This is a genomic window from Psychrobacter sp. UBA6766 (genome assembly GCF_002453355.1).
In the GTDB taxonomy this organism is placed as follows: Bacteria; Pseudomonadota; Gammaproteobacteria; order Pseudomonadales; family Moraxellaceae; genus Psychrobacter.
Genome location: NZ_DKGQ01000057.1, coordinates 1 through 57,671 on the forward strand (window position 1 = coordinate 1; position 57,671 = coordinate 57,671).

At 43.2% G+C, this 57,671-nt stretch carries 43 protein-coding genes and 1 pseudogene (1 of these 44 running past the window's edge); 16 read left to right on the forward strand and 28 right to left on the reverse strand.

The window, feature by feature from the left end:
• Positions 1–26: 26 nt before the first annotated feature.
• Both purU and B4K26_RS12180 read right to left on the reverse strand, forming a co-directional pair.
• Positions 27–959: a formyltetrahydrofolate deformylase gene (gene purU / locus B4K26_RS12175; protein WP_409521366.1), complete on the reverse strand. Its 933-nt coding sequence runs from the start codon at positions 957–959 to the stop codon at positions 27–29.
• A 188-nt stretch (positions 960–1,147) separates the two neighbouring features.
• A complete protein-coding gene (locus tag B4K26_RS12180) occupies positions 1,148–11,089 on the reverse strand; it encodes an Ig-like domain-containing protein (protein ID WP_296245797.1) in 9,942 nt (3,313 codons plus the stop codon).
• A gap of 484 nt (positions 11,090–11,573) precedes the next feature.
• Here B4K26_RS12180 and rpmB point away from each other — a divergent pair, with 484 nt between their 5' ends.
• A complete protein-coding gene (gene rpmB / locus B4K26_RS12185; protein ID WP_057761372.1) occupies positions 11,574–11,810 on the forward strand; it encodes a 50S ribosomal protein L28 in 237 nt (78 codons plus the stop codon).
• A 133-nt stretch (positions 11,811–11,943) separates the two neighbouring features.
• On the forward strand, positions 11,944–12,099 hold the full coding sequence (gene rpmG / locus B4K26_RS12190) for a 50S ribosomal protein L33 (RefSeq protein WP_010201403.1): 156 nt from the start codon (positions 11,944–11,946) through the stop codon (positions 12,097–12,099).
• A gap of 158 nt (positions 12,100–12,257) precedes the next feature.
• Here the strand turns inward: rpmG and B4K26_RS12195 are convergent, their stop codons facing one another.
• The 11 genes and pseudogenes from B4K26_RS12195 to ispH form a co-directional block, all read right to left on the reverse strand.
• Positions 12,258–12,569 carry a hypothetical protein gene (locus B4K26_RS12195; RefSeq protein ID WP_296245798.1) on the reverse strand — a complete coding sequence of 104 codons (312 nt, stop codon included), beginning with the start codon at positions 12,567–12,569 and terminating at the stop codon, positions 12,258–12,260.
• Between the two features lie 197 nt (positions 12,570–12,766).
• The gene (locus tag B4K26_RS12200; protein WP_296245799.1) at positions 12,767–13,078 is read right to left on the reverse strand and encodes a hypothetical protein; all 312 of its coding nucleotides are present in this window, start codon (positions 13,076–13,078) and stop codon (positions 12,767–12,769) included.
• Between the two features lie 119 nt (positions 13,079–13,197).
• Positions 13,198–13,572, reverse strand: coding sequence for a hypothetical protein (locus B4K26_RS12205; protein WP_296245800.1), 375 nt, complete (start codon positions 13,570–13,572; stop codon positions 13,198–13,200).
• A 74-nt stretch (positions 13,573–13,646) separates the two neighbouring features.
• The gene (gene rpe, locus B4K26_RS12210) at positions 13,647–14,336 is read right to left on the reverse strand and encodes a ribulose-phosphate 3-epimerase (RefSeq protein WP_296245801.1); all 690 of its coding nucleotides are present in this window, start codon (positions 14,334–14,336) and stop codon (positions 13,647–13,649) included.
• Between the two features lie 79 nt (positions 14,337–14,415).
• On the reverse strand, positions 14,416–15,306 hold the full coding sequence (gene fghA, locus B4K26_RS12215) for an S-formylglutathione hydrolase (RefSeq protein ID WP_296245802.1): 891 nt from the start codon (positions 15,304–15,306) through the stop codon (positions 14,416–14,418).
• Positions 15,307–15,512: 206 nt separating this feature from the next.
• Positions 15,513–16,985, reverse strand: a complete 1,473-nt coding sequence (locus tag B4K26_RS12220) for a C13 family peptidase (protein ID WP_296245803.1) — start codon at positions 16,983–16,985, stop codon at positions 15,513–15,515.
• 344 nt (positions 16,986–17,329) lie between these two features.
• Positions 17,330–19,321, reverse strand: a complete 1,992-nt coding sequence (gene htpG, locus B4K26_RS12225; protein WP_296245804.1) for a molecular chaperone HtpG — start codon at positions 19,319–19,321, stop codon at positions 17,330–17,332.
• Between the two features lie 272 nt (positions 19,322–19,593).
• Positions 19,594–19,803: pseudogene (locus B4K26_RS12230) on the reverse strand (catalase); the annotation flags it as partial.
• A gap of 16 nt (positions 19,804–19,819) precedes the next feature.
• Complete coding sequence (locus B4K26_RS12235; RefSeq protein WP_296245805.1) at positions 19,820–20,635, reverse strand: thioesterase family protein; 816 nt, start codon at positions 20,633–20,635, stop codon at positions 19,820–19,822.
• A 194-nt stretch (positions 20,636–20,829) separates the two neighbouring features.
• Positions 20,830–21,084, reverse strand: coding sequence for a hypothetical protein (locus B4K26_RS12240; protein ID WP_296245806.1), 255 nt, complete (start codon positions 21,082–21,084; stop codon positions 20,830–20,832).
• Between the two features lies 1 nt (position 21,085).
• Complete coding sequence (gene ispH / locus B4K26_RS12245; protein WP_296245807.1) at positions 21,086–22,042, reverse strand: 4-hydroxy-3-methylbut-2-enyl diphosphate reductase; 957 nt, start codon at positions 22,040–22,042, stop codon at positions 21,086–21,088.
• A 466-nt stretch (positions 22,043–22,508) separates the two neighbouring features.
• Here ispH and gmk point away from each other — a divergent pair, with 466 nt between their 5' ends.
• The 8 genes from gmk to B4K26_RS12285 all read left to right on the forward strand — a co-directional run bounded on the left by gmk (position 22,509) and on the right by B4K26_RS12285 (position 33,750).
• On the forward strand, positions 22,509–23,135 hold the full coding sequence (gmk, locus tag B4K26_RS12250; RefSeq protein WP_296245808.1) for a guanylate kinase: 627 nt from the start codon (positions 22,509–22,511) through the stop codon (positions 23,133–23,135).
• A 165-nt stretch (positions 23,136–23,300) separates the two neighbouring features.
• Positions 23,301–23,561 (forward strand): DNA-directed RNA polymerase subunit omega, encoded by a 261-nt coding sequence (rpoZ, locus tag B4K26_RS12255; RefSeq protein ID WP_068403827.1) that lies wholly within the window; start codon positions 23,301–23,303, stop codon positions 23,559–23,561.
• A gap of 399 nt (positions 23,562–23,960) precedes the next feature.
• On the forward strand, positions 23,961–26,150 hold the full coding sequence (locus B4K26_RS12260; protein ID WP_296245809.1) for a RelA/SpoT family protein: 2,190 nt from the start codon (positions 23,961–23,963) through the stop codon (positions 26,148–26,150).
• Positions 26,151–26,295: 145 nt separating this feature from the next.
• On the forward strand, positions 26,296–26,676 hold the full coding sequence (locus B4K26_RS12265; protein ID WP_296245810.1) for a RidA family protein: 381 nt from the start codon (positions 26,296–26,298) through the stop codon (positions 26,674–26,676).
• A gap of 149 nt (positions 26,677–26,825) precedes the next feature.
• Complete coding sequence (locus B4K26_RS12270) at positions 26,826–29,123, forward strand: primosomal protein N' (RefSeq protein WP_296245811.1); 2,298 nt, start codon at positions 26,826–26,828, stop codon at positions 29,121–29,123.
• Between the two features lie 229 nt (positions 29,124–29,352).
• Positions 29,353–30,570 carry a cation diffusion facilitator family transporter gene (locus B4K26_RS12275; protein WP_296245812.1) on the forward strand — a complete coding sequence of 406 codons (1,218 nt, stop codon included), beginning with the start codon at positions 29,353–29,355 and terminating at the stop codon, positions 30,568–30,570.
• Between the two features lie 516 nt (positions 30,571–31,086).
• Positions 31,087–31,791, forward strand: a complete 705-nt coding sequence (locus B4K26_RS12280; RefSeq protein ID WP_296245813.1) for a hypothetical protein — start codon at positions 31,087–31,089, stop codon at positions 31,789–31,791.
• Between the two features lie 72 nt (positions 31,792–31,863).
• Positions 31,864–33,750 carry a monovalent cation:proton antiporter-2 (CPA2) family protein gene (locus B4K26_RS12285; protein WP_296245814.1) on the forward strand — a complete coding sequence of 629 codons (1,887 nt, stop codon included), beginning with the start codon at positions 31,864–31,866 and terminating at the stop codon, positions 33,748–33,750.
• A 35-nt stretch (positions 33,751–33,785) separates the two neighbouring features.
• Here B4K26_RS12285 and B4K26_RS12290 read toward each other — a convergent pair whose 3' ends face one another.
• Positions 33,786–34,715 (reverse strand): DUF2628 domain-containing protein, encoded by a 930-nt coding sequence (locus tag B4K26_RS12290; protein WP_296245815.1) that lies wholly within the window; start codon positions 34,713–34,715, stop codon positions 33,786–33,788.
• Between the two features lie 333 nt (positions 34,716–35,048).
• On the opposite strand from B4K26_RS12290, the gene trmB reads away from it, so the two are divergent.
• The 3 genes from trmB (at position 35,049) to B4K26_RS12305 (ending at position 39,162) form a co-directional block, all read left to right on the forward strand.
• Positions 35,049–35,849, forward strand: a complete 801-nt coding sequence (trmB, locus tag B4K26_RS12295) for a tRNA (guanosine(46)-N7)-methyltransferase TrmB (RefSeq protein WP_296245816.1) — start codon at positions 35,049–35,051, stop codon at positions 35,847–35,849.
• Positions 35,850–36,936: 1,087 nt separating this feature from the next.
• On the forward strand, positions 36,937–37,995 hold the full coding sequence (gene recA / locus B4K26_RS12300) for a recombinase RecA (RefSeq protein ID WP_296245817.1): 1,059 nt from the start codon (positions 36,937–36,939) through the stop codon (positions 37,993–37,995).
• Positions 37,996–38,022: 27 nt separating this feature from the next.
• Positions 38,023–39,162: a regulatory protein RecX gene (locus B4K26_RS12305; protein ID WP_296245818.1), complete on the forward strand. Its 1,140-nt coding sequence runs from the start codon at positions 38,023–38,025 to the stop codon at positions 39,160–39,162.
• A 72-nt stretch (positions 39,163–39,234) separates the two neighbouring features.
• On the opposite strand, the gene B4K26_RS12310 is transcribed toward B4K26_RS12305, so the two are convergent.
• From B4K26_RS12310 to B4K26_RS12340, 7 genes are all read right to left on the reverse strand, one after another.
• Positions 39,235–40,692 carry an anion permease gene (locus B4K26_RS12310; protein WP_296245819.1) on the reverse strand — a complete coding sequence of 486 codons (1,458 nt, stop codon included), beginning with the start codon at positions 40,690–40,692 and terminating at the stop codon, positions 39,235–39,237.
• 330 nt (positions 40,693–41,022) lie between these two features.
• Positions 41,023–41,754: a YidB family protein gene (locus B4K26_RS12315; protein WP_296245820.1), complete on the reverse strand. Its 732-nt coding sequence runs from the start codon at positions 41,752–41,754 to the stop codon at positions 41,023–41,025.
• Between the two features lie 288 nt (positions 41,755–42,042).
• Entirely contained in the window at positions 42,043–42,501 is a 459-nt protein-coding gene (locus B4K26_RS12320; protein ID WP_296245821.1) for a hypothetical protein, read from the reverse strand.
• An 81-nt stretch (positions 42,502–42,582) separates the two neighbouring features.
• On the reverse strand, positions 42,583–42,900 hold the full coding sequence (locus B4K26_RS12325; protein ID WP_296245822.1) for a succinate dehydrogenase assembly factor 2: 318 nt from the start codon (positions 42,898–42,900) through the stop codon (positions 42,583–42,585).
• Positions 42,901–43,006: 106 nt separating this feature from the next.
• A complete protein-coding gene (gene folP / locus B4K26_RS12330) occupies positions 43,007–43,912 on the reverse strand; it encodes a dihydropteroate synthase (RefSeq protein ID WP_296245823.1) in 906 nt (301 codons plus the stop codon).
• A gap of 192 nt (positions 43,913–44,104) precedes the next feature.
• Positions 44,105–46,000, reverse strand: coding sequence for an ATP-dependent zinc metalloprotease FtsH (gene ftsH / locus B4K26_RS12335; RefSeq protein WP_296245824.1), 1,896 nt, complete (start codon positions 45,998–46,000; stop codon positions 44,105–44,107).
• A 450-nt stretch (positions 46,001–46,450) separates the two neighbouring features.
• On the reverse strand, positions 46,451–47,083 hold the full coding sequence (locus B4K26_RS12340; RefSeq protein ID WP_296245825.1) for an RlmE family RNA methyltransferase: 633 nt from the start codon (positions 47,081–47,083) through the stop codon (positions 46,451–46,453).
• Between the two features lie 367 nt (positions 47,084–47,450).
• Between B4K26_RS12340 and B4K26_RS12345 the strand changes: the two genes are divergently transcribed.
• Both B4K26_RS12345 and B4K26_RS12350 read left to right on the forward strand, forming a co-directional pair.
• Positions 47,451–47,762, forward strand: coding sequence for a YhbY family RNA-binding protein (locus B4K26_RS12345; RefSeq protein ID WP_296245826.1), 312 nt, complete (start codon positions 47,451–47,453; stop codon positions 47,760–47,762).
• 187 nt (positions 47,763–47,949) lie between these two features.
• Entirely contained in the window at positions 47,950–48,786 is an 837-nt protein-coding gene (locus B4K26_RS12350) for a hypothetical protein (protein WP_296245827.1), read from the forward strand.
• Positions 48,787–48,944: 158 nt separating this feature from the next.
• On the opposite strand, the gene B4K26_RS12355 is transcribed toward B4K26_RS12350, so the two are convergent.
• Complete coding sequence (locus tag B4K26_RS12355) at positions 48,945–49,670, reverse strand: CHAP domain-containing protein (protein WP_296245828.1); 726 nt, start codon at positions 49,668–49,670, stop codon at positions 48,945–48,947.
• Between the two features lie 164 nt (positions 49,671–49,834).
• On the opposite strand from B4K26_RS12355, the gene B4K26_RS12360 reads away from it, so the two are divergent.
• A complete protein-coding gene (locus tag B4K26_RS12360; protein ID WP_296245829.1) occupies positions 49,835–50,350 on the forward strand; it encodes a hypothetical protein in 516 nt (171 codons plus the stop codon).
• A 298-nt stretch (positions 50,351–50,648) separates the two neighbouring features.
• On the opposite strand, the gene lpxC is transcribed toward B4K26_RS12360, so the two are convergent.
• From lpxC to murC, 6 genes are all read right to left on the reverse strand, one after another.
• The gene (gene lpxC, locus B4K26_RS12365; RefSeq protein WP_296245830.1) at positions 50,649–51,566 is read right to left on the reverse strand and encodes a UDP-3-O-acyl-N-acetylglucosamine deacetylase; all 918 of its coding nucleotides are present in this window, start codon (positions 51,564–51,566) and stop codon (positions 50,649–50,651) included.
• A 298-nt stretch (positions 51,567–51,864) separates the two neighbouring features.
• Positions 51,865–53,061: a cell division protein FtsZ gene (gene ftsZ / locus B4K26_RS12370; RefSeq protein ID WP_296245911.1), complete on the reverse strand. Its 1,197-nt coding sequence runs from the start codon at positions 53,059–53,061 to the stop codon at positions 51,865–51,867.
• A 235-nt stretch (positions 53,062–53,296) separates the two neighbouring features.
• Positions 53,297–54,589: a cell division protein FtsA gene (ftsA, locus tag B4K26_RS12375; RefSeq protein ID WP_296245831.1), complete on the reverse strand. Its 1,293-nt coding sequence runs from the start codon at positions 54,587–54,589 to the stop codon at positions 53,297–53,299.
• Positions 54,590–54,806: 217 nt separating this feature from the next.
• Positions 54,807–55,604 (reverse strand): cell division protein FtsQ/DivIB, encoded by a 798-nt coding sequence (locus B4K26_RS12380; protein WP_296245832.1) that lies wholly within the window; start codon positions 55,602–55,604, stop codon positions 54,807–54,809.
• Positions 55,605–56,066: 462 nt separating this feature from the next.
• Positions 56,067–57,188 carry a D-alanine--D-alanine ligase gene (locus tag B4K26_RS12385; protein WP_296245833.1) on the reverse strand — a complete coding sequence of 374 codons (1,122 nt, stop codon included), beginning with the start codon at positions 57,186–57,188 and terminating at the stop codon, positions 56,067–56,069.
• Positions 57,189–57,199: 11 nt separating this feature from the next.
• On the reverse strand, positions 57,200–57,671 hold the end of the coding sequence (gene murC, locus B4K26_RS12390) for a UDP-N-acetylmuramate--L-alanine ligase (RefSeq protein ID WP_296245834.1). It continues 986 nt past the right edge of the window; the window shows 472 of its 1,458 coding nt (coding positions 987–1,458); its start codon lies off the right edge, out of view; its stop codon occupies positions 57,200–57,202.

The window sequence follows — 57,671 nt, forward strand, 5'->3', positions numbered from 1 at the left end:
ACTAGTTATCTAGGACAGCCCCAAAGCTAATTAAAAACCACGGTTTTATGGCCGGCGACAATCACGCGATTTTGCACATGCCAATTCACCGCGCGCGCCAAGACATTGCGCTCGATATCACGGCCAATCGCACGTAATTCTGCTACTCCTTGACGGTGAGTGACGCGATGAACGTCTTGCTCAATGATAGGACCTTGATCAAGCTCAGCGGTGACATAATGTGCGGTCGCTCCGATAAGCTTGACGCCTTTCTCATAAGCCTGACGATAAGGGTCAGCACCGACAAAGGCGGGCAAAAATGAATGGTGAATATTGATGACTTGCATCGGCCAACGCTTGACAAAATCAGATGATAAAATCTGCATATAACGCGCTAATACCAGCAAGTCATTGCCTGCCATCAACGTATGAATCTGCTCTTCTGCTTCAGCCTTGTTATCCTTGATGACTGGCACATAATGGAAAGTAATGCCAAAGTTTTCTACTGCTTGGCGCAAATCTTCGTGATTACTGACAACAGAGGTAATCTCGCAATCGAGTAATCCGCGCTGATACCGCCATAACAAATCTAATAAGGCATGATCGAACTTTGACACTAAGATGCCAACCTTGGTTTTAATCGCATTGTTATGTAAGCGCCACGCCATATTATGGCGCTTAGCCACCGTATGCCCAAAGCTGGCTTCAAAGTTATCCATAATTTCGCTCAAGCCTGCTAACGCAAACTCTAAGCGCATAAAATATTGACCACCTTCGTGAGCGGTTGAATACTGATCGAGAGTGATAATATTGCCGCCATAACGATAAATAAACTCAGATACGGCTTGTACGATACCCGCTTGATCGCGACATTTTATGAGTAGCGTCGCGGTATCAATAGCCGCCACAACTGGTGAGTTTTGAGAATTTTTGCTCGACTTTATGCTTGCTGTAGCAGTCGTGGTATTGTCTGACATAATGCGCCCAATTAAAAATGAAACGTGCTTCTTACTTTGAATATGCATAGCAGCATAGGAAACCGACTATTCTAATCGCTTTTGCAATATTTTGCTGATTGAGTTGCTTGTATTTGGTTATTGAGATTATGAATACAAAAACCCCCAATTTGGGGGTTTTGTAAAATGCTAATTAAAAAATCACTGCGCTTTTATTCAACTTTTAGGGTTTTAGAAAAACCGAATCCATTGTTACTTACATCAACAGTTGAACCTAGTTCAAATGCTTTACCAAAATCTATAATATAAGAATTAAAGCCTGCAGTTGGTGCATTGGCTGAATTCTCACCATTGATAGAAACACTGTAATTTGGTGAATAAGGTGATAAAGCAACCTTAGTACGCGATGTATTCTCATTAATAGTTACACTCATACTATTGGTACAAGTCGCTCCACCATCACCAAATGGGCTAGTATTATTAATCCAAGGAGTTATAAGAGTTGACCCATTTACTGATAAATCATCTACTGAAGTTGGTAACTGATAATTCATACTTTGGGTGTTCTCGCTACCATTTAAGAAAGTAGAAGCGTCAAAGCGCACTTTTACCCAGTTCGAATAGCGCAATGGATAGCGAATCTCAAAATCAGCACGACCTTCATTATTAGTAACAAAGGTATAACTGTCATCCGATACTGTTCCACCAATGATAGCTACTGGGTTAATCGCTTCCAGCGTACCATTAGCGTTTTTGTCTTCATTTACGACAATGTCAGTATCTTTATCTAGAGTATAATTATAGTTTGCATCTTCTGTAGGGTACCATCCAGACTTTAACGGTACTGGCGTTTTTCCAGAGAAAGATCTTGGTTCAGGTGTTGTCACACTAATGAGCTTACCATTCTCATCAAACTCCTTAATATCAGCCGCTTGATAAGTTACGGTACTGTCTAATAAACAATATTTTCCTTGTGCGTATTCAGTAGCATAAGACTTAATTGACACTTCTTGCTCCGCTACAGCACGACCTGAACCATCCATGACAGATATCGAACCACGTACCGTGTAATATATATCATCAGAAGATAACTTATTAGAGAATGCTAAAGTAGTATATACCGCTTCTTCGGATACTGTAATATTAGTGGTCTTAATACCTATGCCTGCATTGTCCTCTAATAAACGCGCGTTAATAATCACGCCACCAATAGGAGAGCTAGCATTAGCCTGATAAATAACTCGTGCCTCACCTCTACTATTTGTTACTGCTGTGGCAGCAGATAAGCGACCTGCCGATGAGTCTGAGGCACGACTAAACACCACTGTTTGCCCTTCTACCGGCACATCATTTTTACCTTTGACCGTAGCAACAACTTCAGTGCTACCACCAGGACTAATAACAGATTTCACGGCTTGAAATAGCAGTTTATCAGGTGTTGTAGCACGGAAGCGTGTATCGACGGTGGTCTGATAACGGGGCTCGCCGTTTTGTAGAGTTTCGCCTAATACTTTGGCTTGTAGTACCGCTGTGCCGGCAAGCTCAGACTTTAGCCAAAACTTAACAGTAATGACGTTGTCGTTAATATCACTCGCTTCAATAGGCTTGGAGACGATGACATTATCTTCAAACTTACCGATATAACTGGTAATGAGACTTCCAAGAGAAGTCTGTAACTCTACTTGTTTCCCTTCTAACCCCTTCGCCTGATTGGCGTTATCAGCACGGATTTGAATTTGAATCTCTTTTGGCTCATTGACATCATACAGCTTTTCAATGTTAATAAAGCTGATACCCGCTTGGGACACTTTGACCAAATCAATGCTATTGATACTACGCTGGGTGTTGACACTGTCCTCGCCAACGGCGCGGGCAAGTACTTTTAAGTTACCATTATTGTCAAAGGTAAGCTGATCCTCTTTGACTTCAAACGTCGCTTGACCATCGCTATTAGTAGTCGCTATTGCCGTTGGTGCAATCAACTCGCCATTAGCGTCAATCAGCTGCATTGCTGCATTACCAATCGTCTGCCCTGCACCATCAATGAGGGTGGTAGTGATGGTAATCGCCTCACTATCTTGCAGCTTAGTGTTGCTCGCTTCAATACCAATTTTCGTACCCACGGCTGAGAGGCTTAGTGTTTTACTTTCGCGGGTAGTCAGTGTGACATCACCATTAGCATCATATTCAGGGGTAACTATCTTGGCTTCAATATCAATGGTGTGATTTATGCGCGCATTGATGCTGCCTGCGGCTAAAAGTACGCCGACATCAATTTGACCATTCGCATCAGTAGTCACCATGCTTGGTGTCGTAAGTGTCGCTCCACTTGCCGCTAGGTTGGTAATAGCCAGCTGTACAGGAACGCCGGCTAAGATGCCGCCTTTGCTGTCAGTCACGCGGAAGGTGGCATTGGTTTGATCTCCACCAGTAGTTAGCGTGGACTTATCAGAACTGGCCAATATTTGATAACTATCAATTGACGATGTATTTACAGCGACGATATAGTCTTGGTTCAAGTTAAAACCTTCAGAGGTAGTAGTGCTGGCGGTAACTCTGATGCCAGCTTCAATCTCAGCTTGAGTACTATTACCAGGCCCAGATTCAACAGCCACATTAAAGATTGCTATACCTTCGCTGTTAGTAGTAGCAGTCTTGTTGATAATGGTTACACTTTTTTGAATTGACTTATCAATACTTAAGCGCACATCACGGCCAGCAATATTGTTTTTATCATCCTTTAGACGCACAAAGACTTTAAAGGTATCGCCTTTGATATTGACTACTTTATTTGCGCCAATAGAAAGGTTTTCTTGAGTACCGCTTGCTGGGTTAGTAGTCTGTACTGTACTGGTTTTAGTCGCAATATTACCGTTAGCATCCGCAGCTGAGAAGGCGACAAAAAAGCTTGAGCCGATGGCTTTTTTCTGTTCCTCTGTCAACCCTGCTGGCACCGCAAGGGTATAACTGGCCACCCCTGAATTATTAGTGACCTGCTCTTTACCACTGACCAGACGCACGCCTTGCTCTGCAATCGCAGCAGGGAGTGCTAGGAAAACTTTTTGTCCCGCAATTACATTGTCTTGACTGTCTTTAGCAATGACTTCTACCTGTGTTTGACCACCGTTTAGGTTGAGTGGCTCAGGCGTTAAATCAATCAGATCAATCGCCGCTTTGGTGGACTGTACATTGAACTCAATCGCTTGCGTTTTACCTGTCAAGGTTTCACGCAGTATGGCTTCAAGTTTTTTGTTTTTTAGCGCCGCTTTTTGCTCTTTAGTTAAGTTATTAGGCACAGTGACGGTAAAGCTGACATTACCACTAGCATCCGTGGTCACTGAGGTGATGCTGTCGCCTGCTTTGCCATTGACGGTCAATAGTTTTGCTAATGATCTGTCCTTAAAATCAATGGTCACCGGTTGACCACTGATTGGAATATTGGTGGTTTGTGTGCTGATACCTGCACCCACAACGACCGTATCGCCTTCACCATTCAAGGTATAGTACGGACGGTTGTTGATAAGGGTTGGGTTGTTTAGGACGGTCAGATCAACTGCTGGTCTGACAATGTTAATTTGTTCAATATTAGAGGTATATTTACCGCCTTTTTCAACGTAAGACAGCTGGTAATTGATGCCGACATTTTTTAGTTCTTCACGCTCTTCATAGCCCAAACCTTCAGGGATAGTCACAATAAAGGTCGTTTCACCATTGAAGTCGATAATACTACTGTCCGTACTGACTGTAACCCCATAGTCTTGCGCTTTTTTGCCAAGAAGAATGCTGACCTCTTGATCTTTTGCAGCACTATTAGTTTTATTATTCAACAGCTGTACTTTGATGACACCTTCACCACCAAGCTCACTGATGGTTGGCGTGACAATGGAGGCAAAATATAAGCTGGTTGCAGGCTCTTTGACCGTTATAGTATCGCTGATAGACTTTTTAAGGTTATTGTCGTCAGTAATTGTGGCAACGTAGTTGATGCCATTTTTAAGCAGCGCACTTTTTTGAGCATCGGTTAGGGGCTGCGTTATATTGACCGTAAAGTTGACTCGGCCCGCCTTATCAGTCGTCTGCTCACTGTCTTCGATGACCACACCTGGTGCGTTTTGGATACTGAGTTTGACCTGCTTACCAAACGCAGCACTACTATCAGGGTATTTACCAGTAAGACTGATAGTCAGCTTGTCATCATAGATACTCACGCCATTGGGAGTACTGTTTGAAGTCAGTAGTATGTCACTGATAGCGTCTTTGTCAGTGATCAAGATATTATTACTTGTGGCCTGTGAACTGCGTTCAAGATCATCTGTAACCTCAGCGGTTAAGACAAACTTACCTATAGTCTCAAGACTATCTTTTTGTGCTTGGCTCAGCCCCTCAGGGACACGAACAGTATAACGGACCATGCCAGTACTATCTGTTGTTTGCGTAGCGGCGCTCTCTAGGGTTAGCAGTCCTGCGTCAATCAAAGCTTTATTTAATACTGCTTTAACCTCTCGATCAGCAACCACGCCGCCATTTTCGTCATTAACGCGGAAGCTAATGGTAGTGCTGCCGCCTGAGCTTGACAACTGAGTACTGCTCACTGTACCAAAGTTCAGCTGGTACTGTGCTTCAGGCGCTTCAGCATTTGCAGTAAAGTCTTGCTCTTTAATGCCATCGTCATCAGTCAAAATAGCAGTGTAATTAATGCCATTTGCTGCAATAGCTTGACGCTGAGCTGTGGTTAGGCTTGGGTCGATGTTGACAGTGAAGCTTGCCATACCTGAGGCGTTGGTCACTTGTTGACTGCCTACGATACTAAGACCTGCGATATCCTTTATAACAAGTTTGATATCTTTGCCAGCAGCGGCGCTACCGTCTGGGCGTTTACCGAGTACGCTTAGAATAAAGCTGTCTTTTAGGACGTTAATGACACTTGGTTTACTGTTTGACGTCAAGGTAGTTTTACTAGAAGCGCTAATACTGATCGGCTGACTCTCAACTGGAGTGCGTGCACCTGAAGTTTCTATTAAAACGGCTTTTAATTTGAAGCCTGTCGCATCTTCTAGCTGCTTTTTTTGTATGGCATTTAAATTATTTGGTGCATTTACCGTATAGTTGACCACACCTTGAGCGTTGGTCGTTTGTGACGAATTACCACTAAAGGTGAGTAACCCTGCATCTGTCAATGCCTTTGGTAAACTTGCAGTGACGTTTTGGTCAGTAATAACGCCGCCTAATTTGTCCGTTACGCGGAAGCTGACGACAATTGAGCCGCCTGAACTTGGCAACTGAGTACTACTGCTTGGGCTGACATTAATATTGTACTGCGCATCAGGGACTTCGGCACGAGCGGTAAAGTCTTCTTCTTTAATACCATCGTCATCGGTTAGGATGGCAGTATATTTAATATCATCTTTTGCCATTTGTTCGCGTTGATCTTGAGTGAAACTTGGGTCAATGTTGACAGTAAAGATGGCTGTACCTGAGGCATTGGTACGGGCTTCACTCTCTTTGACGCTAAGACCAGCCGTGTTTAGCATCACTTTGATAACTTTGTCTGAGACAACATCACCATTTTGCTTGTTCGCTTTCACTTGAATAGTGAACGTATTTTTTAGGACGTTCACTATCTCTGGACTGGTTTGCGACTTGAGACTGCTTTTGCTTTGTTGAAGTTGTGAGCTGATAGCAATCTGAGCGCTTAGTTGTTCACTGCGAACACCTGAGGCTTCGACTATACTTGCAGTTAGAGCAAACTTACCTTTGTCGTTCAATGTCTTTTTCTGTGCCGCGCTTAATCCAGCAGGAACACGGACAGTGTAGCGGACTTCGCCTCGCTCATTGGTAGTTTGTGTCGATTGACCGTCTAGGATAAGAAGTCCGACCAGCTTCTCAGGCAATGCGGCAGTCACTGCTTTACCGGCTATCACGCCGCCATCTTTATCATTAACACGGAAGCTGACGACTGTGCTACCGCCTGAGCTTGATAGCTGGGTGTTGCTAAGCGTACCGAAGTTAATCTGATACTCTGCAGCCGGAATTTCCACAGCAGCGTTGGACTTGCTAGTGGTCACACCATCATCGTCAGTTAGGCTTACTGTATAATCAATACCTGAGGCTACGAGTGCCTTGCGCTGTGATTCACTAAGACTTGAATCGATATTGACAGTAAATGTGGCATTGCCCGACCCATCTGTCGCTCGCTCATTGTCTTTGATGCTAATACCAGTGGCATTTATCGTTAGCTTCGCAAATTTATATGCCGCTACACTACTATCAGGACGCTTACCTGAGACTTGAATGGTAAAGCTATCTTTTAAGATATTAACGGTTTTTGGCTTTACTTGAGTGCGTAGGATGGTTTTGCTGACTTGGGCTTTATCAGTGATGCCAATCGTAGCACTTGTCGCTGACGTGCTAGCGCCTGACGTTTCAGTGGTTGTAGCAGTAAGAGCAAACGGTTCGGTCGCTTCAAGTGTGGTTTTTTGGCTAGCGCTCAACTCTGTTGGTACGCGCACACTAAAGGTGACCATACCATTGGCATCAGTCGTTTGAGTGGCGCTGCCATCTAGTGTCAGCAGACCTGCTTTGACCAACGCCGATGGCAGCGCGGCAGTCACAGGTTGATTAGTAATCACGCCGCCATTTTTGTCATTGACGCGGAAGCTGACGGTGGTTGTGCCGCCCGCGCTTGATAGTTGTGCACTGCTGATTTGACCGAAGCTGACTTTATATTGTGCATCAGGCACAACCGCAGCCGACTTAAAGCTTTGTGTGGTCACACCATCATCATCAGTTAAGACGGCTGTATAGCTAATACCGGATTTAGCAATGATGTCTCGCTGCTCTTTGGTTAAGCTTGGATCGATATTGACAGCAAATGTAGCATTACCGGCATTGTCAATGGCTTGCTCATTATCTTGAACGCTGATACCAGTAGTATTGATCGTGAGCTTCGCAACTTTATCTGTCGACGCGCTACCATCAGCACGCTTGCCTGAGACTTGAATGGTAAAGCTGTCTTTTAAGACATTGACAATTTTTGGCGAGCTTTGTGCGGTTAATACGGTCTGACTTTGTTGTACCTTATCAGTCACACCAATCGCCACACTAGCTGGGCTGCTAGCTCCTGACGCCTCAATAGCTTTGACGTTTAGTGGAAAGCCGCTGTTATTTTCGAGCAATGTTTTTTGCTCAGTAGTCAATCCTGTCGGCACACGTACGCTAAAACTAACCACCCCTTTATTATCAGTGGCTTGCTTGGCATTACCATCTAGAGTAACGACGCCTGCTTTGACCAATGTCGATGGCAGCTGGGCAGTCACGGATTGATTAGCGATCACGCCGCCATTCTTGTCATTGACCCGAAAGCTGACTGTAGTTGTGCCGCCAGCACTTGATAGCTCTTTACTTGTTATTTGCCCAAGTTTGATTTGGTACTGAGCGACAGGTACAGCAGCTTGGGCGGTAAAGTTTTCGATCGCACTGCTGTCATTATCGGTTAAGATAATTTGATAATCGATGTTACTGGCAGCGATGGCGCGGCGCTCAGCTAAGCCTAGGCTCGGATCAATATTGACTGTAAATGTGGCATTACCCGACCCGTCTGTCGTTTGCTTGTTGCCTGCAATGCTGATGCCGTTGATCCTTGAAATATTAAGCTCAACGGGTTTATTGATTGCTGCATTGCCATTAGGCTGCTTGGCGGCCACGCGAATACTAAAGCTGTCTTTTAACACATTGACCACGCTTGGCATGGTGCTGGCGCTGACGACAATGTTACTTCTGGTTGGGTCGGCACTGACAGTGATATATTCACTGACCTGCTCGATACTAACGCCTGAGTCTTCTGTTAAGCTTGCGGTTAGCTTAAAGCCATTTTTTTCGAGCGTTTTCCGGTCAAGGGCAGATAAATCATTAGGAATAGCGACAGTATAGCTGACCACCCCTTGATCATTAGTAACTTGCGCTGCAGCGCTCCTGAGCGTGAGCAGTCCTTTTTGCGCCAAATCTTGTGGCAAGCTGACTGTGACTTCTTTGCCTGTAATCACACCGCCGTTTTTATCATTAACCCGGAAGCTGATGGTAGTCTCGCCGCCGGTACTGAGCAGTTTTTTCTTGCTTGCCGTGCCTTTATTAATTTGATACTCAGCAACTGGCATGATGACGGATACGGTATCCGACTCACTGGTGATACCATCGTCGTCGGTTAAGGTGACGGTATAAGGGATGCCGTTTTTAACTAGGTTGTTACGCTGCGTGTCAGTCAAGTTTTGAATATTAACTTTGAAAGTAGCTTTGCCGGCGCTATTAGTGACCTGCTCACTGCCTTCGATGCTCACGCCTGGGATGTTATTAATAGTCAGTTTGACCGCTTTGTCACTTGCGGTGCTACCGTCTGGGCGCTTGGCAGCAACCTGGATACTGAAGCTGTCTTTGAGCACATTGACCGCGCTTGGAGCGCTCGCAGAGCTTAAGATAGTTTCACTCTCAGCGGTGATTTGTACGCGCTTACTATCAATGTTGCTGCTTGCACCTGATGACTCAATGGCTTTTGCACTCAGTACAAAGCCACCTGCGGTTTCTAGTAATTCTCGATTACTTTCAGACAAGCCCTTTGGAATACTGACAGTATAGCTAACCACCCCTTTGTTATTAGTGGTTTGCGTGGTAGTACTGTCTAAGCGTAATAGCCCGTTTTGGGTCAATGATGAAGGCAAGCGCGCAGTGACAGTCTCGCCTGCGACTGCGCCGCCGTCTTTGTCGCTTACGCGAAAGCTGATGTCTACGCTACTGCCAAAGCTTGAAATTCTAGGCTTGCTGACGCTGCCCGCTTTGATCTGATATTGCGCAGCAGGTATCTCAACCTGACTTTTGTTATTCGCTACAGTAATCGCTTTGTTTGGCTCAAATAAAGTGACTGTATAGCTGATACCGTCTTTGGCAATTTTGCTACGATCTACAATGCTCAATGTCGGGGCAATTACGATATCGACGAGCGCTTGGCCTTTAGCATCGAGGGTAAGTGCCTCTTTGCTTAAACTGACCCCTTTGATGGTATCGTTAAGTTTGATGGTTACTTTTGTATTTGCAATATTTGTTGGTACTTTATTATTGATAGCGTTAGCGTTAATAGTGAGCGTTTGCTTATCGCCATAAGCATTGATCTTATTGTCGTTGCCTGAGATAGCAAGCTTGTAATCTGATATAGGTAGCGCTACTTCCAATGTACCTGTAGCTTTTTTAGTAGCACCATTTTTTTCTACGATATTGATAGCGTAAGCAACACCTTGTAGCAGCCTATCACGCTCAGCTGCAGTTAAGTTCTCGTCTACTTTAATATTAAAAGCTGAGATACCACTTGCATCAGTAGTTTTATTATTACCACCGATAATAGAAATTCCTTTTATATCGGCAATACCCATACCAACAGTCACACCTTCTGCACGGGCGCCGTCAGTACCTTTAATAATAACATCAAAATTAGCTGTATCACCGTATGGATTTAGCTTATTATTAGAAACCGAAGTAGTCACCAAATTATTTTCTATATTAAGTTTACTGACTATTGGCGTTTGTCCACCATCTCCACTGCCTTCCTTACTGACACGAACCGTTAAGACTTGAGTGATTTCTGCTCCACTTGAAGACTGTTTAGCCGTTGCTTTTAATCCAAACCCATTAGATAGCAATTCTACCTTTTGTTCATCATTAAGCACTAAGGGATTAAGCTTAAGCTCATAAGTAGCTTCACCTTGCTCATTAGTATTCTGAACACTAGCACCCTGAATGGTTACACCAGTATTGGTAGAGTCATCAACACTTAAACTAACTGATCTATTAATAGCCGCCCCGCCAGATTTCGCCACAGCTTTAACAGTTACATTAAATGTAATAGGCTCATCTTTTAGCTTGATATTGACTGGGTCGGTATATAATTTCTGTAGACTAAAATCTTCTACAGGTATCTGTTCACCGCCGCCATTATTGTTGCCTCCACCGTTGTTATTTCCCCCGCCAGTACCCGGTTGTACGCCTAGATCAGGTGTAGGAGCGATTACGTCAGTACCATCGCCACCACCACAGCCTGCTAATGCTAATGCGCAAGTCAAAGAGGTAAGCTGAAATAATTTAGAAGTCAGTGGTAGTGAGCTATATGACATTTTTGAACTCCGCTGCGGATGCAATTCATTTGAGTAGACATACACAATCATTACATGGTTTCATATTAGAATACCAATGATACACATACTTACAATAATGGCAGGTGTATTAACAGATTGTATTAAATATATAACCGCAACTTTACTGACTTTTGTTATAACTTACAACTAAAAAATGGATCTTTACTATTAAATAATCAATCACATAGCACGCGCAATTCAGGGTATAATAGCTATCGTTTAAAGCAGCGATTATTATAAAAATATTTGAGTATTCATTAGTTTTATGGTATAAATGTCGGCTTTAAAATTTTCTGAATTGGTTTGCTTGTTATTTGCCTTTAGATGACAGTAATATCAGCTCAACCTTCATATAGTTTTGTTTGGTGCAAAGCTGCCGCTTGCTGTGTCCATGCCGCAAAAACGTGCAACTTGCCCAGACTGGTATGAGAATCCCTCATACCTCATAGATTAGGAGTTCGCCATGTCTAGAGTTTGCCAAGTGACTGGAAAGCGCCCTATGGTGGGTAATAATGTTTCGCACGCAAACAACAAAACCCGTCGTCGCTTTCTACCAAACCTTCATAACCATCGTTTTTGGGTAGAGTCTGAAAACCGTTTTGTACGTCTTCGTGTGTCTACCAAAGGTATGCGCATCATTGACAAGCTTGGTATCGACAAAGTGTTAGCGGATCTACGCGCACAAGGTCAAAAAGTATAAGTTAAAAGAAGTGGCATAGACTGGCGATAATTTTCGTCGTGTAAGCTGCTTTTCTGCTGTATTAATGACAGCAACTTACTATTTTAGATCCGTACCTATCGTTTGAAGACCCCTCATTTACAGGAAAGCTATCATGAGAGATAAAATTAAATTAGTATCGACCGCTGGTACTGGGTATTACTATACCACTACCAAAAATAAGCGCACTATGCCTGGCAAAATGGAAATCAAAAAATTTGATCCAAAAGTACGTCAGCATGTGATCTTTAAAGAAGCAAAAATCAAATAATTTATCATTAAATTATTTCGACAAAAAAGGGTTTATCAATAGATAAACCCTTTTTTTATTGCCAGTTTTTGACCCACCAATCATTTTAACCATACATCATCTTAGCCAGCCACTGTATTCCACTATTATAAATTTAAAAGCTATAACCCTGATTAGTTTTAGCTATAGTGAGTGGGCTCTTTATCATAGACATGGGCATGCCACTGACTCATTTGTTTTTGCATAATGACCTGAATTGCAGCATGAATCATATGCTGACCAATCGCTTGGGTATCGCTACCTAGTATTTCTTTCAGCTTATCAGAAAAATCGATGGTCATCAGCGGCGCTTCTTCTCCCTCGGCATCACGTAACAGTAATCTACCATCTGCTGCTTCAACCAACTCAAGCGTGGTTTCTTTAGCAAATCCAGCGAATTGATCGCGACTATCGTTATCTACTTCTATTTCATTATCAATATCGTATGGCATCTATTTTTTCCTTATTATCCCGTTTTATCGCTGCAAAAAGGCGCTAACTTCGTTTATAAAGTCCTTGTTTTACAGATTTCCGGGCAAAACTATCTTATTTATACAATGGACGCTTTGCACCGACAATTCAAGAGCTGACGCGTAAGTCTTTTGCCTAAATGCTACTTATCAACCCTAGTGAATGAGCTAAATAACAATTAACGCCAATAGCGTAATTTCGCTAAGGTAAATAAGAAAGCGACAAACATCCCCAGATAATACATTTGCTTTAGCTCAAGCGATGGGTCACGATATTTAAAAGGCAGGGCCACGGTGGCAGTGGCGGTAGGCAGGATGAGTAGCATCAATAGCCAATTTTCTATGACATTGAGCCAGCTTTGGAAGTCAGTGCCGTGACGTAGCGAGGCAAGTCCTAATAATAGACAAGCGATAATTAAGCTGGTAAATAAACTATTTGGGAGATCTTTTGGGTAAATAATATTGGCAATTTTGGTCGGTACAATTCGCATGTGAAATTCCAGTCACGCCATAGAAGCGTCACTTATTGATGAGTGATAACTTTCTAACGATTGATACTTTTGCTAACCGTCCTGATAGTATTTAAAAATAGAAAACAATCTTTTTAGGATTAGCTGTAAGTTCCCATTAACCACAGCATTGAAACACAAGAGGTCAAATAACCTAAACTAATGGCATTCCAACTTTCTATATGCAAACCTTTAACCTTGTTAAGTATGCGTGAGCCTACCCAAAAAAGCAGAGGAATACCAAGCAGAAATGCCGGTACTATCATCGCAGCATGGCGCAATACATCGTTGACATCATCACCTACCATCAGACGAAAACCATATCCTGCAAGACTTAATAACAGCGCAAAAACAGCCATTCCAATGGTAATGCCCTTGGGAACCAAGCTGCGTGTTTGCGAGCCAGATGAGTGTGGCTGATTATCGTTTACAGGTTCAGGCGGCGCTGACGATTTAACGGATTTTTGCGTGTTCATATTTCACCTTTGCATGACTTATCATCGACGATCATGATAACTTGATCTTTCACTCTACTAGCTATAGATGGGGATTAATAGCCATTTGCCAAGGCTAACTCTGCACGCATGGCACCGATAGCAGACTTATAATCTTTTTGGTTAAAGATAGCGGAACCAGCAACAAACATATCAGCGCCCGCTTCAGCAATAGCACGAATATTATTGGCCTTGATACCGCCATCCACTTCTAATCTAATATCACGACCACTGGTAATGATACGCTGACGCACTTGGCGCACCTTATCCAAAGTACTGTCAATAAACGACTGACCGCCATAACCTGGATTGACGCTCATGAGTAAAATTTGATCAACCTTATCCATGACATAATCTAAATAATGTAGCGGCGTGGCAGGATTTAATACCAAACCACATTCAGCCCCACCATCTTTGATCAGCTGCAAGGATCGATCAACATGCGAGCTTGCTTCTGGATGAAAAGTAATAATACTGGCACCTGCTTCCAAAAACTGCTCAATCATACTATCAACTGGCGACACCATAAGGTGAACATCGATTGGTGCCTCAACACCATAATCACGCAGTGCTTGACATATCATGCTACCAAAAGTTAGATTGGGAACATAATGGTTATCCATCACATCAAAATGAATAACATCGGCACCTGCTTCCAACACCCGCTCAACCTCCTCGCCCAGTCTGGCAAAGTCAGCTGATAAAATAGAAGGCGCGATAAGATAAGGTTTAGAAGGACTAGTCATAATGAAGCTACCTAATTGGGTTTTGTAAAAAGGTTTAATGGTTGGTTTGTCTCGTGAGGTGTCAGGGTATATATCTAACCTATCCCATCTGCGCCATACGCCAGTGGTGTTCAATATGATCATTAATGACCGTCTGAATAAAATAATAGCTGTGGTCATGACTGGCGTGATAACGTAACGTCAGTGGCTGCTGTGCCTTTTCACACGCTTTTTGTAGTTGAGGGGTTTGCAGTTGTCCTTCTGCTAAGAAGTTATCAGCAGCGCCTTGATCGACCAAAATACTCGGATACTGTTGCCCAACGTCTGCAATCATCTGTGAAGCATCTGCTTTTGCCCATAGCGACTTATCATCGCCAAAGTACTCTGAATAAGCGGCTTGGCTCCACGCTGACTCGCTGGCCGCACAAACAGGCGATAAGGCAGAAACACTAACAAACTTACTGGGGAATTTAAAGCCCAATAGTAACGCGCCATGACCGCCCATCGAATGACCAGTGATGCCGATACTATCAATTGGGAATTCTGAGCGCAGTAAATCGTATAATTCGTCAACGATATAGCTTTGCATATTAAAGTGTTCTGACCAAGGCGCTTGCGTCGCATCGACATAATAGCTTGCGCCCTGCCCAACAAAATAACGCTCATCGTTTGCCACTTCATTGCCGTCACTACTTCTCGGAGAAGTATCGGGCGCGATAAAAATCATGCCAAGCTCGCTGCATTTTTGTTGAAAATGCGCTTTATGAGTGACATTATCCGCATTGCAGGTCAATCCTGAGAGATATAAAACTGCGGGACAACGGCGGCCAGCCAACGCTTCATCTGGTAAATAGATACTAAACGTCATCGGCGTTTTGGTCGAGGTTGACTCATGACGATAGTAATGCTGCTCGCCATCGAAGCAGCGATTGACGCTGACTTGCTCAATCTTTGAGTTGGTAGACAAACTGTGTTTATAAGAATTATTCATAAGTGATATCCTTTTTATTCAAGATAAAATAAGCGACGAGTGCTAACTATTAGTCATTACCATTTAGTATTACCACTAAAGCAATAAGGTAGAGACAATCAGTTAAAGACGCTTGTTTAAAGACAGTCAGACACTCAATCGTAGCATTTTAAAAATTCAAAAAGCGCTTCATCAGTGGTAACGCAAGCTATATTGACCAGCCTACATCAATCATTTTCAGGCACGTTATCGATTGCGCTTGAGGTATCAGGATATTGGGCAACCTTAACAGAATTCGGCCGATTAGTCATATTAGCGAGTGACGGCCGTGTTTTATCAAACAACACTTGCTCAAATGCGGGCAAAGCGGTTTCCATTAAACTACCGATGACCATTTGTGGCTCCGATGGTTCAAATCCCATATAAAGCTCACGCTCATGAACGCGATATGCAGCGTCCTTAAAAGCATCAGAGAAACTGGTGTTTTCACGCAAACTTTCGGCAAAGAAAGCCTGACCAAAATATGTCATCTCAGCACTATTGGTACACCCAAACGACATCTTGTCAGCGGCGGAGGCAGTAATAATGACCGTCGTTGGCGACGCTAATTCATCGATAAATGAACCTGAATAACAGGCGGATACCACAATCACGCGCCAGCGGATTCCCGAGGTATCCAACGCTTCACGCAACCATGTGGCATCTAAATTATCCATTGCCAACGGCGGATTTGCCAGTTGGACGATATTTTCATTACCGTGTGACGATAGTGTAAGAAATAATACATCTTCATCGGCATTCATCTGCTGACCAATAGTTTTCAGGCCGCGCAAAATACTGGTCTTCGTCGCAATTGGCTCATCTAACCACGTATAGTTATTATTTATCAATGCCAGCGAGTGACCACTGGTACCAAAGCGCACATCAAACAATTCACGTACTTTGTTAATCTCAGAACGAAAGACGTCTTGACCAGAAAATCCTGCCACACCCATAAAATACCAGTCACTTTTGCCCGGTATACTAGGATCAATACGGTCTAAAGCTTCCTGCAATAATCGCGGCTGCTCATATAGAGCCGCTTCTTCTAATATTGGCTCAATAGGGATTTGCTTAAATATGGGCTGGTCCGCAACATTGCGTTGCCAAATGGTCAATAATGCCACTGCCCCTATTAAGACGATAATTCGCTCCCACCAAGAGATGCGCAGGCGACGAAAAAATATCCATAATAAAGCCAGGGTTTGCCATAAAAACAGCACTAAAAATAAAATGGGTAAAAAAGAGTAGCTCCAACTGGGCAGCCAACCATAACTACCAAAAAACTGCACAAGGCTTTGCAGTAACGCCGATAGTGTATCGGCGACTAGCCATAGAATGACAGGCACAAAAACCAGCGCTTGATTGCCAGCGCGGCGTGCCAAAATAATACCGCTCAATAGAATAATCATCGGCCAAATTAAATAGCTGACCAATCCTTGCTCATTAAAGACGCTACCGTTTGCCGCGGCCAACCATGAAAATAGAACATTACTACCCAGCGCTAGTAGCGCGAATACGGCAAACTGGATAAAGGTAGGTTTTACCCAAGAAAATGCCCGCGTCGACCCGACTAGCATCCATAGGGTCGCAATGATATTAGCAGCGAAATTGAGCGAAAAGCGCTGAAGCGATACGGTTTTTAATGACGCAAGTGACAAAGACTTAGACCTCTAGCCAGTCGAGAGAAATAACGCCAATCAATGATAAGGAATTTTGCTGCGCATATTTTTATGCCTGCCCCTGAATATAGCTCAGTCTGCATTTTTATGGGGTTCTTCGGCAGCAATTCTATCATTAACGGGCGATAAAATAGGATTGAAAAGCAAGAAACCTAGCTTAATAGCTTAACTCGCTAATCTATCACAATTGTAACGGATTGTCGGTCAAGAGGATAAGGCTGATTTGTAAAATATACTCAAAAATCTCTCTAAACGCTTATCAAAATTTCATTAAAAAAAGGAGGCCTCAGAATAAAGACCTCCTTTTTATTAAACAGCAAATATTATTTCATCAATAGCTCATTGACACGTTTTAGATACGCGGCGGGGTCTTCTAATTGACCACCATCTGCTAATAATGCTTGATCAAAAATGACCTGAGCGAGCTCATCAAACTGCTCACTACTTTCAAGCTTCTTAATCAGTGGGTGGTCAGGGTTGACCTCAAGCGTTGGTTTGCTTTCTGGCACATCTTGACCCATTTGCTTGAGCATCTGAATCATCTGCGGGCTCAGCTCACCTTCACCAACGACCAAGCAGGCTGGGCTATCAACCAAACGCGTTGAGACTTTGACATCTTTTGCGCGCTCACCAAGTGCCGTTTTTAATTTATCAACGACTGGCTTCATGGCTTCCACCGCTTTTTCCGCTTCAGCCTTTTCTGCTTCATCTTGCAAGTCACCCAAATCTACCGCACCTTTAGCAATATTTTGCAGCGGTGTGCCATCAAATTGGGTTAAGAAGTTCATCGCCCATTCATCGACACGGCTGGTCATCAAGATAACTTCGATGCCTTTTTTCTTAAATAGCTCAAGTTGTGGACTATTCTTTGCTGCCGCTAGATTGTCAGCCGTTAGATAATAAATCGCTTTTTGACCGTCTTTCATGCGACCTTTATAGTCTTCAAAGCTGGTCTCTACTTTGTCATTGGTACTGGTGGCATAACGCAGCAATTTAGCAATGCGCTCTTGATTACCCATGTCTTCGCCAAGACCTTCTTTAATCACATCACCAAATTCGCTATAGAACTGGGCAAATTTTTCTTGTTTATCGCTATCTTCGCTATTAGCAAGGCTTGCTAGCAAGGTCAAAATACGACGCGCGTTACCATCACGGATAGATTTTACATCGCGTGATTCTTGCAGGATTTCGCGGCTGACGTTTAATGGCAAATCGGCTGAATCAATGACGCCTTTCACAAATCGCAGATACATTGGCAGCAATTGCTCAGCGTCGTCCATAATAAACACACGCTTCACATAAAGCTTTAAGCCGTGCTGCTGCTCACGCGTGTATAAATCCATCGGCGCTTTTTTAGGAATATATAAAAGCTGGGTATATTGAACGCGGCCTTCAACACGGTTGTGCGTCCATGTCAGCGGCGCATCCATGTCATAAGTGATGTTTTTATAAAAATCGATATATTCATCATCTTCAATTTCAGATGCTGAGCGCGTCCAAAGCGCACTGGCTTTATTGATGGTTTCCCACTCATCAGTGAGAACCATTTGACCGCCTGCTGGCGTCTCATCATTTTCGTCTTCTTTCACATCTTCTTGCCAAACTTCTTTTCGCATCTGAATCGGCAGACTAATATGGTCGGAATACTTATTGACCAAACGCTTAATTTTACCGCGGTCTAAATAATTGTCTTCACCCTCGCTATACTCTTCTTTGAGATGCAAAGTGATCGCAGTGCCGCGTTCAGCTTTAGTGATTGGCTCAACGGTAAAGCTACCCGTGCCGTCTGAAACCCAGCGAACGCCTTTATCGGCAGGCTCGCCAGCTTTTCGTGACTCAACGCTAATGGTATCGGCAACGATAAAGCCTGAATAAAAACCAACCCCAAACTGACCGATCAATTGACCGTCTTGCTTTTGTGATTCAGACAGTTTATCGAGGAAAGCTTTGGTACCAGATTTGGCAATCGTTCCTAGGTTTTCGATAGCGTCAGTCTCATTCATCCCGATACCGTTGTCGATAAAGGTAATGGTTTTAGCGTCCTTATCGACAGCGATACGAATTTTTAACTCGCCGTCATCCTCATAAAGGCTATCATCATTGGTTGCTTCAAAACGTAATTTGTCACAAGCATCAGAGGCATTAGAAACCAACTCACGCACAAAAATATCGGCATTAGAATATAAAGAATGCGTCACCAAATGCAGAAGCTGCGCGACTTCTGCTTCAAAGCTGTGTTTTTTTAATTCCGGGCTGTCTTTATCAACGTTGATGTCATTAGCGTTTTTATTTTCCGCTTGGGCCTGTTCACTCATAAAAACTCCTATTATTGATATCAAAAATGCTGTTACCAGCACGCATAAATCGCAAATTTTCAAATACCAGCAGATTAGCGAATCTGACTCATAAGAATACGCTTTAAACACTGCTAGGCTGCTTAATCAGATAAGGGCACAGGTAAAAATTTCAAGATCAAAGATGGCAAAAATAGTCCATAAGTCATAAAAAACCGCCCTAGTTTCCTAAGGTGGTATTTTTAGATAAATATAGAGCAGTCAAATTCTATCGTTTTCATTTTCTACAGACATTATAAACAGCTAGGTAGATGACGAGCAGGATCGCTATCACGTGCTGCCATAGCGTCTTCAACACTCTTACCAAGTGCTTTGGCAACGCCAGCACCATAAGCAGGGTCGCTCCAGTTGCAGTTGCGGATATGACAATATTTAATAAAATCGAGCGCGTTACTCATTGCGATGACGGTATTATCAAATAATAGCTGCTTTTGCGCATAATTCTGCCGTCAATTTAGATTAACGCGGCATCGGGCGAATGGTCAAAATCTGCTCACTACGGCCAAACGGTCCATGCACGTCATGCAATACGGCACTGGTCAGCCCAATGCCGTCGTTGCCATATTGCTGCACCGCTTCGATACCAAGCCAGCGTCCTTTGGGAGCGCGATGCATATGGATTTGCAAATCCGTATTGGGGAACATCCATTCCAAGTTTGACAAACCAAGACCAAGGCGCGGCACGATACCATTTGCCGTATCAACCATACCCAATAGATGTACCAAGTCGTCAGTCGTTTCGCCCTCTACCATATCGAGATCATTGGTAACCCAAACCATACCACGGCCAGCGCGGCGATCTGGTTCGGTAACGAAGCGTACGCTTTCAATAAAACCGCCTGGCCAGCCTTTCATATCTTCCCAGGCCGACAAATCTTCAGGTTGATGCAGGGCTTTTTGGTCTTCAAGTCCTGCAATCTCGCTGGTATCTTGCGTCATCAATCGCCACGCACGTGCAATAATCGCATCACGGCCACGACTACTCATCACCGCTTCAATCAGCTCAATCGTTTTGCCCGGACGGATACAACGAGTAGTCACCGTAAAATCATCGAGCGGTATCAACCCTAAAATATCGAGACTAATGCGCGCAATACGCATATTTGCTTGCGGCGCATAGCCTTCAAGCTCGGCGGTCAGCAAACCAGTCGCTGGCGCCATATGCTGCTCGTGTTCATTCCAAGCGCCTTGCGCATGCTTAGTTGGCTGATAATGGGCAACGCTGATACCATCTTCTTGTTGTTCGCGTTTGATAAAGCGGTAATAAGCTGACATGACTATCCTTAATTTTTATCAATTCTCTCTTATTCGCTCATTCAGTACGGTGACTGCGGTGAGACGTGAACTATCGTTAGTGAGATATAAGTGATTAGGGCGTGTCCTCAATTCAATCGATGGACATCTAAATGGGCTAAAAGTGTATCAGACACACCTTCATACAGTTTTTATTTCACTCAATTAGATTCTGCTTAATTTGTTCGCTTAGTAAGCTCTTGTTTTTTTAAGGTAAGCAACGTACGGCTTTTCGCCATCACAAATAGAAAAAAAGCCATAATAGCGATAAGCGCGCCATATAAAACACTATAATCTTTCATAAATTGCGCGCCATTAAGCACCAGCATCACTATCAATATGACAATAGTAAACAGGTTAATTTTTAACTGCTTGTTAATGTCATCAAGCGTCGCTTCTGCTAATACAAACCCTTTTTTCTGCTTGCTCATGCTATTTACCTACTTGCGTGACTGGAATACGCAGCGCCTTTGGTAAACTAAAGGTGACATTTTCCTCAATACCTGACAGCTCGCTTGGGAAATCCCCACCCCAATCTTGCAGCTGCTGTAGCACCTCTTGGATTAATACCTCGGGGGCAGACGCGCCAGCAGTAACGCCGACGCTTTGAATGCCATCAAACCAGCTTCTATCCATTTCAGTGGCATTATCAATCAAGTACGCACGGCAATCCATACGCTCTGCCAACTCACGCAAACGATTAGAGTTTGACGAGTTTGGCGAGCCAACCACTAAAACCACCTCACAGCGACCCGCTAAATCTTTGACCGCATCTTGGCGGTTTTGGGTGGCGTAGCAGATATCGTCTTTGCGCGGACCTTGAATACTGGGGAATTTTTCACGCAGTGCATCAATAACGCGCGCGGTATCATCCATTGACAAAGTCGTCTGAGTGACAAAAGCCAGATGCTCAGCATTTTGAACGCTGAGCGCTTCAACATCGCTTTCATTTTCGACGAGATGAATCTGACCACCATGACGACGATTAAAACGCCCCATGGTGCCTTCGACCTCAGGGTGTCCTGCATGACCAATCAATACCGCATCCATACCGTCCTGGGCAAATCGCGCCACTTCGATATGTACCTTAGTGACGAGCGGACAAGTGGCATCAAATACCGTTAAATCACGGCGCTCTGCCTCGTCTTCGACAGCTTTTGAGACGCCGTGGGCAGAAAATATCACGATTGAGCCATCAGGCACTTCATGCAGCTCCTCGACGAAGACCGCGCCACGATTGGCCAAATCAGACACCACAAATTTATTATGGACGACTTCATGACGCACATAAATGGGTGGCTCAAATCGTGTCAATGCTTCGTTCACTATCGCAATCGCGCGATCCACACCAGCACAAAATCCACGTGGATTGGCAAGATAAATTTGCATAAGAGGGCCTATCATTAGATAATTTATAGTTAAAGCTTAACGTCAAACTGCTGCGTATCAAAATTTGAGATAAAATCAATGCTCTACTTTAGCATAATTCCCTTTTATTGCCTTTTAAAATAGCGCTGTTTCAAATTAACCGTCCATTGATAGAGCGCATTGACAAAGCACATTGTCATGAAAATAGAGAATAAATAAGGCTAAGTCACAAAAAGCCTTTTCTAATTAAAATAAAAGCACTCGAAGCAGTTTATAATGACGTATCGATGAGAAATCAATAAAAATCTATAGCGCCATACTTGATGGCGTTTTTTCTTTTTACCAGTTTTTAGCGATTTACGAGGAAATTTTTCGGTCTTTTAACAGCACGTATTTTACTAGCTCATATTTTCTCAAGACGTACTTTATTAGAATACATGGTATTAGAGCAGATTTCATTAGCATACACTCCATTAGGAAATACCCTATGACAGGTTCATTATTTATTATTACCGCTGCCTCGGGCACAGGCAAAACCTCACTGGTAAAGCAGTTACTTGCCACCACTAATGACCTAACCGTTAGCGTTTCGCACACCACGCGCGCTCCGCGTCCAGGCGAAATTGACGGTCATCATTATCATTTTACCGACGTTGATAAATTTGTAGCTGCCATCGGTGAAAATAAATTTTTAGAGCATGCCGAAGTATTTGGCAATTATTATGGTACCTCAGAGCAAAGCGTGCGCGCACAGTTAGAAGCAGGCGTCGATGTCATCTTAGAGATTGATTGGCAAGGCGCGCTCCAAGTCAAAAAAATATTTACCGATGCGATTATGATTTTTATTTTGCCGCCGAGCCTTGCAACCTTACGACAACGCTTGTCAACGCGTGCGCAGGATACAATGGAAGTGATTGAGCAGCGTTTGGCAGGTGCAGTCACTGAAATGGCGCAATACGTACATTTTGATTTTGTGGTGATTAATGACAATTTTGAAGTGGCATTGACTGAGCTAAAATCCATCATCGTTGCTGACAGACAGACGCTTAAACGCCAGCAGCAGCGCTATCACCGTACTATCACTAATTTGCTAAATAGCCAAGTCGATGAATAAGCGCTGACCAAAATAGCCTTAAGTGCCAGTAGACATAAAAAGCAACTACGCGCCTAAGCAAAAAATGCTATAATGTCTAGCTATCCCCTTTTACATTTTTGATATTATTTTTATTGAGTCGCGGACAGGCGCCGTGACTGATAAAAACAACCGAGGTAGCTGTTTATGGCACGAGTGACGATTGAAGATTGTTTGGATAATGTTGATAATCGCTTTGAGCTGATTTTGGTGGCAAGTAAGCGTGCCCGTCAATTGGCCAAAGGTATCGCTGAGCCGATGGTTGATGTTGATAACGACAAGCCGACCGTTTTGGCGTTGCGTGAAATTGCCGCGGGCAAAATCACCCGCGATATTTTAAATCAGCCAGAGCATAATTTTGCCACAAGCTCTTTAGATTTAGCTTTGTCAGGTGATCATAGCTTTTAGCAATAGGTACGACCACTTTATTAGTGCTGACATTTCTGAACGATAAGAACCACAGCATTGGCTGTGGTTTTTTGATTATAAAATTCTTTACAGCACAGTTTGTCACGCTACGTCATACCGCTAAGAAAGTTCTGAACAGTTGCCATTTTTAATGACTACTTGTAGTGAAAATCCTACCGCTGGGTTGGAATTTCTTAATTTTTGCGTCGTCTAATCGCTTAATAGTTGACATTGGAGACGATTTACGATTAATTAGAGGGTGGTCTGCCCGTCTTTTAGCTTTACTCCTTTAAGCTTTTGCAGCTCAGCATTCATTCAGTTGCCATTTACTCAACAGTCCTGAACCGACGAACAGTCTTAAACTGGCAAATAGGCATTGGAAAATAGGATCGCCGCTTTATGAGTCAAACCTTACCAAAACTCAGTCATCCTTTAGTCGATGATGCTCAATATAATCTGCTGCGTTCGGTGGGTTATCTCACTGCTGCGGAACGCCGTGATATTGTTGATGCTTGTGAGTTCGGTGATATTGCGCATATCAAAGACAAGCGTAAATCAGGGGAGCCTTATATTACCCATCCGATTGCCGTTGCTGAAATATTGGCCGGTTTTCGCTTGGATCGAGATACTATTATCGCAGCAATTCTTCACGACACAGTCGAAGACACCGAGGTTAGCGATGAGCAGATCGAACAGCGCTATGGCAAAATAGTCGCAAGATTGGTCGACGGGGTGACCAAATTAAAATCATCAACGCATAATAAGCAAGAAAACAAAGCCGCCACCTTTCATAAAATCTTGACCGCTACCCTTGCCGATCCGCGGGTGTTGATCATCAAACTGGCTGACCGCTTACATAATATGTCAACGCTTGACGCCGTGCGCCCTGAGAAACAACGTACCACGGCGCAAGAAACCTTAGATTTTTATGTCCCGTTTGCCCGCTTGATGGGCCTTAATGACATTGCTGACTATATTGAAGTTCTTTGTTATCGAAATCTTGACTCTGATATGTATAACAAGCTGTCTGATAAATTGCTACAGCATGGACTTGGACGTAATTTTCAAAGAGAAGCCATTCATCGTTATTTAAGCATTGTTCTGAACAATCTTGGCCTTGATGGCATGGTCAAAGTCTTAGACAATCGTGTGGTTATTTTCCGCCAGTTTTTCCGAAATCGCGGTGAAATCAATGCGCTACTGCGCCATTATGCGTTTGAGATTGTCCTTGATAATATCGAAGCCTGCGACAAACTGGCTTATTATTTGATTAAAAAATATCAAATTGATGACAGTCATATCGCTGATAATATTCGCCGTCCTCTACCGGGCGGTAATCAGTCGCTGACACTTATCTATGAGCGTGATAATGACTTTGTTAAAGTGACGATTTTAACCAAGCAAATGCAAAACGCAGCAAGGCTTGGCGTCATCGGCGCTGAACACGCCTCCGATGTTAGCCAGTCGGTGATTCAAGCGTCACTACGCAATATGAAAGACTTGGTCGACGAAGATACTTTAGACGCGGACAGCCCTGATTTTTCAGCGGCGGTCTCTACCATTAATGAGCTGATGGATTACCTACATTCGAGTAAAATCATCTGCTACAGTCCGCAAGGCCGCGCCTATGAGCTACCACAAGGAGCAACGGCGCTAGACTTTGCTTATGCCGTCGGCCCTATGGTCGGCAATGTCGCCGTCGGTGCCAATGTCGATAACAAGCATGCAAAACTTGGTACGGTGCTTAAAAACGGACAGTTGGTCGAGATTGAAGTAAGCAGTCATTCTGAACCAAAAGCCGAATGGCTGGGCTTTGTGGTTACCAATAAAGCCCGCGTCGAGATTTTGCGTTGGTTTAAAGACTTATCTCCTGCGGATAAGCAGCACCACGGTAGAGAAGCCTTGGATCGAGCGCTAAAAACCTATCAAAAAAGTCTCGATGATTTAACCGAGAATGATTGGAAAAACCTCACCGAATGGCGCGGTCTGACAGAAAAAAATGCCTTGTTTGAGCAAATAAGCTCGGGTACGCTACTACCGCAATTGGTGGTCACGCGTTTATTTAGCGATGAAGTCAGTGATATGCAATCGCAGGAGAGCGTTGATGATATGACTCAACCGCAGCAGCTGATTGTCAATGCTTCAGGGGTTGAGCTTGATTTTGCCAATTGCTGTCACCCGATTTATGGCGACCCTATCGTTGGACATTTATCGCGTCACGGCTTAGTTGTTCATCGTCATAAGTGCTTTTCGCTGGACGATATTCGTAAAGACAATCCTTATCAGGTTATCCAACTGCGCTGGCGCAATGATAAAGCCATTAAACAAGGCGACTCATCAGGAGAGCATAACAGCAAAATCCGCTTCCCTGCTTACTTAAAACTATCCATCGCCCTGAGCGACGAGCAAATTAGTGAAGTGATTTACCATCTACGCCAGTTAAATATTGGGGTTGAAAAGGTCGACGTGCGTAGTAGCGATACCATTATTCATATTGTCGTTCGTAGCCGCAATCATTTAGCGCAAGGTATCCGTGAGCTGCGCTCTTTACTTGGTTTTCCAAACATCATCCGCCTATATCAGCTATAAAATCTGTTAAAATAAATGTTAAAATATATACCTTTTGAAGGTCATGTATACGCTTCAATGCCTCATTTTAAGCCTTTAACTCAGTTTAAGCTCTCTTGCTAACTGTTAGCGAAACAAACAGCAAAAAATACCATAAGGATATAATATGACTCGTCAAACCATTCAAACCGATAAAGCGCCTGCCGCCGTTGGTACCTATTCACAAGCGGTAAAAGTGGGCAATACTGTCTATATCTCAGGTCAGTTAGGTTTTGACCCTGAGACGATGGCGCTTAAAGAAGGCTTTGAAGCGCAGGCGAAGCAAGTATTTGAAAACATCAAAGCAATCTGTGAAGCGGCTGGCGGCAGTTTAAATGATGTGGTCAAATTTAACGTCTCTTTAACTGACTTGAATGACTTTGCGGCGTTAAACGAAGTGTTCGTTGCCAATTTAAGCGAGCCATATCCGGCCCGCGCAGCCGTCCAAGTGGCCGCACTTCCTAAAGGTGGCGTGGTTGAAATTGAGTCGATTATGTATATCGAGTAAACCGATTACTGAGCGCCATTAAGCGCTACTACTTTACGTTAAATGATCATAAGCTTAGCATCATGCTAAGCTTATTCGTCTCTGTCTGTTTATATTTCCGTTTTTATCCCTATTTTCTATTAATCTGATAAAAAACTGCGAAGCCTATTATGTTGCTACAAGTTGCCCTACCCGTGCCCCTTTATCGGGTATTTGACTATCGCTTGCCGACAGATAAAATGATGTTGCCAAACGGCGTTTCAATACCGCTACCGCCAGTTGGTAGCCGCGTTGAGGTGCCATTTGGTGGTCAAACCTTAATCGGCATCGTGATTGCGCATATTTCTGCAGCGGCTAGCGACGTACCGCTTAATAAGCTTAAACCTATTCATAAATGCTTAGATGCTGAGCCTATTTTAGATGCCAACATGTTAAAGCTGGCGCATTGGCTGGCGCGTTATTATCATTACCCGCTCGGTGACGTTTTGGCCGTTATGTTGCCAAGTCTTGTGCGTCAAGGTAAGCCGCTAGATTTGCTGATTACCCATTGGCGGATTTTTCCGCATGTAACTGACGACAACTTTCATGCCAATGCAAAAAAACAAAAGCAGCAGTTTGACATGCTTAAACTTCACGGCGAGCACGGCGCTAGTGAGGACGTCTTGTTGTTAGAAGGTATGGAGCGACCTTTTTTAAAGACGCTGGAAGAAAAAGGTCTTATCGAGCGCTATACTGAAGCAAAGTCTGCGCCTGCGCCCGTTACCTTAGCAAAAATGCCGCTTGACCTAAATAAAGAACAACAGCTTGCCGTTACTGCAATTATTGCCGCGCATAAAGATGAACACTATACAGGTTTTTTATTAAACGGTATTACTGGAAGCGGTAAAACCGAAGTCTATTTGCAAGCGATGCAAGCGGTATTAGAAGCGGGTAAACAGGTATTGATATTGGTGCCAGAGATTGGATTGACGCCACAGACGCGCGCGCGCTTTGCCAGTCGCTTTGCCGCTCACATTGTCTTGCTGCATTCAGGTATGAACAATACCCATCGCCTGCAAGGCTGGCAAGATTGCCGCATGGGTCACGCGCAAATCATTATCGGGACGCGTTCAGCGGTGCTCTATCCGTTTGCAGATTTAGGCTTAATCGTCGTTGACGAAGCGCACGATGGCTCGTATAAACAGCAAGATACGTTACGCTATCATGCCGCTGACGTTGCGCTCTATCGCGGACTACAGGCCAATATTCCCGTCGTTCTTGGTACGGCTACCCCGTCTCTTGAGCATCTCAAACTGGTCGATGATGGCAAGCTCACTGAATACCAACTGCAAACTCGCCCCGGTAATGCCAAACCTGCAACCATGCAGCTGATTGATGCGCGCCTGCAAAGTACCTATCAACAAACAACGGATGACGGCGCGCGTTATGATACGGGGCTGACTGATGCGCTTATCGGCGCGATACGGCAAACGTTAGAAGCGGGCGATCAAGTATTGGTATTCTTAAATCGTCGCGGTTATGCACCAGTGTTGCTATGCGAAGCTTGCGGTTGGCAAGCAGATTGCCCGCGCTGTGACGCACATTTAACCGTTCATTATAATAGCCGATCACAATCTAATTCCTATTCGAGCAGCTCCTATTTAAAGTGTCATCACTGCGACTGGCAGGCCTATATTCCGACGGTTTGCCCTGATTGCGGCAGTCAAAATTTAGACGCCAAAGGTATCGGAACGACTAGACTAAGCGAAAGTCTGCACGCGATTTTTGCCAACCCGCAAACCAGCAAAACGCTGTACCCTATCATCCAAATCGATCGCGATACCACCAGACGCAAGGACAGCTGGGAAAATATCTACCAGCGTATCAATGAAGGCAAGCCTGCCATCTTGGTTGGGACGCAAATGGTCGCCAAAGGCCATCATTTCCCTAATGTTACCTTGGTTTGTTTACCGAACGCCGATCGCGGTTTTTTATCCGCTGACTTTCGCTCGCCAGAACATACCGCCCAATTAATGATTCAAGTAGCTGGACGTGCTGGTCGCGGTGATAAGTCTGGTCGCGTATTGATTCAAACCTTGCAACCTGATAATGAGCTGTTATTAAAACTGGTAAAAGATGGCTATTTATCCTTTGCGCGCGAGCTACTACAAGAGCGCAAAATGATGGGCTTGCCGCCGCATAGTTATGCTGCCCTAATACGCTGTGAGGGAAAAACCCTTACCGCTACTACGCAAGCGCTGAAAGAGGCCGTTGCCATTCTACCAAGTGGTCACAACCTTGCTGTTTTAGGCCCTATTGATGCGCCCATGAGTAAAAAGAACAGCCGCTACCATGCGCAATTGCTCCTCTTAGCTAAAGACAGACAGCAATTACATCAGGTGTTAAATGACTGGTGGCAACCTGTACTTGCTTTGCCAAGCGCTAAGTATCTTAAGCTAACGTTAGATATTGACCCTGTCGGTTGGTAACATTAATCCCTATCTATTACGCTTCAATGCTAGCTATCACCCTCTATAGCTGTCCTTTTTTAAATCCAAGTTATGCAAAGCCATGCGAAATAGACTATTCATCGTTTACCGCCTAGATACAGCAAGCCGTTATTAAATATGCTAAATTCTTTATATCTGTCTAGTATATGCACAGCAAACGCAGCGTTATAAACCATCCATTTCACCTTTTATCATCTTGAGTGTTGTTATGAGTCAAAAGCATCCAAAATCTGAAAAAAATGATCATTCTCATCAGAATGCGGCGGTAGAGGCTCATAAACGTGGTCAAAAAAATAGGGAAAATAATAATATCCAAGACAGATATTCCGAGGCGAATCAAGACCATCACGATCATGATGAACACCTAGAGCAAACGGTTGCCGCACGAGATACCAAGGGTTACCAGCGTACTTTGCTGTTTAGCTTTATTATTATCACAAGCTATATGTTTATTGAAGCCATCGGCGGTTGGCTCACTGGCAGTTTAGCGCTATTGTCCGATGCTGGCCATATGCTCAGTGACGCTGTGGCACTTGGTGCGACATTAATGGCCTTTCGAATTGGTGAAAAAGCAGCCACGCATCAAAAAACCTTTGGCTATAAACGCTTTGAGATCTTGGTGGCGACGGTTAATGGTGCCACACTAGTTATTATTGCTATTATGATTTTTTATGAGGCGATTAAACGCTTCAATGCACCGCCGGAAATCGCTACCCAGGGCATGCTTATCGTCGCCACCATTGGTATGTTGATCAACATTTTAGTCGCTTGGTTGATGCATCGCGGCAGTCGCGGCGGAGATACGCATGGTCACAGTCATGGTAGTAATCACAGTGACAGCCAGGAACATCAACATAAAAATAGCCGAGGGGAAAATGAAGGTAAAGAATCAGTCAATCTAAATATGCAAAGTGCCTACTTGCATGTATTGAGCGACTTAATGGGTTCAGTTGCCGCTATTGTTGCCGCCCTCTTAATGATGAGTTTCGGCTGGGTTTGGGCAGATGCGGTGGCATCCGTAATCGTCGCCATATTAATTTTGTTTAGTGGTTACCGCGTCGTCCGTGATTCGGTACACATCTTGATGGAAGGCACGCCAGAAGGCATCTCGCTGGTAGAAGTCGAAGATAAACTACTTTCCCATCCGCAAGTTCAAAAAGTCCATGACCTACATGTTTGGAGTATCACTAGCGGACTAAATGCCCTATCTTGTCATGTGGTTGTCGATGGTGAAATGAGTATTTATGAGTCAAGTATCTTAATTGCCAGTTTAGAGCAGAGCCTACTTAAACTGAACATTCACCACGCGACCATTCAGGTTGAAAGCTTAGCGCATCCGCAAACCAAAACCCATAGTGATGCCTTAGTTTGTGATATCTCACAGCAAGTAACTGATAACAACAGTCATATTGGGCATAATCATTAAAACCATGAGGTAATAATAAATCTAGACATTGCCAATCATAGATTGGGATGAACTAACTCATAAAAATAACACAAGATAAGCCAAGCTAACCAAACGGCAATACTTATCCAAATGCCAATCCCCACTCCCAATAGACTTATTCTGATCCAAAAATCTAGCGCACCGTCCATAATGTGGGGCAGATAAGCGGGTCCCATATTTGATGCCATGATGAACCATAAGCCAAATATCAGCCCTACTCCTGCGCCAATAATCCTTAGCGTTATTCTAATTAAATTCTTCAATAAACCGCGAAGTTTACTATCAGCAGGCGAATCATCGTGTATGAGTGTGTCTCCTTATACGCCGACATAAGTAGGCTTTATTTTGGATAATCTTATATCACGCTGACTTTTAGCATTGTAATAGCATGTTAAAAATGATGGGGAATTTGGCTTCGTCTCCATATTTTTCTTTTAAATTCTGTATACTTAAGGCTTAAACCTCTCATTCATAACCAATTGATGACCTTTTGCCATGTCGAGACGCTCAGCCCCTTTCGTTGCCCCAAGCTACATTGATGACCCTATTTCCAGCGAGGGTAAAAAGCATGCCAAAGCATTGCTATCGACGCTGCAAGAAGATATTGCCAGCTTTCGAGATGAGCAGTTTCCGCCTGATATTTTGCGTCAAATTCGTGATATGCCGATTTATGAAGGCAATTTAGCCGAAGTCCAAGCTTATCAGCAGCGTTGGCACAATCTGATTGAGCGCGCGATGGCATTTTATCCCGCTGCCGATTTGCCGCCCGACTATCTGCCATTACCCGCTAGCCTTGAAATACCGCAATTTATTTATCATGTGCAAAGGTTACATCTGACTAAGACTCGGGCAAAAGAATCCAAAAGTTTCGGTTCGGTCGGGGCGCTTACCGATAAATGTGGTGATTATAGTGCCGATGAAATCACGCGTATGAGCGCCGTATTTGACAACGACGATGAGGCGCGATTGGTGGCGCATCGTGAATTTATTGATTTGCGTGCGTATGTATTTTGCCGTGATAGCAAGGGCGAGATGCTAGAGCCTGAGCGCGTACGCTTTTATCGAACGGGGCTTATCGTTCATGCTCTACCTGATTTTAAAATCGTCGACAGTCGTCAGACCCCTCGGAAACGCCGTAACGATGCTTATAGTAATCCCCTAGCAGATAATGGCATTTGGAAAATTTATCGTAAAAAATAAATTGTGCTAGATTTTTAATTGTTGCCGCAGATGTTGTACTGCTTATTTTATCGTTACTGCTAAGGATTCCAGATGCTCGCTGCCGCCATCGGCTCACCAAACTTAATGTTACAAGCTACAATTTTCTTGGGAGCAGCGCTGCTGTTCGTACCACTTGGTAAGCGCTTGGGTATTGCGACGGTGTTAGGGTATTTGATTACTGGTCTGATTTTGGGTCCCAGTGGTTTAGATGTTGCAGGTGACGCGGAGAGCTTATTACATTTCTCCGAGTTTGGTGTGGTCATGCTGCTGTTTATCATCGGGCTTGAGCTGCAGCCCTCGCGCCTATGGGCGCTACGGCGTTCGATATTTGTCCTCGGTGGTTTACAAGTCGGTCTGACCGGCACGCTATTAATGTGGCTGTTACATCAGTTTTTTGTTTTGCCGCTTGATACTGCTTTTATCGTTGGTTTTGGTCTTGCGCTGTCATCAACTGCGTTTGTGCTGCAAGTCCTAACGGAAAAACAGCAGCTTTCTAGTACCCATGGCCGCGAAGCCTTTACGATTTTATTATTCCAAGATATCGCTGTTATTCCTTTGTTAGCGGTCATTCCATTCTTATCAGGGGTGCGCGAACAGAGCTACGATTTGATTTATTTTGGTAAGGTTTTTGCGGTTTTTGCCGGACTTATTTTTGCTAGCCGTTATATCATTCGACCTTTCTTTAAATTTGTGGCGTCGAGTGGGGCGTCAGAATTACTAACCGCCGTCGCCCTATTTATCGTCATGGGCGTCTCTATTTTGATGGGGCAAATTGGTCTATCGATGGCATTAGGCGCGTTTTTAACCGGGGTCTTATTAGCAGATTCTGAATATCGCCATGAACTAGAAGCAAGTATCGAGCCTTTTAAAGGGCTACTGTTGGGGCTGTTTTTTATGTCGGTCGGTATGCTAACCGATGTCAAACTCATTTTGGCAAAACCCGTCTTTATTATCGGCTGCGCCATGGCGTTAATGTTTATTAAATTTGCCGTCATTACCGCCATTGCAAAAGTAACAGGCAATCGCTGGCCGACCAGTATTCGCTTGGGCGTTACTCTCGCCCAAGGCGGTGAATTTGCCTTTGTGTTATTCAGTGTGGCAACAGCGCAGAACGTCTTACGCCCTGAGCTTGCTAATACTCTAAACCTTATCGTCACCATTTCTATGGCCCTGACGCCGTTAGCCTTTTTATTGTTAGAAAAAATCGGTGAGCCACTCTTTGCTAAAAGCAAACCGAGCCGCGAGTATGATGCGATTCCGGACGATGAGCATCGGGTGATTATTGCTGGTTTTGGACGCGTTGGTCAAATTATTGGCCGGGTGCTTCGTATGCATAACATCGAATTCACGGCGATTGAGCGCTCGGCAAATCGTGTCGATTTTGTGCGTAAGTTCGGTAACCAAGTCTATTATGGCGATCCAAAAAATCCTGAGATATTACGCGCCGCTGGTATCAAAAAAGCACGCGTCTTTATTCTCGCCATTGATGATGTTGAGCGTTCCATTACCACCGCTCAATATTTGCGCAAAAATTATCCTGATATGATTGTCTTGGCGCGCGCGCGTGACCGCCAGCATTATTACCGTTTACGTGAAGTGGGCGTACGCCATATTTGGCGTGAGACCTATTTATCATCTTTAGATATGTCGCGAGAATCGCTACAGCTACTCGGAATCTCACCAGAAAAAGCACGCGAAACCGTTCAAACTTTTCGTGATTACGACGATGATTTAATTGAACGCCAGCAAGCGATTTATGACGATGAAGCCAGTATGATTGAGTCGGCACAATCAGCCATTGCGGAGCTTGAGAGTTTATTTGACGAAGACATCGATAAAGCGCGTAAAATGGATTTGACCGATTTTTACGACGCGCTAAAGAGCCAAGCGCTTCCCATCGATGAAAAAGACGATTTGACTGCCGATTCTAAAAATTAACTGCGATCATTCTTTTATTGCTAATGAATCGTCACTTAGTCATCACTACAGCTTTTGGGGGCTTGCCTTTTATTTAGCGAGGTCATACAACTCCAATCATCGCTGTCAGGAACATGATAAAAAACCAGCGTTTGCTCATTTAAATAACGCAATGGAAATTTAACGTTTTGAATGGTAGCAATCACCGCGCAATCGGTGTCTGTCACGCCAGCGGCTTCGGTGTCGATGTCGATATTTACTTGCTCTGTTCCCATGTTTAAAGGAAGATTGATGGGGCATTGCCCTGTTTGCCGATAGGTCAGTGCCACACGATTTTGCGCCGTTTTAGCCGTATCGTAGGCATCAAATAAGACTTCATTTTCTTTTGGCTTGGCGACAATTGGTAAAAATTGCACCTTTATCACCATTAAGGCAAAGGCGAAAAACCCAAAGCCTAAAGCCAAACCAAATAAACTGACCCCACCTTCCTTTTTCAAATGTGCTTTTTGCGCGGCCTCATCGCGTGGATAATCATTGACAGCATCAGCTATCTCGCGCCGTGCCATTCGGTAATAATAAGCGTCCGTCCAGCGTGCAACCATAAACGACCAAAACAGCCAAATCAGCACTGCGATCGTGATACGAATGCCCATTTGATAAGCATCGGCAATATAAGGCATCCCTATAAACTCAAACGCTACCAATACCAGCGCTACATTCAGCTGGATAAAGGACCAGCCTGCGACACTATATACAATCGCATCCATGTAGCGCTTACGATACAACAGCCAAGGAAAGGTCATAAAAAACGCCGCCCAGTGCCATTTTGGTGACAGGAAGCCTTGCTCATCAAACTCCTTAAAGCGTTTAAGATAATAGCGCTGGCTACGCTGACTAATAAACCATTTATCCAATTGTTCACGTTTGGCAGCAGTCAGTTGGTCTTGATAAAAAGGGGGCGGCGAATCCGTCTCGATAAATAACATGATGATAAGCCTTACTTATTATTAAGCATAAATGTTAAGCATAAAGGTAACGCAATGATTCTTAGGAAACGTTTCTTATTAAATGATTCTTTTTAAATAATGCTTATTATATGATAACGCCAAAAGCCACCTGTAGAAAACCCAAATATATATGACATCTGTATATCGAAAAAATAGATGGATAATCTTGTATTTTATGAAAAAACCATAGGAATACATGAAATACGTGAAATAAACCGCAAACTGGCTAAAATTGGATTGTGCGTTCACAGGCGTCACGATTTCACTTATAATAAAACAACTTTACCTACCTAATTAAGCCTTGTTAATCCTATGAGTCAACATTCTGATATTAATCCCAACATCGATGCTACCCAAAGTGACGTTGAGCAACGTCGCGATGATCAAACAACCGCCGACGACAGCAAACATATTCGTATTGTTAACACCTTTATGAAACGCCGAACGCACATGAATAAAAATGCCGAGCTGGCACTGACTGCGCCAGAGTTTGCACACTACTTGGTTAATAACAGTTTCGGGGATGGCAATCTCGACGGCATTAATGATTTACGCGCCTTATTCGCAGATAGCCCTAATGGCAGTGAAGCGCCACTTACCTTAGAGATTGGTTTTGGACTGGGTGATTCTTTTATCGAGATGGCAGCTGCTGAGCCTACGCGAAACTTTGTTGGCGTCGAAGTCCATGAGCCAGGTATTGGCAAATGCGCTTATATGGCAGGGACGCAGGCGCTAACCAACGTTAAAATTATCAACGGTGATGCCATTCAATTGCTAAAACAGCTTCCGGAAAATCATATCAACCGCATCCAGCTTTATTTCCCTGACCCATGGCAAAAAAAGCGCCATTACAAGCGCCGTTTTGTTAGCCCTGAACGAATGGCAATTGTCACGCGCAGCTTAAAACAAGGCGGCTGGTTCCACACAGCGACTGACTGGGAGCATTATGCTTTTTGGATGGTTGAAGTGTTAGATAGTTTTGCCGGTCTTACCAATCAAGCTGGCGCCGGAAACTTCATGGACCGTCCTGACTTTCGTCCAATGACGAAATTCGAGCGCCGCGGTTTAGAGCGTGGTCATGGTGTTTGGGATTTAATCTATATCAAAGACTAAGCCCGACAGCTTTACCCTAGCATTTCTGCAAGACAACGGCTAAGATACTTATAAGGTTCTTAGCTGTTTTTTTTGCCATTCATATTTCCAATCTTGGCTTATCTCTTGACATACAAGCCTTTGCATGTTGCATCTGCTACTTTAAAAAACCTATCCCTTTTTGTACTTTATCTATGGCCAAAAGCATGTGTGAAACGTAGGCGTTACAAAGAAATTTTTTCGTTAAATTTAAAGTTGCAAAAATAGAAATAACCCCTATCTAGCATTTATCTTATCTTTCTCGTCTGCGCAAACATTGATAGTATAAGGGTTTCGTGAGTTCTCCCCATAAGCTGTGGATAACCCTGTGTATAAGTCGCTACTTGACAAGTATTTTCCTAGATAGCTTAAAGGGTTAGGTAAAATCGTTCATTTTTTGTACAATTAAAAATTATTTAATAATCAATTACTTAGGTACTATTTAAAAGTAAAATAATATATTTTTAATTTTTCTAAAATTAATTTAATCCCTGCGGATGTTTCACGAGCCCAAAATAAAAATATTTTTTTATTGTGGACAACTTGTAAAACTATTGACAAATGACTCTGTTGTGACGTTCAAAACCAAAGACCAGATTAAGCCTATTTTATGAAAATATGAGTAAAAAGCAGGCGACATTCACTGTCGTTTAGCCTCTGAGCCCGCTAAGTTTTAAGCTTGGTTTTTGTTATAATAGCCTTATCTAATCAACAGTGATATAAAGTAGGATACCTCAACAAGTGAGCGACAAATAAACCACAGCCATATTACGACAAATGCTCATAAGCACTTGTGAACTTTATTTCGCTTTTATCATGATTTGATTTTACTGTATAGTAAGGTGATATGTTCGATATCACTGTCTTAAACCTAATATAACCATCCATCTTAAACTTGCCGAAAGTGTCGATTACTGATGATGAAAGTCGTGAGTCGTGCCACTGAGCAAGTCGTTATTTGCAAACAGTTTTAAACATATCGTTTTAGAAATCCAGCTCTAAGCATATGGTTTTAAATGATCAACACTCTTATCATTTTACATTTATTATTTATGACAAGGAGTCCTATATGGACGACAATAAAGCCAAAGCCCTTCAAGCGGCCCTAGGTCAAATTGAGAAACAGTTTGGTAAAAACACCATTATGCATCTCGGTGATGATTCAGCCACTCTTGACGCTGATGTGGTATCCACAGGCTCATTAGGTTTAGATATTGCGCTTGGTATCGGTGGTCTGCCAAAAGGTCGTATCATTGAGATTTACGGTCCTGAAAGCTCTGGTAAAACCACCATGACCTTGCAAGCCATTGCCGAATGCCAAAAACAAGGCGGCGTCTGCGCCTTTATCGATGCAGAGCACGCGCTCGATCCTGTTTATGCTCGCAAACTTGGGGTCAATACAGACGATTTGCTCGTCTCACAACCAGATAATGGTGAGCAAGCGCTTGAGATTACCGATATGCTGGTGCGATCAGGAGCGGTCGATATGATTGTTATTGACTCAGTAGCGGCGCTGACTCCGCGTGCAGAAATCGAAGGTGAAATGGGCGACTCGCACATGGGTCTGCAAGCACGTTTGATGAGTCAGGCGCTTCGTAAAATCACGGGTAACGCCAAACGCTCGAACTGTATGGTGGTCTTTATTAACCAGATTCGTATGAAAATTGGCGTTATGTTTGGTAGCCCTGAGACCACGACGGGTGGTAATGCGCTAAAATTTTATGCTTCCGTACGTATGGATATTCGCCGTATCGGCGCGGTGAAAAATGGCGATGATATTATCGGTAACCAAACCCGTGTTAAAGTCATCAAAAACAAAATGGCGCCTCCATTCCGTCAAGCGGAGTTTGAAATCACTTATGGCGAAGGTACCAATCATCTAGCGGAAGTGATTGATTTAGGCGTTGAAATTGGCGCAGTCGGTAAAGCAGGTTCTTGGTACAGCTATGGCGATGAAAAAATCGGTCAAGGTAAAGCCAATTCGGTATTGTTCTTAAAAGAGAACCCTGCAATTGCAGAAGAAATCGAAGCCAAAATCCGTGTTGAAAAGCTCGGAGTAGTCGATCCTAACAAAACCTCAGATGAGGAAGAGCCTGATCAAGACTTTGCTCCTGAGCCTATGCAATAGTAGTCTTTTTGTAGAATATGATTTATTATGAAAATTAAAACCTTAGCTGAAATACTCGCTGAATCGGAAGCCGATTCAGCGAGTACTATTAATGCCAAATCCAAAAAAACCTCTAAGCCTTCTTATCATTCAAAATCTACTCAACATTCCTATAAAGATGAGTCCAAAAAACCCAGTAAAACGCGTAAACGCGCGACTTATGCAAAGAAAGAATCCCCTCTTTTACACGACGATGCGATAACAGATACAGAATCGATTGAGTCATCCGCTTTTTATACCAAAAAACCTTCTGAAAGCAAAAAACGTCAAAAACGTTTTCACCCAGCGGCTAACTTTAGCCCTGAGCCTAACGACGTGCCTGCTTACCAGCCCCCAGAAGCACATGGCATCAAACAGCTGCTTGCCGAGGTTAAGCATCATATCCATGGTGATGAGAATAATAATGCTAATGATGTTAGCGCTGAGCAATATTCTAAAAGCTCGGAAAATATAGAAAATATATCTTCGATTGGTTCCAATAATGATAACGTTGATAGTGAATTAAACAATCAAGCCGACCGCCAGACCGATAACCTACCCGCCGCTCTTAAAGCCTATCTGCGCACGCCTGAACAACGACAAGCGGATATTGATGCTGTTAAAGTAGAAAGCCGGCTGCGCTGGTTGGCATTTTATTATTTATCACGCCGTGAATATGGCAAAGCTGAGCTCAAACAGAAACTTATCGACAAAGAACAAGACCTAGACAAAATCGACGCCCTACTCGATGAGTTTGCCGAAAAAGGCTATCAAAGCGACTACCGCACCACACTTATGCTGATAAGAGAAAACATCCGCAAAGGTCGCGGTCGTGCTCGTATTAAGCAGGAGTTTTATCATAAAAAGCTCACCATACCCACTAATATTGATGAGCTGATTGACATGGCCAATACAGAATCTGAGGAGTTTAGTGAGTTTGTCGATGAGAGCGCGGATAATTTGGTTGATGGCGTCGATTGGTTAAAATTGGCCGTCACCGCCCGTACCAAAAAATACGGCGATGACATCCCGACTGAGCAAAAAGACAAAGCGAAGCAGCTGCGTTTTTTACAATATCGCGGCTTTAATACCGATGTCTGCTTTGCGGCATTAAATTATACTTTAGATACCTTGGATGAGCGCTTTTAATCAATCTGAACAATTGCGTCAATTATTAACCATATCGTATCGCCAATCGCTTTATTAATAATAACCAAGCAGTTAATAGTAACCGAGCAGCTTCCACCAAATCAGACCGGCGCCTATCCATACCACCAGATTGACCACACTCATGACGGCTCCAATACTCCACCATTCTCCTAGCGTCACATACCCTGAGTTAAAAATTACGGGTGCGGTGCCAGTGGCATAATGGGTTAGCGTCATCATGATATTGCCTGCTGCTGCTAGAATAAGCGCGTATAACATCGGCGGCGCGCCTAAGCTTAACCCTACTGCATAAAACGCGGCAAACAGGGCGGTAATATGAGCGGTGGTACTGGCAAAAAAGTAATGAATATACAAATAAACCAATGTTAAAATCACCACAGCCCCAATCCAGCCAACGCCTACCGCTCCAATCATCGATTCGATATTGCTTGAGAACCAACTAACTAAACCCAATTTATTAAGGTAAGCAGCCATCATAATCAGGGCACCAAACCATACAATGGTGTCCCATGCTGATTTTTCTTTAAGCACATCATCCCAAGTCAATACGCCAGTTAGTATGAGTGTCGTCAAACCAATAAAAGCAGTGGTTGTCGCATCCACACTTAGCTGCTCACCAAAAATCAGAGCAGGAATATTAGCCCACAATAGTAGCATCAAGGCAAAGACGCCCAACATGATTTTTTCTTGTGTGCTCACCTGACCCATCTCGGTTAGATTGTCTTTGGCAAACTTTTTCGCATCAGGTGTGACTTTGACATCAGGCGGATAAATCAGATAAATTACCAATGGCATCAATAATAAACAGAGCATCCCCGGTACAAACATTGCAACTGCCCAAGTCGTCCATGACAGTTGAATCTCACTTCCCGTTGCTTTATTGACCAAATCTACCACTAAAGGGTTTGGAGCCGTAGCGGTAACAAACATACCGGATGTAATTGGATTGGCGTGATAATTAACCATCGCTAAATAACGGCCGATTTTGTTTTGCGTGCCTTCTTCTGGTGTCGAATGGAAACTTTGCGCAATCGACTTCATGATTGGGTGAATAATCCCGCCACCACGAGCGGTATTAGAGGGAGTAATAGGCGCTATCATCAGCTCCGCTGCGGTCAACGAATACGCAACACCGACGGTTTTTTTACCAAAAACTGAGATAAAGTAATAAGCGATACGTCGACCCAAACCGGTTTTTATGAGGCCTCGCGATATCATCACCGCAACACCAATCAGCCAAATAAGAGGACTCGAATAGCTTGATAACGCATCAGCAATGGCTTGTTTGGGACTCTCACTAGTCACACCAGTCAGCGCTACCAAGGTGACGGCGATAATAGCAATCGCGCCGATGGGTAAGACTTTACCGATAATGGCCACAATCGTGGCGATAAATAACGCCAGCATGTGCCATGCTTCTGGTGTCACTCCAGTCGGTACAGGAATGATAAACCAAATGATCAAACCCATGAGAATGGCAATCGCTGCTTGGATAGGCTTAAATGGCATGAGTGATATATCCTTATAAAATATTTATACCTTTATATCGCTGATCACTTTTTATGACGCTGTCTTTTGAGAAAAACTGACTCAAATAAATCAAAGCTATGAAGCCGTCCTAAATAAATTATACAGTTATCATAATTTATTTAAATCTCATTGATGCCTTTATTCACGGTTTTTAACATATCTATATTCTTATAGCTTAAATAAAATAAAGAGTGATGAACCTAGCTTATACTCTCAATTCGAACGGCAATACTTTTAATAAACCAAATAAAAAAAGAGCACAATTATATGCCCTCTTTTTTTATTAAAAAGTTAAAAAAGCTAGCTATCCTACTTTAACGCTCCTAAACGACTTGATAACTGACTGATGATTTGATCAATCTCTGCATTGGCTTCAGGTTCATTCTCTAAATTGCCATTCGGCGTCAATTGATTCATCACTTCAGGGAGTAGCTCAGCGAGACCTTGGCGTACCTCTCTCTCATTTGCACCCGTATGCGACGCTACCTGCTGAATCTCATTTTCATCGAATAAACGGGCAATTTCATTGGGGTCCAAGTTATCATTGACTTCTTGATTGCTCATCCAAGAACGCACTTGGTTTTCATAGCCCATTCCAGTGATTTTTGACAAAGCACCACTTAAGCCGCCATTACGTTTAATCCAGTTCAGCACCATCGGCACAAGGGCAGCGATAAGCATTCCTTTACCGCCAAATCCCGCGCGCGAAGTCCGACCGCCCATCGCCTGCCCGCTCAATACGCTACCTAAAATATCGCCAAGTCCGCCCGCGCCTGAACTCATGCCACCGCGCTGGTTTGCCCCCGTAAGCCCGCCTATGATGTCATCTAAACCAAAACTATTATCTGCTGAGCGGCGCTCATACTGCTGTGGATTATAGCCACTCGGTTGGTTGCCGCCGCCTAACACACTGCCCAATATATCCCCTAACCCGCCTGTACGGCGTGGATTTATTCGCTGGTTGACCGGATTGCGATTTGCGTCCTCTGGGTCCATTGCACTACGCGCTACTTGACTGACTAAATTCCCTAATAAGCTCATGATACTTTCCTTTTTATTATAAAAATTTATTGTCAAATACCTCATTTGCATCACTTACCTAAATAACCATCTATTACCGATATGGTAAATCAGCATTTGATAAGACAAATAAGTTTTTGACTCTTATCGTTAATATAACAAATCTCTTATTGGCCAAGATAGACGTTTTGTTATGGCATGTAGCTGCTCGTTAGTGATTAAAAAGGATGGATAAACGCATATAAGGAATTGTGTATGATGAAAGGAACTGTTTTTTATCAATTCAGTCTTTATTTGTGCGGTCTTTATTTAGGCAGTTTTGGGAGAGATTGTATGGGCTAAAATCGTAAATTTTCGCCATTGTTCCGCACTAACTTGATCACGAAACACCGTAACGGATAAATGGCGCTGATAAGGCTCTATGATAATAAACTTAAAACATATCACCCAATGATAGTTGCTGACCGCCTCAAGCTCAGACTGCCAAAGTGTATCGCCGCGACTGGTCCGCATCAGGAGTTGCCAACGTTGATAGACGCTCTTATCCAACGGCGGTTGGCTTATATGCAGTAGAATCGGTCGCGACAGCGCTAAGTAGCTAACGACGGCGACGCTAATAATAAGTACTAATACATACTGCCATAACGCCAATGAGGCAAGCCCTGCCAATACCAGCATCGCCGTTGCTAAAGCCATATAAAATATCAAACGTATTCGGCTTTCAGGATTGATAGGTGTGTCGATACGTAACGAGGTTGGCGATGTCATAATCGGGTCTCAAGCAGGAATTTATTTCTACATTCGGAACTTATACGTCAAAGGCTTATATTTTTAAAAAAGCTTAGAGGGTTACATTGAGCTTTTACTATGACGCCATGACTTAATTTTATTGACCAAATTCCAAATCGCTTCATTTTCTGGACGACTTTGATTAGTAAAATAATCCAACAAATCAGGATCTTCATGGGTGAGCATTTCGGCGAAAGTCGCTTGTTCAATAGGATCAGCGGTTAAATATAGCTCTTTAATATAGGGGTCAATATAAAAATCTAATTCTTTTAAGCCACGACGTGCTTGATAAATGATGCGGCGCTGCTCGTTAGTTGGCTCTGGTTGATAGCTTGGCTCTGGCTGACTGTTTGGCTCTAACTGATTGCTAGTTGTCATAAAAGTATTCTCATAGGTTTAAACGCTATTTAAATAAGCATTTAGATAAATAAAGGTAAATCGGTTACAAATTTCATCCCATTTATACAACGGTTTGAAACAAGAATTAGCTTTGATTATACGCTGATAATTGCTGCCATAACGCCACGGCTTGCTCCATCATAGCAACATTGTGGGTACGGATAATACTAGCACCCTGCTGTAGCGCAAAAAGGCCCGCCGCCGTTCCTACCGCATCACGCTCTATAGCCTGAGTAGTGGCAACAGCTTCCACGCCACTTTTATTCAGTACTTCAGCCAAAAAACGCTTACGTGAAATGCCAAACATTATTGGCAACCCTAGAGTTTGCAAGCGTTCAAGCTGACTTAATAACGCGCAATGATGCTCATAGTTTTTTGCAAAACCAAACCCTGGATCGATAATAATTTTTTCACGTTTGACCCCAAGACTGGTTACCTCATCGATACGAGCGGTCAGCTCGGCACAGACGTCTTTAATCACATCATCATACTGAGCAAGGCTACTCATCGTTGTCGGCTCACCGCGCATGTGCATCAGCATGACAGGAATATCAAGCTTGGCTGCCATTGCTGCCGCGCCCTCACGCTTAAGCGCACGAACATCATTCCAAATATCAGCCCCTGCTTCAAAAGCTGCCTGCATAACAATAGGATTACTGGTATCAATGGACAACCAAATATCACTGCCTATCTTACCTAATTGCTGACGAATCGCTTTTACAACGGGGATAACACGCTGCACTTCTTCGTCGGTTGACACAGCAGCGGCATTGGGTCTAGTAGATTCACCGCCAATATCGATAATGGTTGCGCCAGCGGCTATCATGTCTTCAGCATGAGCAAGAGCGCTGGCAATTGCATTAAACTGCCCGCCATCAGAAAATGAATCTGGTGTGACATTTAAAATACCCATAATGTGCGGCTGCGATAAATCCAATATTTTATCGCGGCTCGTCACTTCATGATTAGGTAAAGGTTGGAATAATGACATAACTTATCCATTATAAATTAATTTCTAAAAAATCGTTTTAATTGTGTTGCTACTGTTTAAGATACAACTACCTATAATAGCAGCAAACCTTACCCTGTCCTAAAACCTTGAGCAAATGATAATCACAAAAAAGCCCTTTATGGAAAAGGGCTTTTTTTATCAACTATTAATTAGACTGTAACAGACGAGGAACTACATCGCTGGTAATGGCGGCGGGGTTGAATTCGTCGGTTTAATATCATTTTTCGATAAGTTTACTTCATTATGCTGATAAACTCTTGGCGGACGTGGTTCTTCACCTGCCAAGATATCTTGCAATTGATCACGGTCAATGGTTTCCCACTTCATCAATGCATCTACCATCGCATGGATTTTCTCTTGATTGCCTTCAATCAACTCGCGAGCGATATCATACTGCTCCTCTAGCATGCGGCGCACTTCTTCATCGACTTTTTGTTGCGTCGCTTCCGAAATCGTCCGACCACCACCGCCAAAGTAACCCTGCGAGCTATCGTCATCTTCATAGACCATAATACCTAGCGCATCTGACATACCGTACTTAGTGACCATTGCTCGAGCCATTTTGGTTGCACGTTCAAAGTCATTAGAGGCACCCGTTGACATCTGATTGATAAAGACTTCTTCAGCAATACGGCCACCAAATAGTATTGCAATATCATTGAGCATTTTTGATTTATACATGCTTGTCTGATCGTGTTCTGGCAACTGCCAAGTAACCCCAAGCGCAAACCCACGTGGCATAATCGTCACTTTATGAACAGGATCTGTTCCCGGTAGCAATTCAGCGACCAGCGCATGTCCTGACTCATGATAAGCAGTGGCACGGCGTTCTTCTTCACGGATGACCATAGATTTCCGCTCAGGACCCATATATAGCTTGTCTTTAGCGTCTTCAAAGTCATTCATATCAACGCTGCGCTTGTTACGGCGGGCAGCAAATAATGCGGCTTCGTTCACAAGGTTTGCTAGCTGTGCACCACTGAAACCGGGTGTACCACGTGCCAACGCATGAGCATCGACACCGATAGTATTGGGTAATTTACGCAAATGCACTTTGAGAATTTGTTCGCGGCCTTTGATATCTGGCAAGCCAACTTGTACCTGACGGTCAAAACGGCCCGGACGCAATAACGCTTTATCAAGGACATCTGCGCGGTTAGTCGCCGCAATGACAATGACGCCTTCGTTGCCTTCAAAACCATCCATCTCGACCAATAGTTGGTTCAGCGTTTGTTCACGCTCATCATTACCGCCGCCCATACCAGAGCCACGATGACGACCGACCGCATCAATCTCATCGATAAAGATGATACAAGGCGCACTTTTCTTTGCTTGCTCGAACATGTCACGCACACGTGATGCACCAACACCAACAAACATCTCAACAAAGTCAGAACCTGAAATCGAAAAGAACGGTACTTTAGCTTCACCAGCAATGGCTCTTGCCAATAGCGTTTTACCCGTACCTGGAGGACCCACCATCAAGATACCGCGTGGAATAGTTGCCCCAAGCTTGGTAAATTTATCAGGATCACGTAAGAATTCTACGACTTCGACGACCTCTTCTTTGGCTTCTTCACACCCCGCAACGTCATCAAAGTTAACCTTAATTTGGTCTTCGGTCAGCATTTTGGCTTTTGATTTACCAAAGCTCATCGGTCCGCCGCCTTTGCCGCCAGCTCCGCCCTGCATATTACGCATAAAGAATAAAAACAGACCAATAATCAATAAAATTGGGAAACTGGCTATTAGTAGCTGCATCAAAACACTTTGACGCTTAGGCGCGGTGCCTTGTACTTCAACTTGGTTTTCGCGCAAGAGTGGCATCAGCTGCTCATCAGCCACAGCTGGTCGAATGGTCTCAAATGATGAACCATTTTTCTTTTCGCCGGTGATTTGCTCGCCGTCGATTTCAACACTGGCTACTTGGTTTTCTGACACGGCGGTCACAAACTCCGAGTAGTTAAGGCTATCTGGCTCAGATGATTTGTCAAAGCCGCTAAACACCAGCACTAAAACACCGATCACCACCAGCCACAATAAGGTATTTTTTACCATGTCGCTCACTAGTTATTCCCATCCCTTACTTATTGGTGTGTTTATTAAACACGTGACGTCTATATATAAACGTATGGCTCACTATTCAATGTCTGGTTGCAAATTATTATATTTACTTAGATTTAGTGACTCTAAAAAAATAAGTAAAATCATAAATAGGCAGACCAACATAAATAACTGAGCTGTTAAGGCGTTTACTTTCAGACGACTTTGCTTAAAACATAGGCTTGATACATAGATGTAAAAATATAGATTTAAAACAAAGTTAATATATCATGATATGTGGTGCTCACCTGAATAATTCAAGCAGCAATCACATTTATTCAGTTAACTGATTGTAGTGATTTTACGCTAATTCATCAGGCCCTTTATTGTGACTTTTTATCATTTATTGTCACATAAAATATTAGCGCAACTGATTGACGTTAAACCCTTTTTATTAAATAGTTTAAATACCTGTTATTTAATAGCAATCCAAAACATCTCTTTTGAGCGTGGTCGTGAAGCGCCAGGTTTAATACTACGAATTTTACTAAAATCCGCCTGCATCTGCTTGCGTAATTCTTGCGTGCCCTCACCCTGAAACACTTTCATAATAAGCGCGCCACCTTCTGGTAAGGTTGCCAGCGCGAAATCGACCGCCAACTCGCATAAGTACATCATGCGCGGCTGATCGATGGCACTGTTGCCGGCAGTATTGGGGGCCATATCAGATAACACCACATCGACCTGTTTGTCGCCAACTTCCGTCATGATTTGATCAAACACTTCTGCCTCACGAAAATCGCCCTGAATAAAAGTAACATCAGGCAAGGTATCCATTGGCAAAATATCAGAGGCAATTAAAACGCCTTTTTCACCAACCAATTTGCTAGCAACTTGCGACCAACTACCAGGCGCGCTACCTAAATCAACGACAGTCATGCCTTTTTTAATCAGATTGGTCTTTTCATTAATCTCAAGTAATTTGTAAGCAGCACGCGCACGGTAGCCGTCTTTTTGGGCTTTTTTCACATAAGGATCGTCAATATGCTCCTGCATCCAAGCACTGCTGCTTTTTGACAATTTTTTATTTTCAATACGCGTGACCAATATACTGCTCCTATCGCTTTGTAAAACACACTTTGCTAAATATAGTTAACGGCTTATAAAGTGATTGTCTATAACATGATTATGTCAGGGCGCTCAAAGTCTAAGCGCTCAAATTCTTTAAATCGCTTAGCAATAAAGTCCTTAATGCACGCTTTAACTTCGAACAGTTAAATTCTCTTGGTGAAAACACTGCTTTATAAATCTGTAGCGTTTATAATGTTCGCATACTTTCAGTTTAACATTTTCATCACGTAAAATCGTGCAAAATCCTGCTGATCTCATGCAAGGTGACCACAGATTATCTATAATGGTCATTATCTGCTCTTAATAGCACTCTCTTTTATTTTTATCAACCTCTAGGAATTGTATGCAACTCGATAACGCTACCATTAAACGCCTAAAAGGCATTGGTCACGACCTTAAACCGATTGTTATGATTGGCAATAAAGGTATTACCCCAAGCATCACTGAAGAGATTGATCGCGCTTTGACGGATCATGAACTCATCAAAGTAAAACTACCAGCAGGTACGAAAGAAGAACGCGATATTATCGGCGCTGAGCTGGCAGCAGCGGCTAACGCGTCTTTGGTACACTCAATTGGTCGTATGGCGCTGTTATTGCGTCAAAACCCAAATGCCAATCCTAAACTGTCAAATCTTGCTCGTCATGCGCAGTAAGTCATTCTTTTCAGCTTAGTTTCTGTTTTTACCCTATCTGATAAAAGCCGCGCTACACTTTGCTCGCGGCTTTTGTTTTATAACTTTTTTGTTCTACAACCTACCCTAAAATAAGTGGATATCTTGAGAGTTTTGATAAATAGATTCCTGATAAATAAAGCCTTGATAAATAGAGCGCTACCAAATTATGAGTCAAATTTTTAATTTATGCTTAGCAGCTGATACGTTAGCCGCTGATGCCCAGAAGCTTGGCGTCACCATAGATACCTTACAAAGCATTCAAGTAGAGGTAACCACCACTCTGCTACAAACAGCCCAAATAACCCAAACAGCGCAGCAGTCAGAGTGGCAATTACAGCTCAGTTATCGAATAATGCTGCCGATTAAAACACTAGCAGCGCAATTAAATTGGCTAACATGGCAAACGAGCAATGTAGGCTTTGTAGATTATTTATGGGAGCAGACTTGCCTTGAGTGCTTTTTAGCAGGCAGTTTGATCACTAGCGCCGTTTCGATACATAGCGCTGATGTTGATAAAACAGCGCCTTATATTGAAATTAACGCCAGTCCTGATGGTCGTTATGCACTTTATCAGTTTGCCAATTATCGTAGTCCTGCCACACTGCCACCAACGCCGCTTTTACAAACTAATGGACAAACGCGCGCGTCGATTAATTGGATTGCTAATAGAGAGAATGCCAGTACAGAGCAAAAGTCCTCGTTAATGCTGGTTGGGCCTTTCAAGAACTTCTTCGCACCTAGAACCGCTGCTGCTAACACTTATCATTACGAGCGCCGCTTTAATTTATCGTTAAGCCAACTGTCTCACACAAAGACTGATATCGATAATAATGTCATTGACTACATTCACCCTTGCGTGATTTTAAGCTTTACTACGACGTTTGGTACAACGGCGTTATATTTCGCGCCCAAACACGCCTCTCCGCCCGACTTTCATAATCAGCATTACTGGTCCTTGTTTGATAAACAAGCCGCCATGATTAAACCCTTTTATAGCTCCTAATCTGATGTAGTCCTTAATCTCATTTACTCCTAAAACCCTTGCTTTAAAGCATAAAAAAACCAGTAATCTCATAAAGAGCATTACTGGGTTCGGAGAAAACACTTAATTTGAAAAATGGCGATAATTGCTTATTGAAAGAACTGCCTAATAGTTAGCTATTATTCAGCCATTGCAAGGTAGATGCCACGATTTGACGCATCGTCAACATATTTAGAATCACGCCAGGTTGTATAATTGTATACGCCACTGTATGGGCTAATGCTGCTCTGACGGAAATCTGAAACCCAATTATTACCATCAAATATTTGAATATGGCCATGTGGGTGCTTCGAGCTGCGATCATAAACCACAACATCGCCTACTTGTGGCTGCGTATTATTACTAATCTTAGCAAAGCCAGCTTGGGCTAGCGTACCACGAGAGGCATACTGATAGGCTGAAGGGTTAGGCGTAAATTCGTAACCTGCTGATTGTAATGCTTTACGGACGTAACGAGCACAGTAACCCGTGCTGCTTGAGCGCGCGACGCGTGAGGCATTGGCCGCGGCAATCGCAGGAGCAGAATAACGATCTGGTACTGAGTTTGCTTGCTGCTGACGCTGCTCATAAGATAAGCGGCTGGTTAGCGAGGCAAGCTGGTATTCTTTTTGTTTCGCATGAGCACTAAGGCTATCAATTGCTTGACTGATTTCATCATTGCTAGAGACATAGGCACCGCTATTGGTACTATAGATATTGCGACTCGAACCGTAGTTCGCAGAAGTAGAAATATTTGTGATGGTATGACTCAAGGTATTATTCGGTTGAAAGGTTGTTTCGACAGCACCACTCGTTTGTGCTATACCCATTCCCAATACTGACAAAATTAATAAAGCTTGTTTCATAAATTTACTACCTATTGTAAATACAGGATTGCTTGCCGTCCGTGACAAAGCATGAATTAATTTAGGGAAGATGATCATGAAATAAACATGATAAAATCCGTAGTACAAAAGCTCGCTGTTTATGATGAATATCGATTTTGTCACCTATAAGATGAGTGTTTACGATGTCAAAAAAACAACCTAACCGCCTTGCTAAACTGATTGATCATCAAGCTTTTGCCGGTAGCGCACTACCCCAAACTCTTGCTGACAATATGCGTTTATATCTACAAGCAACGACCGAGGTAAAAGAGCTTTTGGTAGATTGTCTACCTGAGGAAATCCTCAATAACTGCTGGGTCGTGGGCTTAACCCCTGAGCAACTTATACTCAGTGTGGGCTCGATGACCGCTGCCAATCATATTCGCTATTTACAGAACGCCTATTTGCAGGTATTAACGGAGCAGTCGATTACATTTAAACAACTCAAGCAAATTCGCGTCGTAGTGGCCAATACTCTCGCTCATAATAATTATTCTAAATCATCAAAAGCGTTGTCAGCGACCTTATCAAAGGCTCACAAAGCCAATGAAAATCAGGCCCTTAGCCAAAACACAAAGCGGACTATATCACAGGCTGCAGAGCATGTCACCACTGATAAAAATCTCAAAAACGCACTTCTGCGCCTGCTCAATCAATAAAAACCATCGGTTTGGGTTGTAAAGTTATGTAACTCAGACCCATGATTTACCCTCTTCAAGCTGCGTTTTTGTAATTCCATAAACAAAAAAAATCATCTGTCGGTGCCATTCACATAGTGAACCTCACTGACAGATGATTTTATTATTTCCTGCATCTTTTGTTTTATCGATGCTAGAAGATAGTTTTGCTAAAATAGTAAAGATAATATCCATTTACACGAATATTATTTAGTACTGCTTATAATCAACTTATGTAATATTACGTAAATGTTTCGATACTTCGTGTATATTCCTGTATTCATCCTTCAACTGTTATAGGATTCAAAGGTAAATATTCGATAGGACAGCTTACATTGTCATCAAAAGTTACAATTTCAAAGTTATTAGGGTCGGATAATATCTCACGTACCAACATATTGTTTAATGCATGACCAGATTTATAAGCATTGAAACGACCTAAAATCGGATAGCCAATCAGATATAAATCACCCAAAGCGTCTAAGATTTTATGACGAACAAATTCATCATGAAAGCGCAGTCCTTCTTCATTAAGAATACTAACATCATCAATGACGATGGCATTGTCCATACTGCCGCCTAGCGCTAAATTATTTTGACGCAAAGCTTCAATATCACGCAAAAAGCCAAAAGTTCGCGCTGAGCTTAACTGTTCGATAAAATTTTGTGTTGAAAACTGCAACTGTGCATGCTGGAAATCTTTATTAATAGCAGGATGGTCAAAATCTATCTCAAAGTTTAATTCAAAGCCGTCATAAGGACGCAGCTCTGCCCATTTATCGTCAACTTTGACGCGTACGGGGCGCACAATTTTAATAAAGCGCTTTAAAGCTTCTTGTTCACAAAATCCTGCTTGCAGTAGCAAACCAACAAACGGCGCTGCGCTACCGTCCATAATCGGTATTTCTGACGCTGACACGCGGATTAAGAGATTATCAACCCCAAGTCCCGCTATAGCACTAAGCAAATGCTCGACCGTGCCCACGCGTGTACCACCAAATACCAGATTTGATGACATCATAGTATCTTGTACCAAAAAGGCACTAGCAGGAATGGGTTCGCTACCTGCTATATCAGAACGCTCAAAAATAATCCCAGTATTAATGGGTTGCGGATGAAACTCTAAGTCAACAGGTTGACCACTATGAAGACCAGTACCTGTAACGGCTATTGCTGTTTTTATGGTTCGTTGGTTCATGGCTGTCTTCTCACATATTTTGTTACAATTGATATAGTGTAGCATTACCCGCCCCCAGTTCGCTAGCGCTAAAAAGCGTTAATTTGCTTATCCTTTTGATTGATAACACTTATCGTCATTATTTTAACGTTTATTTTTATAACGTAACAAATGCTCAAACTTTAATAATTGGCAGTTTACGACAGACTATGAATGTTCAACCTTTTATAGTGACTTCTCTATAAAACAAAAAAAAGCCAGTATTGAAATACTGGCCTTTTTTACTAAAACTGTCTAAAGCGATCATTTACTTTAATGACTATTTATTCTGTTGGCGCTTAAGATAGTCTTGGATGCTGTTGGTTTTGGTCTTAGGCTGCTCTTGCGTCACATTTGAGCGTATCGGGTTTTCTTGATACTGAGCTTGCGACTGTTTTTGACTGTTTAGCGCACTGGTATGTAAGTTTGGGTCAACCGGCTGGGTGCTATTGACAGAAGGTACTGGCTGCTCGACCGCTTCTGGCTCTTCGCCAGCATTTTCATCTAAGGTCAATCCCGTTGCAATAACGGTAACATGCAAATCATCACCCATCTTTTCATCGATAACAGAACCGTAGAAAATATGCGCGTCGTCGATATCAGTAATTTCTTCGACAATGACACTGATTTTGCTCATCTCATCTAGTGATAAAGACTCAGAAGAGATGACGTTAACCAGTAGACCTTTGGCATTTTCTAGACGTAAATCATCTAATAACGGCGATCTGATGGCTTTTTCGGTTGCCTGACGCGCACGATCATCGCCACTAGCACGGCCAATTCCCATCATCGCATGACCTTTAGCGGTCATCGCGGTGCGAATATCGTTAAAGTCAATATTAATCATACCTTCGCTAGCGATGGTTTCCGCAATACCTTGAACCGCATGCAATAGGACGTCATCCGCTTTTTTAAAGGCGTCTTGCATAGAGATATTGCCGTAAACACTCATCAGCTTATCATTTGGAATAGTAATGATTGAGTCGACAAAGTTGGTTAGCTGCTCAATACCCGCTTTAGCTGCCTTGATACGTTTGCCACCTTCAAACTTAAATGGCGTGGTCACAACCGCCACTGTCAACACTTCCATCTCTTTGGCAATACGAGCAACCACTGGAGCTGCGCCTGTACCTGTACCGCCGCCCATTCCAGCCGTAATAAAGACCATGTCTGAGTGCTCAAGCAAGGCACGGATGGCCTCTTCCTCAGTTTCTGCCGCTTCACGACCAACCTCTGGGTTTGCTCCAGCACCCAGTCCACGGTTGGTTTTTGCACCAAGTTGCAATTTATGGGGCGCTGTCAGACGATCGAGCGCTTGCTTATCCGTATTAGCACAGACAAACGTTACCCCTCTAATCCCTTGTTGAACCATGTGCTCAACCGCATTACCGCCGCCGCCGCCCACACCGAATACAGTGAAGCTTGCCTGGCCGTTACTTTGGAGCTGGTTATCATCTGGCATGGTGTATTTTGACATAAAAAGGTTTCTCCAGTTGCAGATAGCGTGATGGTCGATACGTAGTAACACACTCATATGGCGCGCTATCGACTTACTATATATAAATGTATTTAAATAAAACAGGGCAATGGCTTAAATAGTTGTGCTCAGCCAATATATGCCATTATTGTACAGGGTGCTGCTATTAATATGCTTACCTATCATGCTGCGGCATACTCTTCAATACTTAGTAGGCGTAAATTTGCCAGCAGAATTATAGTATCTTTTTGAGGACACTAGCAAAACGTTGTCCCGCACTTTGAAAAACACCCGTGACGCGATTTTTTTGAATCGCTTCTGGCTCACTTTTTTCACTGTGGCGAAACTGCTCGCTTTGACTATATAGTAAGGTACCAAATGCCGTTTGATAAGCGCGATCATTGACCTGCATATTCAGCTGCTTAAATGATTCGTCATTGCCAAAATGATTATAAGCACTAATAGCAGGATGGGTATTGGTCAATACCACTGGCATTTTCAGTAGTTTTTTAGCGAAAGGTATCATACCTTTAATGGCACTTCCGCCGCCTGTGAGTACAATACCTTTATCAATATAGCCTAACAAATCAGCGTCATGAAGTTGACGAACCACTTCAGTAAAAATCTGCACATAACGCGCTTCAATAATGCGCGCTAGATTATACGTCCCAATATTAATCTCATCGCCTGTTCCTTGCGGCTTAAATAGAAAGAATGAGCTAGGGTCGACGCTATTAACATCGACAGTACCGTGCGTTTTTTTAAGCCGCTCAGCTTCTATCATGGAAATGCCAACATCAGCTGAAATATCCATCGTCACTTCATGGCTACCTGTGGCGATACAGTGGGTAAAAATCAGTTTATTTTCTTTATACACACAGATACTGGTGGTACTCGCGCCGATATCAACTAAGCAAACCCCTTGTTGGCGCTCGTCACTCATCAAACTATATTCGGCACTGGTAACGGCATCAAAAACAATATGATCGATGCCTACGTCACAGCTTTGCAAGAGTTTTTGGATATTCTGACGGCCAGCTACTGGCATCATCATCATATGATACATAACGGTGATATTGTGCGCGACCATGTCGATGGCGTCATCAACCATAAACTCTTGATTGTCGATATAAATACCTTGCTGACAACAATGCATCAGATAGTAGTCAGGCGACAAATCTTGTGATTTGGCATTAGATAGTGCTTGCACCATATCTTTGGCACGAACAAATTCATCCTCAACCCTGACATTACCTGCACTATTTTTACTTAATAGCTCAGGTGTTGCTAAGGTCAACCAAACACTATGCACGCGGCAATTGGCGGTATCTTCTGCTTCTTGAATGGCTTGTTTGATCGCGCCTTGCAAACGTTCACGATGCTTTATCTGACCTTGATAAAAATCGCTATTTTTAACTTGTCCCACACCCATAATACGAATGTCTTTTGCAGAGACAACACTGCCAATGACGACATACACTGCCGTGGCACTTAGATGGACAACAACCAGATTTTCAGTATTTTTCATGGTACCAGACAAATTATCGCTAAACAGGAGAGCAAATGACGTCTCCATTAAATCATTAAAAATGCGCTTTATCACGCGGTCATGTTATAAGTAAACTCTCTACATTAAAAAGCAGACGGACATAGAACCTTAATTGCTTTCTTATTTTTTATTTCTTGGTTTCTTTCTTGACATTTTTGCTTAGTATCTTTGCTGGGTACTGTCTCGAGATGCTTTTTTATGGTGGTGTTTCAGCATTTTTTGGCGGCGCCAGATTCCATGCGATGGTAAATCCATTTTTGTAACGAAGATCGACTGACTGTATTTCTTCTCGGCGGCTGCTTAATTGATTGCCAAGCAGCTGACTTAAATTCAATAGTTTTTGCGCAGTGTTTTCATTATCAACAATGACACGTAACCCATTATCAAAGCGAATCAGCCAAGTCATTCTTGGTGAAAGAATGATATCGGCAACTTGCATATCAAGCGGCGCAAACCAGTCGTTCACTTGCTGCATTTGTTGCATAATAACGGGCGCTTGCGCTGTATCACCTTGTAGAGTCGCAAAACGCTCTTGCGTTAACTCTCTACTATCAGCAGGAACAAAAACCGCGCCTTTTGCATCTACCAAACGCTCAGTACCGAAATTTGCCACTGCCTGCTTTGGCAACGCTTTAATCACAATACCTTGTTGCCAATCACGGCTGATACTGACTTGGTCAACCCACGCGAGACTGGTGGATATATCTCTAAGTGCTTGCAAGTCGGAGGTAAAGAAACTGCTCACACTCTGTTGGCTCATGACTTGCTGTAACGCTCGATATTGCGCCACGGTCAACCCACGTTCATCGACATGGATAGCCGCAGGTGGAGCATCACGCAATGCTTTACCACCCATGACCAATATCAGTACGAGCAAACCGAGTACCAGTACTGTAAAAAAATATCTGACCATTTTCGGTATTTGAAAGTTAGAGCTAGGGTGAGAGGTTTTATCACTCATCAAGTCAGCGATGTCATTGACAGTTTGAGTCATAATACACGTCGTCCCTATTTTCTCTTAAAACCATTTACATAACGCCAATGGTGCTTGTATTAAAGGTAAATCTGCTTTCTATTCGCAGTACTCTATAAATCGATATATTATTAATTTATCTGTCTAAAGCGATCTATAAAGCTTGGTTATGCGCTTTAAAAGTTAACATTTTTCTCATTTAATGAATAACTTAAGAAGAAATTGCATAAATAACCATAAATATCACTAATATAGACCAATAATTACAATATTAACGTATTTTACATTTAAACAATAGCACATCACCCATTACCAATGACGAAATTACACAAGTTTACATTAAGTTGTGTTATAGCAGGGCTAGCGATACATTTAAATGAATTTAGGAAAGCTACTTAGCTTTAATGGATAGATATTAAAGCTAAGTTTTAGGAAGTCTACTTCAAAACCTATTAGGCAAGACCTTATTTTATCAACAGATACTTATAAGGTTTGCGCCAGAATATGCCAACATAAGGTATCAAAATCCATACCGCGTGCTTTAGCCGCCATTGGTACCAAACTATGACTGGTCATGCCTGGGACGGTATTAATCTCAAGTAGCCAAAAATTACCAGCTTCATCCTGCATCGCATCAATACGTCCCCAACCTTTTGCATCAACAGCGCGAAATGCCGCCAAGCTTAACTCTTGCAGATGCTTTTCGTCAGCCGTACTTAATCCACAAGGAATATAATAACTGGTATCGTTACGATTATATTTGGCTTCAAAATCATAGAAATTGGTGATATCAGCAGGCTCAAGACGAATCACCGGATAGGCTTCGTCGTCGATAATGACAATAGTAAATTCGCGGCCCGTAATCCAGCGTTCAGCCATCACGGCATCACCACACTGCACCGCCGTTGCATAAGCGGCAGGCAGCTCATCGAGGTTATTAACTTTAGTCATACCGATACTTGAGCCTTCATGGACAGGCTTAATAATTAGCGGTAGTCCTAGCATGTTAACCACTTGCTGCCAGTCAGTATCAGCGGTTAGCAATGAAAATGGTGCGGTCGATAAACCGCATCCTTGCCATAGCTGTTTGGTGCGTACTTTGTCCATACCAAGTGCCGATGCCAAAATACCAGAACCAGTCTGCGGAATATTAAACCACTGCAGCACACCTTGTAACAAGCCATCTTCGCCGCCGCGACCATGCAAAACGTTAAACACCCGGTCGTATGTTCGAAGTTCAGTGATGTCCTGATACTTAGGGTCAAAATGAGTGGCATCAACACCTTGATTTTGTAGTGCTTGCAATACGGCAGCGCCACTGTCTAACGATACGCTGCGCTCGTTGCTACTACCGCCATATATCACCGCAACTTTACCAAACTGACTGGCGTCTTTGACGGCACTGTTTGCGATGCTAGGAACAGTTTTATGGTTTGGCTGGTTACCTGCAATCTTGTTCTGTTCTGCTTGTGCCGCGGCTGCTAGTGCAGGTTCCGGATTGGTGATAGCGGTATTAGCCTCAGCATTCATACCTTTAGTAGGGTTGCTTTCATTTTTTTGATGATTGTTTTCTTGGTTATTGTGTTCTTGATTATTGGTAGTCATCAGTTTTGTTCCTAAAATGCTTTTTCGGCTTGTTTGATATATAGATTATTGGCGGCTAACTCGGTTGCGATTTGTCCAACATTGCCCGCGCCTTGGGTAATTAACATGTCATTCGCTTTAAGTAAGCGCTGCATTACGGGGGCAATACTGCTTTTATCGATAATCGTAGGCTCAACGGTGCCGCGCATACGAATACTACGTGCCAATGCCTTGGTATCAGCGCCAGCAATCGGGCTTTCTCCAGCGGGATAAACCTCTAATAATAATAATTCATCGACGCTTGAGAGCACTTCAACAAAATCATCAAAACAATCGCGCGTACGGCTATAGCGGTGCGGTTGAAACATCATGACTAGACGGCGCTCAGGGAAGCTTTGACGAGCCGCTTTAATCGTGGCATCAACTTCTCTTGGATGGTGACCATAATCATCGATTAGTAAGACGTCGCCATCATCTATCTCTACCGATGCCTGCTGCTCAAAG

Excerpts from the sequence above, each read along its gene's own strand:
- B4K26_RS12180 (WP_296245797.1), bottom strand. The coding sequence starts at position 11,089 with ATGTCATATAGCTCACTACCACTGACTTCTAAATTATTTCAGCTTACC.
- rpmB (WP_057761372.1), top strand. The coding sequence starts at position 11,574 with ATGTCTAGAGTTTGCCAAGTGACTGGAAAGCGCCCTATGGTGGGTAAT.
- rpmG (WP_010201403.1), top strand. The coding sequence starts at position 11,944 with ATGAGAGATAAAATTAAATTAGTATCGACCGCTGGTACTGGGTATTAC.
- B4K26_RS12195 (WP_296245798.1), bottom strand. The coding sequence starts at position 12,569 with ATGCCATACGATATTGATAATGAAATAGAAGTAGATAACGATAGTCGC.
- B4K26_RS12200 (WP_296245799.1), bottom strand. The coding sequence starts at position 13,078 with ATGCGAATTGTACCGACCAAAATTGCCAATATTATTTACCCAAAAGAT.
- B4K26_RS12205 (WP_296245800.1), bottom strand. The coding sequence starts at position 13,572 with ATGAACACGCAAAAATCCGTTAAATCGTCAGCGCCGCCTGAACCTGTA.
- rpe (WP_296245801.1), bottom strand. The coding sequence starts at position 14,336 with ATGACTAGTCCTTCTAAACCTTATCTTATCGCGCCTTCTATTTTATCA.
- fghA (WP_296245802.1), bottom strand. The coding sequence starts at position 15,306 with ATGAATAATTCTTATAAACACAGTTTGTCTACCAACTCAAAGATTGAG.
- htpG (WP_296245804.1), bottom strand. The coding sequence starts at position 19,321 with ATGAGTGAACAGGCCCAAGCGGAAAATAAAAACGCTAATGACATCAAC.
- B4K26_RS12235 (WP_296245805.1), bottom strand. The coding sequence starts at position 20,635 with ATGTCAGCTTATTACCGCTTTATCAAACGCGAACAACAAGAAGATGGT.
- B4K26_RS12240 (WP_296245806.1), bottom strand. The coding sequence starts at position 21,084 with ATGAGCAAGCAGAAAAAAGGGTTTGTATTAGCAGAAGCGACGCTTGAT.
- ispH (WP_296245807.1), bottom strand. The coding sequence starts at position 22,042 with ATGCAAATTTATCTTGCCAATCCACGTGGATTTTGTGCTGGTGTGGAT.
- gmk (WP_296245808.1), top strand. The coding sequence starts at position 22,509 with ATGACAGGTTCATTATTTATTATTACCGCTGCCTCGGGCACAGGCAAA.
- rpoZ (WP_068403827.1), top strand. The coding sequence starts at position 23,301 with ATGGCACGAGTGACGATTGAAGATTGTTTGGATAATGTTGATAATCGC.
- B4K26_RS12260 (WP_296245809.1), top strand. The coding sequence starts at position 23,961 with ATGAGTCAAACCTTACCAAAACTCAGTCATCCTTTAGTCGATGATGCT.
- B4K26_RS12265 (WP_296245810.1), top strand. The coding sequence starts at position 26,296 with ATGACTCGTCAAACCATTCAAACCGATAAAGCGCCTGCCGCCGTTGGT.
- B4K26_RS12270 (WP_296245811.1), top strand. The coding sequence starts at position 26,826 with ATGTTGCTACAAGTTGCCCTACCCGTGCCCCTTTATCGGGTATTTGAC.
- B4K26_RS12275 (WP_296245812.1), top strand. The coding sequence starts at position 29,353 with ATGAGTCAAAAGCATCCAAAATCTGAAAAAAATGATCATTCTCATCAG.
- B4K26_RS12280 (WP_296245813.1), top strand. The coding sequence starts at position 31,087 with ATGTCGAGACGCTCAGCCCCTTTCGTTGCCCCAAGCTACATTGATGAC.
- B4K26_RS12285 (WP_296245814.1), top strand. The coding sequence starts at position 31,864 with ATGCTCGCTGCCGCCATCGGCTCACCAAACTTAATGTTACAAGCTACA.
- B4K26_RS12290 (WP_296245815.1), bottom strand. The coding sequence starts at position 34,715 with ATGTTATTTATCGAGACGGATTCGCCGCCCCCTTTTTATCAAGACCAA.
- trmB (WP_296245816.1), top strand. The coding sequence starts at position 35,049 with ATGAGTCAACATTCTGATATTAATCCCAACATCGATGCTACCCAAAGT.
- recA (WP_296245817.1), top strand. The coding sequence starts at position 36,937 with ATGGACGACAATAAAGCCAAAGCCCTTCAAGCGGCCCTAGGTCAAATT.
- B4K26_RS12305 (WP_296245818.1), top strand. The coding sequence starts at position 38,023 with ATGAAAATTAAAACCTTAGCTGAAATACTCGCTGAATCGGAAGCCGAT.
- B4K26_RS12310 (WP_296245819.1), bottom strand. The coding sequence starts at position 40,692 with ATGCCATTTAAGCCTATCCAAGCAGCGATTGCCATTCTCATGGGTTTG.
- B4K26_RS12315 (WP_296245820.1), bottom strand. The coding sequence starts at position 41,754 with ATGAGCTTATTAGGGAATTTAGTCAGTCAAGTAGCGCGTAGTGCAATG.
- B4K26_RS12320 (WP_296245821.1), bottom strand. The coding sequence starts at position 42,501 with ATGACATCGCCAACCTCGTTACGTATCGACACACCTATCAATCCTGAA.
- B4K26_RS12325 (WP_296245822.1), bottom strand. The coding sequence starts at position 42,900 with ATGACAACTAGCAATCAGTTAGAGCCAAACAGTCAGCCAGAGCCAAGC.
- folP (WP_296245823.1), bottom strand. The coding sequence starts at position 43,912 with ATGTCATTATTCCAACCTTTACCTAATCATGAAGTGACGAGCCGCGAT.
- B4K26_RS12345 (WP_296245826.1), top strand. The coding sequence starts at position 47,451 with ATGCAACTCGATAACGCTACCATTAAACGCCTAAAAGGCATTGGTCAC.
- B4K26_RS12350 (WP_296245827.1), top strand. The coding sequence starts at position 47,950 with ATGAGTCAAATTTTTAATTTATGCTTAGCAGCTGATACGTTAGCCGCT.
- B4K26_RS12355 (WP_296245828.1), bottom strand. The coding sequence starts at position 49,670 with ATGAAACAAGCTTTATTAATTTTGTCAGTATTGGGAATGGGTATAGCA.
- B4K26_RS12360 (WP_296245829.1), top strand. The coding sequence starts at position 49,835 with ATGTCAAAAAAACAACCTAACCGCCTTGCTAAACTGATTGATCATCAA.
- lpxC (WP_296245830.1), bottom strand. The coding sequence starts at position 51,566 with ATGAACCAACGAACCATAAAAACAGCAATAGCCGTTACAGGTACTGGT.
- ftsZ (WP_296245911.1), bottom strand. The coding sequence starts at position 53,061 with ATGTCAAAATACACCATGCCAGATGATAACCAGCTCCAAAGTAACGGC.
- ftsA (WP_296245831.1), bottom strand. The coding sequence starts at position 54,589 with ATGAAAAATACTGAAAATCTGGTTGTTGTCCATCTAAGTGCCACGGCA.
- B4K26_RS12380 (WP_296245832.1), bottom strand. The coding sequence starts at position 55,604 with ATGACTCAAACTGTCAATGACATCGCTGACTTGATGAGTGATAAAACC.
- B4K26_RS12385 (WP_296245833.1), bottom strand. The coding sequence starts at position 57,188 with ATGACTACCAATAATCAAGAACACAATAACCAAGAAAACAATCATCAA.